This window comes from Rhodococcus sp. A14 (assembly GCF_011603105.1).
In the GTDB taxonomy this organism is placed as follows: domain Bacteria; phylum Actinomycetota; class Actinomycetes; order Mycobacteriales; family Mycobacteriaceae; genus Rhodococcus_F; species Rhodococcus_F opacus.
Window position 1 is genome coordinate 1 of record NZ_JAAOQS010000010.1, and the last position, 57,671, is coordinate 57,671.

The 57,671-nt window shown below is 68.1% G+C and carries 49 protein-coding genes and 1 pseudogene (1 of these 50 running past the window's edge); 21 read left to right on the plus strand and 29 right to left on the minus strand.

The genetic code is table 11. The features are described from left to right. Positions 1-213: 213 nt before the first annotated feature. A complete protein-coding gene (locus tag G9373_RS08000) occupies positions 214-645 on the minus strand; it encodes a DUF5318 domain-containing protein (RefSeq protein WP_029539769.1) in 432 nt (143 codons plus the stop codon). A gap of 88 nt (positions 646-733) precedes the next feature. Between G9373_RS08000 and G9373_RS08005 the strand changes: the two genes are divergently transcribed. From G9373_RS08005 to G9373_RS08030, 6 genes are all read left to right on the plus strand, one after another. Then, positions 734-1,588, plus strand: a complete 855-nt coding sequence (locus G9373_RS08005; RefSeq protein WP_167114562.1) for a DUF1707 domain-containing protein — start codon at positions 734-736, stop codon at positions 1,586-1,588. Between the two features lie 15 nt (positions 1,589-1,603). Continuing rightward, positions 1,604-2,428 carry a DUF1707 domain-containing protein gene (locus tag G9373_RS08010; protein ID WP_167114565.1) on the plus strand — a complete coding sequence of 275 codons (825 nt, stop codon included), beginning with the start codon at positions 1,604-1,606 and terminating at the stop codon, positions 2,426-2,428. Positions 2,429-2,435: 7 nt separating this feature from the next. After that, positions 2,436-3,227, plus strand: coding sequence for a DUF1707 domain-containing protein (locus tag G9373_RS08015; RefSeq protein WP_167114568.1), 792 nt, complete (start codon positions 2,436-2,438; stop codon positions 3,225-3,227). Positions 3,228-3,474: 247 nt separating this feature from the next. After that, positions 3,475-4,032, plus strand: coding sequence for a PadR family transcriptional regulator (locus tag G9373_RS08020; protein WP_005264441.1), 558 nt, complete (start codon positions 3,475-3,477; stop codon positions 4,030-4,032). Next, positions 4,025-5,107: an inositol-3-phosphate synthase gene (locus G9373_RS08025; RefSeq protein ID WP_005264442.1), complete on the plus strand. Its 1,083-nt coding sequence runs from the start codon at positions 4,025-4,027 to the stop codon at positions 5,105-5,107. Before G9373_RS08020 ends, G9373_RS08025 begins: the two co-directional genes overlap by 8 nt. A 160-nt stretch (positions 5,108-5,267) precedes the next feature. Further along, positions 5,268-6,518 (plus strand): hypothetical protein, encoded by a 1,251-nt coding sequence (locus G9373_RS08030; RefSeq protein WP_005264443.1) that lies wholly within the window; start codon positions 5,268-5,270, stop codon positions 6,516-6,518. Here G9373_RS08030 and G9373_RS08035 read toward each other — a convergent pair. The 7 genes from G9373_RS08035 to G9373_RS08065 form a co-directional block, all read right to left on the minus strand. Beyond that, positions 6,515-8,740, minus strand: coding sequence for a transglycosylase domain-containing protein (locus G9373_RS08035; protein WP_169695273.1), 2,226 nt, complete (start codon positions 8,738-8,740; stop codon positions 6,515-6,517). The genes G9373_RS08030 and G9373_RS08035 overlap by 4 nt on opposite strands. A gap of 126 nt (positions 8,741-8,866) precedes the next feature. Next, positions 8,867-9,058 (minus strand): hypothetical protein, encoded by a 192-nt coding sequence (locus G9373_RS08040; protein WP_043791782.1) that lies wholly within the window; start codon positions 9,056-9,058, stop codon positions 8,867-8,869. A 145-nt stretch (positions 9,059-9,203) separates the two neighbouring features. Next, complete coding sequence (locus G9373_RS08045) at positions 9,204-10,097, minus strand: ABC transporter permease subunit (RefSeq protein ID WP_005249640.1); 894 nt, start codon at positions 10,095-10,097, stop codon at positions 9,204-9,206. Then, complete coding sequence (locus G9373_RS08050) at positions 10,094-11,143, minus strand: sugar ABC transporter permease (RefSeq protein WP_005570354.1); 1,050 nt, start codon at positions 11,141-11,143, stop codon at positions 10,094-10,096. Before G9373_RS08050 ends, G9373_RS08045 begins: the two co-directional genes overlap by 4 nt. 15 nt (positions 11,144-11,158) lie before the next feature. Next, complete coding sequence (locus G9373_RS08055; protein WP_167114571.1) at positions 11,159-12,433, minus strand: ABC transporter substrate-binding protein; 1,275 nt, start codon at positions 12,431-12,433, stop codon at positions 11,159-11,161. Between the two features lie 159 nt (positions 12,434-12,592). Then, entirely contained in the window at positions 12,593-13,666 is a 1,074-nt protein-coding gene (gene ugpC, locus G9373_RS08060) for a sn-glycerol-3-phosphate ABC transporter ATP-binding protein UgpC (RefSeq protein ID WP_005264449.1), read from the minus strand. A 335-nt stretch (positions 13,667-14,001) separates the two neighbouring features. Next, complete coding sequence (locus G9373_RS08065; RefSeq protein WP_005570358.1) at positions 14,002-14,931, minus strand: sucrase ferredoxin; 930 nt, start codon at positions 14,929-14,931, stop codon at positions 14,002-14,004. A 62-nt stretch (positions 14,932-14,993) separates the two neighbouring features. Here G9373_RS08065 and G9373_RS08070 point away from each other — a divergent pair, with 62 nt between their 5' ends. From G9373_RS08070 to G9373_RS08080, 3 genes are all read left to right on the plus strand, one after another. Then, complete coding sequence (locus tag G9373_RS08070) at positions 14,994-15,962, plus strand: iron-siderophore ABC transporter substrate-binding protein (RefSeq protein WP_133985760.1); 969 nt, start codon at positions 14,994-14,996, stop codon at positions 15,960-15,962. A gap of 73 nt (positions 15,963-16,035) precedes the next feature. Further along, entirely contained in the window at positions 16,036-16,854 is an 819-nt protein-coding gene (locus tag G9373_RS08075; RefSeq protein ID WP_120660124.1) for a DUF2786 domain-containing protein, read from the plus strand. Beyond that, the gene (locus G9373_RS08080; RefSeq protein ID WP_120660123.1) at positions 16,851-17,375 is read left to right on the plus strand and encodes a TIGR04338 family metallohydrolase; all 525 of its coding nucleotides are present in this window, start codon (positions 16,851-16,853) and stop codon (positions 17,373-17,375) included. Before G9373_RS08075 ends, G9373_RS08080 begins: the two co-directional genes overlap by 4 nt. Before the next feature lie 6 nt (positions 17,376-17,381). On the opposite strand, the gene G9373_RS08085 is transcribed toward G9373_RS08080, so the two are convergent. Continuing rightward, a complete protein-coding gene (locus G9373_RS08085) occupies positions 17,382-17,861 on the minus strand; it encodes a nitroreductase family deazaflavin-dependent oxidoreductase (protein ID WP_005570361.1) in 480 nt (159 codons plus the stop codon). 237 nt (positions 17,862-18,098) lie between these two features. Here G9373_RS08085 and G9373_RS08090 point away from each other — a divergent pair, with 237 nt between their 5' ends. Continuing rightward, positions 18,099-18,893 carry an LLM class F420-dependent oxidoreductase gene (locus G9373_RS08090; RefSeq protein WP_005570362.1) on the plus strand — a complete coding sequence of 265 codons (795 nt, stop codon included), beginning with the start codon at positions 18,099-18,101 and terminating at the stop codon, positions 18,891-18,893. 68 nt (positions 18,894-18,961) lie between these two features. On the opposite strand, the gene G9373_RS08095 is transcribed toward G9373_RS08090, so the two are convergent. Then, entirely contained in the window at positions 18,962-20,176 is a 1,215-nt protein-coding gene (locus tag G9373_RS08095) for an acetyl-CoA C-acetyltransferase (protein ID WP_167114574.1), read from the minus strand. A 255-nt stretch (positions 20,177-20,431) separates the two neighbouring features. Between G9373_RS08095 and G9373_RS08100 the strand changes: the two genes are divergently transcribed. From G9373_RS08100 to G9373_RS08115, 4 genes are all read left to right on the plus strand, one after another. Beyond that, the gene (locus G9373_RS08100) at positions 20,432-21,898 is read left to right on the plus strand and encodes an AMP-binding protein (RefSeq protein ID WP_167114577.1); all 1,467 of its coding nucleotides are present in this window, start codon (positions 20,432-20,434) and stop codon (positions 21,896-21,898) included. Between the two features lie 64 nt (positions 21,899-21,962). Beyond that, positions 21,963-23,783 (plus strand): DUF3556 domain-containing protein, encoded by a 1,821-nt coding sequence (locus G9373_RS08105; protein WP_167114580.1) that lies wholly within the window; start codon positions 21,963-21,965, stop codon positions 23,781-23,783. After that, entirely contained in the window at positions 23,780-25,213 is a 1,434-nt protein-coding gene (locus tag G9373_RS08110) for an NAD(P)/FAD-dependent oxidoreductase (RefSeq protein WP_167114583.1), read from the plus strand. Before G9373_RS08105 ends, G9373_RS08110 begins: the two co-directional genes overlap by 4 nt. A gap of 44 nt (positions 25,214-25,257) precedes the next feature. Continuing rightward, positions 25,258-26,523, plus strand: coding sequence for a helix-turn-helix domain-containing protein (locus G9373_RS08115; protein ID WP_167114695.1), 1,266 nt, complete (start codon positions 25,258-25,260; stop codon positions 26,521-26,523). 68 nt (positions 26,524-26,591) lie between these two features. On the opposite strand, the gene G9373_RS08120 is transcribed toward G9373_RS08115, so the two are convergent. The 3 genes and pseudogenes from G9373_RS08120 to G9373_RS08130 all read right to left on the minus strand — a co-directional run bounded on the left by G9373_RS08120 (position 26,592) and on the right by G9373_RS08130 (position 30,468). Beyond that, entirely contained in the window at positions 26,592-28,283 is a 1,692-nt protein-coding gene (locus G9373_RS08120; protein ID WP_167114586.1) for an acyl-CoA dehydrogenase family protein, read from the minus strand. 18 nt (positions 28,284-28,301) lie between these two features. Continuing rightward, positions 28,302-29,809: pseudogene (locus G9373_RS48135) on the minus strand (long-chain-fatty-acid--CoA ligase). 23 nt (positions 29,810-29,832) lie between these two features. Then, positions 29,833-30,468 (minus strand): TetR/AcrR family transcriptional regulator C-terminal domain-containing protein, encoded by a 636-nt coding sequence (locus G9373_RS08130; protein ID WP_167114589.1) that lies wholly within the window; start codon positions 30,466-30,468, stop codon positions 29,833-29,835. Positions 30,469-30,602: 134 nt separating this feature from the next. Between G9373_RS08130 and G9373_RS08135 the strand changes: the two genes are divergently transcribed. After that, on the plus strand, positions 30,603-32,414 hold the full coding sequence (locus G9373_RS08135; protein WP_037203497.1) for an ABC transporter substrate-binding protein/permease: 1,812 nt from the start codon (positions 30,603-30,605) through the stop codon (positions 32,412-32,414). Between the two features lie 4 nt (positions 32,415-32,418). Continuing rightward, on the plus strand, positions 32,419-33,144 hold the full coding sequence (locus G9373_RS08140) for an amino acid ABC transporter ATP-binding protein (RefSeq protein ID WP_005249317.1): 726 nt from the start codon (positions 32,419-32,421) through the stop codon (positions 33,142-33,144). 68 nt (positions 33,145-33,212) lie between these two features. Here the strand turns inward: G9373_RS08140 and G9373_RS08145 are convergent, their stop codons facing one another. The 6 genes from G9373_RS08145 to G9373_RS08170 are packed head-to-tail and all read right to left on the minus strand — an operon-like array spanning position 33,213 to position 40,949. Beyond that, on the minus strand, positions 33,213-36,605 hold the full coding sequence (locus G9373_RS08145; protein WP_064080194.1) for an NAD-glutamate dehydrogenase domain-containing protein: 3,393 nt from the start codon (positions 36,603-36,605) through the stop codon (positions 33,213-33,215). A gap of 42 nt (positions 36,606-36,647) precedes the next feature. Continuing rightward, positions 36,648-37,511: a biotin-dependent carboxyltransferase family protein gene (locus G9373_RS08150; protein ID WP_120660122.1), complete on the minus strand. Its 864-nt coding sequence runs from the start codon at positions 37,509-37,511 to the stop codon at positions 36,648-36,650. Then, positions 37,508-38,158 carry an allophanate hydrolase subunit 1 gene (locus G9373_RS08155; RefSeq protein WP_054247464.1) on the minus strand — a complete coding sequence of 217 codons (651 nt, stop codon included), beginning with the start codon at positions 38,156-38,158 and terminating at the stop codon, positions 37,508-37,510. Before G9373_RS08155 ends, G9373_RS08150 begins: the two co-directional genes overlap by 4 nt. After that, positions 38,155-38,910: a 5-oxoprolinase subunit PxpA gene (locus G9373_RS08160; protein WP_005571257.1), complete on the minus strand. Its 756-nt coding sequence runs from the start codon at positions 38,908-38,910 to the stop codon at positions 38,155-38,157. The genes G9373_RS08155 and G9373_RS08160 overlap by 4 nt, the downstream gene beginning before the upstream one ends. After that, a complete protein-coding gene (locus tag G9373_RS08165; RefSeq protein WP_120660121.1) occupies positions 38,900-39,688 on the minus strand; it encodes a putative hydro-lyase in 789 nt (262 codons plus the stop codon). Before G9373_RS08165 ends, G9373_RS08160 begins: the two co-directional genes overlap by 11 nt. Continuing rightward, entirely contained in the window at positions 39,681-40,949 is a 1,269-nt protein-coding gene (locus tag G9373_RS08170; RefSeq protein ID WP_005571253.1) for an MFS transporter, read from the minus strand. The genes G9373_RS08165 and G9373_RS08170 overlap by 8 nt, the downstream gene beginning before the upstream one ends. Positions 40,950-41,118: 169 nt before the next feature. On the opposite strand from G9373_RS08170, the gene G9373_RS08175 reads away from it, so the two are divergent. Next, a complete protein-coding gene (locus G9373_RS08175; RefSeq protein WP_065492669.1) occupies positions 41,119-41,823 on the plus strand; it encodes a GntR family transcriptional regulator in 705 nt (234 codons plus the stop codon). 24 nt (positions 41,824-41,847) lie between these two features. Here G9373_RS08175 and G9373_RS08180 read toward each other — a convergent pair whose 3' ends face one another. The 5 genes from G9373_RS08180 to G9373_RS08200 all read right to left on the minus strand — a co-directional run bounded on the left by G9373_RS08180 (position 41,848) and on the right by G9373_RS08200 (position 47,087). Continuing rightward, positions 41,848-42,732, minus strand: coding sequence for a hydroxymethylglutaryl-CoA lyase (locus tag G9373_RS08180; RefSeq protein WP_120660120.1), 885 nt, complete (start codon positions 42,730-42,732; stop codon positions 41,848-41,850). Positions 42,733-42,760: 28 nt separating this feature from the next. Then, positions 42,761-44,086: an SLC13 family permease gene (locus G9373_RS08185; protein ID WP_054247467.1), complete on the minus strand. Its 1,326-nt coding sequence runs from the start codon at positions 44,084-44,086 to the stop codon at positions 42,761-42,763. Between the two features lie 81 nt (positions 44,087-44,167). Beyond that, positions 44,168-45,388: a CoA transferase gene (locus G9373_RS08190; protein ID WP_054247468.1), complete on the minus strand. Its 1,221-nt coding sequence runs from the start codon at positions 45,386-45,388 to the stop codon at positions 44,168-44,170. Positions 45,389-45,571: 183 nt separating this feature from the next. Continuing rightward, positions 45,572-46,219 carry an IclR family transcriptional regulator gene (locus G9373_RS08195; protein WP_005571245.1) on the minus strand — a complete coding sequence of 216 codons (648 nt, stop codon included), beginning with the start codon at positions 46,217-46,219 and terminating at the stop codon, positions 45,572-45,574. Positions 46,220-46,391: 172 nt separating this feature from the next. Further along, the gene (locus tag G9373_RS08200) at positions 46,392-47,087 is read right to left on the minus strand and encodes an FCD domain-containing protein (RefSeq protein WP_167114592.1); all 696 of its coding nucleotides are present in this window, start codon (positions 47,085-47,087) and stop codon (positions 46,392-46,394) included. A 79-nt stretch (positions 47,088-47,166) separates the two neighbouring features. Here G9373_RS08200 and G9373_RS08205 point away from each other — a divergent pair, with 79 nt between their 5' ends. Genes G9373_RS08205 through G9373_RS08215 form a run of 3 tightly spaced genes read left to right on the plus strand, consistent with a single transcriptional unit; the run spans position 47,167 to position 50,008 of the window. Further along, complete coding sequence (locus tag G9373_RS08205; RefSeq protein ID WP_120660119.1) at positions 47,167-47,922, plus strand: (Fe-S)-binding protein; 756 nt, start codon at positions 47,167-47,169, stop codon at positions 47,920-47,922. Beyond that, positions 47,919-49,400, plus strand: a complete 1,482-nt coding sequence (locus tag G9373_RS08210; RefSeq protein WP_005571241.1) for a LutB/LldF family L-lactate oxidation iron-sulfur protein — start codon at positions 47,919-47,921, stop codon at positions 49,398-49,400. The genes G9373_RS08205 and G9373_RS08210 overlap by 4 nt, the downstream gene beginning before the upstream one ends. After that, entirely contained in the window at positions 49,397-50,008 is a 612-nt protein-coding gene (locus G9373_RS08215; protein WP_005571240.1) for a lactate utilization protein C, read from the plus strand. Before G9373_RS08210 ends, G9373_RS08215 begins: the two co-directional genes overlap by 4 nt. 43 nt (positions 50,009-50,051) lie before the next feature. Here G9373_RS08215 and G9373_RS08220 read toward each other — a convergent pair whose 3' ends face one another. Then, the gene (locus tag G9373_RS08220; protein WP_043792365.1) at positions 50,052-50,873 is read right to left on the minus strand and encodes an alpha/beta hydrolase; all 822 of its coding nucleotides are present in this window, start codon (positions 50,871-50,873) and stop codon (positions 50,052-50,054) included. Then, entirely contained in the window at positions 50,870-51,886 is a 1,017-nt protein-coding gene (locus tag G9373_RS08225; RefSeq protein ID WP_133985771.1) for a PHP domain-containing protein, read from the minus strand. Before G9373_RS08225 ends, G9373_RS08220 begins: the two co-directional genes overlap by 4 nt. A gap of 157 nt (positions 51,887-52,043) precedes the next feature. On the opposite strand from G9373_RS08225, the gene G9373_RS08230 reads away from it, so the two are divergent. Next, complete coding sequence (locus tag G9373_RS08230) at positions 52,044-54,113, plus strand: PhoX family phosphatase (RefSeq protein WP_133985772.1); 2,070 nt, start codon at positions 52,044-52,046, stop codon at positions 54,111-54,113. A 42-nt stretch (positions 54,114-54,155) separates the two neighbouring features. Here the strand turns inward: G9373_RS08230 and G9373_RS08235 are convergent, their stop codons facing one another. The 3 genes in view from G9373_RS08235 to G9373_RS08245 are tightly spaced (at most 4 nt apart) and all read right to left on the minus strand, a layout consistent with a single transcriptional unit that may run on beyond the window. Then, a complete protein-coding gene (locus G9373_RS08235) occupies positions 54,156-54,968 on the minus strand; it encodes an NmrA family NAD(P)-binding protein (RefSeq protein ID WP_133985773.1) in 813 nt (270 codons plus the stop codon). Positions 54,969-54,972: 4 nt separating this feature from the next. Next, positions 54,973-56,922, minus strand: coding sequence for a hydantoinase B/oxoprolinase family protein (locus tag G9373_RS08240; RefSeq protein WP_005256042.1), 1,950 nt, complete (start codon positions 56,920-56,922; stop codon positions 54,973-54,975). Beyond that, positions 56,919-57,671, minus strand: the 3' portion of a protein-coding gene (locus G9373_RS08245; RefSeq protein ID WP_167114595.1) for a hydantoinase/oxoprolinase family protein. 1,350 nt of this gene lie beyond the right edge of the window; 753 of the gene's 2,103 nt are visible here — the last part of the coding sequence; the start codon falls outside the window, past its right edge; it ends in the stop codon at positions 56,919-56,921. The genes G9373_RS08240 and G9373_RS08245 overlap by 4 nt, the downstream gene beginning before the upstream one ends.

Sequence of the window (57,671 nt, forward strand, 5' to 3'; positions counted from 1 at the left end):
GGGCCCACCCGCAGGCTGTCCGCCGCGGGGTGGTGGACCTCCGGGGCGTCCCTGTGGCGGGGGGCCACTCGGTCGTCTCGGTCCGTTCGGTCGATCACCCGGGGCGTTGCTGCGGGGGGAACTCACGTACAAATCTCCAGTGGTTGTGGACCGGCTTCAGTCCTGCGTTACGTCTGTGGGCACTCTTCTGCCCGCGTCCGTGTTCGGGCGTGTCTACTCGCTCGCGGTTCGACGGCTCGGAGGCCGCGGCCGTGGCGACGAACGCCTGGGCCGTTTCGGTTCGGGCACGGTACCGAGAACATAGGACTGGACCAAATGGTTCCAGCTGCATGTCCGGCACACCTCGACCACGTGAACCGAGAACTCCTCCTGAGTGGACGCGAGACGCACCAGCTCCTCGGCCGTACGAGCCGAACCCGACACCGGGCCCAACTTGTCACCGAAGACCCAGGAGACCAGAGTCAACTGCTCCTTACGGCAGATCGGGCACACCACATCACTGCCCTTGCCGTGGAACTTTGCGGCACGAAGCAGGTAGGGGCTGGCGTCACAGACCTCCGTGACACCCGTCCTGCCCGAGTAGACCTCGGCCAGGAGTGACCGGCGCTGAAGCGCATAGTCCACCACCTGCCGCTGTATCCGCACGGAGACCAGAGTACGTGCGTCGCGTCCGGAGAGAAGGGGTCGGTCGAGTGACGCTGGTCAAACACGGTTGCCGCACTACGATGCCGGTGTGGCCTCAGGACCGTCCTCGCAGACTCGCGCACGTGACCTCGATCGGGTCAACGCATGCAGCCAGCTCGACGCCGCCTACGCCGATGGACAGCTCGGCGCCGGCGAGTACCACGACCGCACCGCCCAGGCCATGTCGGCGAAGACTCTCGCCGAGCTGAACCTGCTGATCAGCGACCTGCAGCTGCCGTCGTCGATCACCGCCCAGGCACCTGTCCGGACATCGGGTGCACCCCGCCGGGCGCTGCGGATCGCGGTCGCGTGCGGGGCGGTGATCGCGGTCGGCGCGATCGGTCTCGCGCTCACCGAACAGGACGGCCCGGATCCCGTCACCGCACCCGTCCCGGCGCAGGTCGAGAAACCGCTGGCCCAGCCGGAGGTCGAGGTGCCCGCGGTGGAACCGATCATCGTGGGACAGGCGCAGCCCCTCACCCAGGACGGGATCCACGCCCTCTTCGAGCAGTACCGGCAGAGGTTCGGCGATCTCACCGTCCACGAACTGGGGTTGTACGACGAATACGCGATCTTGTCGCGGACGGCCCCGGACGCGCCCGACAAGGTCGACCGGTACGACTTCCGCGGCGGGTTCAAGCCGTCGGGCATCCGCACGCAGCGCCTCCCCGGAACCGGTGAGGTCGACCTCGCGCAGGTAAATGTGCCGGCACTCGTCGCGCTGATCGCCGACGCACCCCGGCTGGTCGGAGTCCCCGACGGCACCATCGGGCACGTTCTCCTCGCCGACGGCGGCAAGGGGCCGACGATCAATGTGTACGTCTACGACAGGGACCAGACCGGCGGAGGCTATCTGCGGGCGACGCTCGGCGGAGACGTATGGCAGGTGAACCCCGCGAACTAGCTCTAAGATCCACCCGTGGCCAGCCGATACCCACCGAACACGCGGGCACGCGACGTCGATCGAACCAACACGTCCGCACTGCTCGACGCCGCATTCGGCGACGGCCAGATCAACGAGTCGGAACACCGCGCGATGTCCGACCTCGCCGCGGAAGCTCGCACCCTCGCCGACCTCGAGGTCCTGGTCAGCGACCTGCAGCGACCCTCAGACGCACCACCGGACGCACGTCCCCCACGCGACACCGCCAAGCACTGGTTCCCGGCCGCCGTCGCCGTCGCCGCGATCGTGGCGGCCGTCGGCGCCTTCACGCTCGTCGACAGCGACGACGCACAGGCCACCGTGACACCCGTCGCGCAGCAGGTCGATCTCGATTCCGTCGAACCGCTGGTCGTCGCGACGCCGAATCCCGTCACACCCGAGGGCATGAAGGTGTTCCTCGACCGGTACCGCGCCAAGTTCGGCGATCTGATCGTCGACGACCTCACGCTCTACGAGGGCGGCCACGCCAGCCTCGAACGTGCGCTTCCCCTCGAACCGAACCGGATGGTGAGCTACGACTACCGCGGCGGGTTCACGCCGTCGCGAACCCCGACCACCCGGAAGGTCGACACCCCCGTGTTCGACCTGTCGACGCTGAACCTCGACCGGATCGGCGGAACGGTCGTAGGCGCCCCGGTGAGCCTCAACGTCCCGGACGGAGAAGTCAGCCACATCTCGTTCGAAGCCGACGAGGACGGCCCCACCGTGTCGATCTACGTGACCAACGAGTTCAGCGAGAGCGGACACATGGAACTCGACCCGTCCGGTGCACCACTGAGCGTCTACCCCTTCGGCCGATAGGACGTAGATGCCCAGGACCACACTCGCGGGAATCCGCGCCCGCGACTCCGACCGCGCCGACGCCTGCGGGATGCTCGACGCCGCACTCGCCGACGGGCAACTGTCCGCGGAGGAACACGCCTCCCGCACTTCCACGGCGATGCGGGCGAAGACGTTCGACGAACTCGACCGCCTCATCGGGGACCTCCAGATCCCCAGCCGGCTCGCGGCGAGCCCCGTCGTGTCGCCGCGACGCCGCCGGTCGTCGCGACGGTGGGTGTACGCCGCGGTCCTCGTCGTCGCCGCAGCTGCCGCGGGCGGCATCGCCGGAGCCGTCGCGAACAGCGACCTCGGCCCGTCGAAATCGGTGCCGAACCTCACCACCGGCGCCGGGCTGCACTTCTTCCTCGACGAGTACCGCGTCGAATACGGCGACACCGTCGCCGACGAACTCGGCCTCTACCCGGCTCACGCCGTCTTCGACCGGCCGTCCTCCGGCAACGCCCGGCAATCCGACTCCTACCTCTACGACGGCGAATTCGACGACTGGGGCAGCTCCTCCACCCGATCCGACGACGAGAAGTCCTTCGACCTCGGCACCGTCGACCAGGTCGCGATCGCCCGCCTGCTCGCCGGGGCACCCGAAACCCTGCGCGTCCCCGACGGCGCGGTGGAGATCGTCTCCTTCCGGTACGAACCCGGGTCCGACGACGGACCGCCGACCATCTCCATCCACGTGAAGAACGCCGCCGGCCACACCGGACACATGGTCGTCGGATTCGACGGCGAACCGTTCGACATCTACCCCTACGAGGACTGAGCGTCCAGGGTCGTTGCCCACCAGCCGCCGTCGGGTGCCGTCGGCCGCGGTTGGTCGCCCGATGTGACATTCGTTCAGTCAGACGGCACCGGTGTGACATTCGGCGACGCAGCCGGAGACCCGGACCTGGGTTGACAACCTGTGACGGCTTGTCCCGTGTATCGAGCGCGCGTATCCTCCTATATATCGGTGCGATATAGTTTTGAATCGCATCACGCGGTTAGGTCGGGCGACTCAGGGGGTGGACGTGCTCGAATTGGCAATTCTCGGGCTGCTCCACGAGTCACCCATGCACGGATACGAGCTGCGCAAACGGTTGACGGGACTGCTGGGTGCATTTCGCGCCTTTTCGTACGGTTCCCTCTACCCGACGCTTCGACGCATGCAGGCAGACGGTTTGATCGCCGAGGACGCAGGCCCTCCGGGGACCGTCAAGCGTCGCGCCCGCCGCGTCTACCAGCTCACGCCGATCGGCAAGGAGCGGTTCAAGGAACTGGTCGCCGACACGGGTCCGCAGAACTACACCGATGACGGATTCGGCGTTCATCTCGCCTTCTTCAGCCGCACCCCCGCAGAGGCGCGGATGCGGATTCTCGAAGGCAGACGACGCCAGGTCGAGGAGCGCCGTGAGGCGCTTCGCGACGCGATCGGAAAAGCGAGCGGCACGCTGGATCGCTACACCAAGCAGCTCCACCAGCTCGGTCTCGAATCCAGTGAGCGTGAAGTGCGCTGGCTCAACGAGCTGATCGCCGCCGAGCAATCGACAGCAACACCTAAGAAAAAAGGAGAACCCGACCATGGGTGAGAACAGCACCGCGGTGCGCGTGGCCATTGTGGGCGTGGGGAACTGTGCCTCGTCCTTGGTTCAGGGCGTGCAGTACTACAAGGACGCCGACGAGACGGCGACCGTTCCCGGCCTCATGCACGTCAAGTTCGGCAAGTACCACGTGCGCGACGTCCAGTTCGTCGCCGCGTTCGACGTCGACGCCAAGAAGGTCGGATTCGACCTGTCCGAGGCCATCTTCGCCAGCGAGAACAACACCATCAAGATCGCCGACGTCCCGCCGGCCGACGTTCCGGTGCTGCGCGGCCCCACCCTCGACGGCATCGGCAAGTACTACGCCGAGACCATCGAGATCTCCGAGGCCGAGCCCGTCGACGTCGTCAAGGCCCTGAAGGACGCCAAGGTCGACGTGCTGGTCTCGTACCTGCCCGTGGGTTCCGAGGACGCCGACAAGTTCTACGCCCAGTGCGCCATCGACGCGGGTGTCGCGTTCGTCAACGCCCTGCCCGTGTTCATCGCCTCCGACCCCGAGTGGGCCGCGAAGTTCAAGGACGCCGGCGTCCCGATCGTCGGTGACGACATCAAGTCGCAGGTCGGCGCCACCATCACCCACCGCGTGATGGCGAAGCTCTTCGAGGACCGCGGCGTGCAGCTCGACCGCACCATGCAGCTGAACGTCGGCGGCAACATGGACTTCAAGAACATGCTCGAGCGTGATCGCCTGGAGTCGAAGAAGATCTCCAAGACGCAGGCCGTGACGTCGAACCTGACCCGCGACCTCGGTCCGGGCAACGTGCACATCGGCCCGTCGGATCACGTCGGCTGGCTCGACGACCGCAAGTGGGCGTACGTCCGCCTCGAGGGTCGAGCCTTCGGTGACGTTCCGCTGAACCTGGAGTACAAGCTCGAGGTCTGGGACTCCCCGAACTCGGCCGGCATCATCATCGACGCCGTCCGCGCAGCCAAGATCGCCAAGGACCGCGGCATCGGTGGACCCGTCTACCCGGCGTCCGCGTACCTGATGAAGTCCCCGCCGGTCCAGATGGCGGACGACAAGGCTCGTACCGAGCTCGAGGCGTTCATCATCGACGCGTAGTTCACCACGCAGCAGCATCTGAGCACATAGGTCGCTCAGCTCCCGGCGAATGCACCTTTCGTCGTCTTCACGGCGACGAAAGGTGCATTCGCCTTTGTGTTCGATTTCTTGTCAGACCCTCCCTCTACGGTGACACCCAGGATTCATCGAGGGAGGCGTGATGTCCGACAACACTTTCGATCGAGAGATCGACGACGCCTGGACCGAACTCCAGGACCGTCTGACCGGGTACGTGCACGTGATGGAGGACGACGACGAGCTGGTGCTGCAGTCGCAGTACGACAGCGTCGACGACGGTCTCGTCGAGACCGCCGCGTGCGTGCGGTTCTTCGCGTGGGCCGGCGACAAGGTGCGGTGCGAGGTGCCGTCCAACCGCTTCCTGCACCCGGCGCGGGCACTCACCGAGGAGGAACACGATCGGCTGATCGAGCTCGGCTGGAATCGCCCCGACCTGTGCGAGCACGTCGACGAGGGCAACGGTTCCGCGTCGTACTACCTCGACGCCGACCGGGAGGACGCCCACCTGCTGGCGTCGATGACGGTCACCGTGTTCCGGGAGATCTGGGACCTTCTGCATCCCTCGTTCCTGAAGGCGATCACCGGTGGCCGGGGCGAGACCCCGGAGTTCGGTACGGCCGATGTCCCGGCCCAGCTGCGCGACGGCGCCGGGCTGCGCGACCGTGTCGATGCCGCGGTCGAATCCATGCTCGAGCAGGCACCCGGCAAGGATGCGGACGGCGACATCCTCGTCTGGGTCGGCGATCTCCCCACGTATGTGCGGGTGATCGAGGAGGACGCCCGCGTCGAGGTGTTCGCCCGTGTGGTCCACACGATCAGCGATCGCACGCGCACCGCGGAGGCGCTCGCCGACCTCAACCGCCAGTGGCCCGACATCAAGTTCCTGCTCATCGTCGACAACGTGGTCGCCGTCATGCGCGTCGACGGATCACCGTTCGTCGCGGATCACCTGGTGTCGGTGTTCCGGATGTTCGAGCATTTCGTGGACACCGTCGACGACGCGTTCGCCGAAAAGCTCGGCGGCAAACTCAATTCCACACCCGGCGCCACGTCCTCGTACGCAGAGCACGAATGCGAGGACGAGTTCCCCGCCGCCCTCGTGACCCTGATCCACCTCGACTCCGAGAGCGGGCTCGACCCGGACGACGTCGCGGAGATCTGCGGACGCGACCGCGACACCATCCTCGAGTTCCTCCGGCTCTGCACCGAGCAGGAGATCGAGTGGCGCCACAACGCGGAACTCGCCCGCGAGGAAGAGCCCGAGGAGGCCGACATGTGTGAGGACGAGGCGAGTGCCTGGGCCAAGACGAAGGAAAGCCTCCGCGCCGCGCTGCGGGTTGTGGTGCTGCCGAACCGTACTCCGCCGCGCGGCGGGTTTCAGAACCTCGGCTAACCCGGCAGCGGGATGATGACGCCCGGCAGGATTTCGATCTGGGTCGGCGCCGGGACGGGTGCGGGCACCGGCGGGACGGGCGGAACCGGGACGGCCGGAGGCGGAACCTCGACGGGTGCCGGGGTGGGGGCACCGGGCGGCGGGACAACCCCGCTGGTGCCGGTTCCCGTTCCGTCGCCGCTGGTTTGACCGGTCCACGTGGGCACACCGGCTTGGCCGCCGATCGGGTCGGGCCACGGGAAGTCTTCCCAATCGGTGTCTTCGAGGGCGCCGTCCATCGTGTCCTTCCAGATGTCGGACGGCAGACCCGAACCGTAGATCAGGCCGCCCCAGCTGTTGTTGATGGCGGTGGCATCGGCCTTGCCGATCCACACCGCCGTCGCCAGCGACGGCGTGTAGCCGACCATCCAGGCGTCCTTGTTCTCGCCGGTGTCCCCGAGCTGCGCCGTGCCGGTCTTCGCCGCGGACGGGCGTCCCCCCGCCAGCGCGTGGCCCCGCGAGTACGAGGCGATCGGCATCAGTGCCTGACTGATGTTGTCGGCCACCGCGGCATCGAGCCGGCGCTCACCCGGACTGGGCGCACGGTCCAGGAGCACGACGCCGTCGGCGGTCACCACCCGCTGCACGAAGTACGGCTGGTGGTAGATGCCCGACGCCGCGAGCGTCGCGTACGCGGACGCCATGTCGATCGGCCGCGACAGGTACTGGCCGAGGACGATGCCGCCCTCGGGTTCGCCGCCGTTCTCGCTGAGCGTCTTACCCTGCACCCCGGGAATGAACTCCGGGATCCCCGCCTTGTGGGCGGCGTCGGCGATGGCCTGCGGACCGTTGTCCAGCGACATCATCAACCGGTAGAAGCTCGTGTTCAGCGACCGCTTCGTCGCCTCGGCGATGGTGCACGTGCCGCAGGACTCGCCCTCCACGTTGCCGATCTGCACGCTGCCGACGGTCAGCGGTGCACTGCTGAACCGGGCGGAGAGGGGGATGCCCTGCTCCAGCGCCGCGGCCAGGCCGAACACCTTGAACGACGACCCCGTCTGCAGGGGCGCCTGGGCGTAGTCGAAGCCGGCGCCGTCCTCGCCGCCGTAGTACGCGCGCACACCGCCGGTGCGGGGATCGATCGACACGACGGCGGTCCGCAGCCCCGGATCCTCCCCTTCGAGGTTGTCGTGGACGGCCTCGATCGCGGACTCCTGCGCCCTCGGATCGATCGTGGTGGTGATCTGCAGTCCCTCGGTGTTGAGGGTCTGCTCGGAGATTCCCGCATCCGACAACTCGCGCAGCACCTGGTTGCGGATCAGGCCATCGGGGCCGGGCGCGGAGTTGGCGTCGGTGGGCCGGTTGGACGGGGCGGTGACCGGGAATTCGGCCGCACTGCGGTCCTGCTGACTGAGCACACTCATCGCGACCATGCCGTCGAGCACGTAGTTCCAGCGCGCCTGCAGCTGGTCGAGGTTGGCCTCGGGGTCGAGGTAGGACGGGCTCTGGATCACGGAGGCGAGCACCGCGCCCTCGGCCACCGACAGGTCGCCGACCGGCTTGTCGAAGTAGGCGCGCGACGCCGCCTCGATGCCGTACGCGCCGCGCCCGAAGTAGATGGTGTTCAGGTAGGCGGCGAGAATTTCGTCCTTGGACCACTCGCGGGCCATCTTGGTGGAGATCACGAGTTCGCGCATCTTGCGGTACACGTTGCGGTCCGCGCCGACCAGCACGTTCTTGACGTACTGCTGCGTGATCGTCGACCCGCCGCCCGCGCTTTCCTTGCCGAGGACGTTGTCGCGGGCGGCACGCATGAACCCGGTGACGGAGAAGCCGGGGTTGGAGTAGAAGTTGCGGTCCTCCGCCGACAGGACGGCGTCGCGGACGTGCTGGGGAATGGCGTCGAGCGCGATCTCGGTGCGGTTGCCCTCCGGCGGGATCACCTTGGTCAGCTCGGTGGTGCCGTCGGCGGCGAAGACGGTGGCCACCTGATTGGTCTTCATGTCCGACGGGCGCGGGACCTCGGCGCGGACGTAACTGACCAGGAACCCGACGAGCGGGACGACCAGCAGCAACGCGATCACAACCAGGCTGACCCGGCGGACCGTGCGCCACCGGTTGCGTTTCTTCTTCCCGTCCGGTGGTGGAGTGGTCGTGTCAGCCGAACCGTCGTCCACGGGCGGTGTGCCCCCCGGATCGGAGGCATGGTTGCCCGTCGCGTCGTTGCCAGAACTCACTTCCACACTCCCGGTCAGTTATCCGGTCACGGAGGATCATCGCACCCACCCGTACGTATGTTATGTGAATGGCCTCGAGTGTGACGCGCGCCGCGCTAACGCTCAGCAAATATCCATACCGACCGTACTGTTTCAGCGCACCCGATTCCGGGCGACGACCGCCAGCCCCGACAGCACCAGGCATCCGAGCAACACCAGCGCAGGGGTGACGCCGGGGTCGCCGCGGACGACCTCGACGACCGCGGCGATGAACGCCATCACCGTGAAGAACCCGAGGATGCCGATCAGAACCTCGAGCCGCTGCCGCTTCGCCACCGGATGCATGACCGACACCTTTCCCCTCGCCCCGCTCGACCGGCACCTTTCCCCTCGCTCCGCTCGACCGGCACCTTTCCCCTCGCTCCGCTCGACCGGCACCTTTCCCCTCGCTCCGCTCGACCGGCACCTTTCCCCTCGCTCCGCTCGACCGTTAACTCTTCACGCCGCCGGCCGTCAGGCCCGACACGATGCGACGCTGGAACAGCAGCACCATGATCACCAGCGGAATGGTGACGATCGTGCCCGCCGCCATGATCGCCGCGTACGGCACCACGTGCGGGTCGTTGCCGGAGAACCGGGCGATCGCGACCGTGACCGGTTCGGTGGCGTCGCTGGAGAGCTGGCTGGCGAGCAGGTACTCGTTGACGGTCGCGATGAACGCGAGGATGGCGGTGGTGAACAGGGCGGGCGCCGCCAGCGGCAACATCACCAGCCGGAACGCCTGACCGCGGCTGGCGCCGTCGATCCGCGCCGCCTCCTCGAGCTCCCAGGGAAGTTCCTTGAAGAACGACGTCAGCGTGTAGATGGTGAGCGGCAGGACGAACGAGATGTTCGGGATGATCATCGCCTGGTAGGTACCGATCCAGCCGATGTTCGTGAACAGCTGGAACAGCGGGGTGACGAGGGCGACGACGGGGAACATCGACGCGCCTAGCACGATGCCGACCACCACGTACTTGAACCGGAACTCGATGCGGGCCAGCGCGTAGGCGGTGAAGATGCCGACGGCGAGGGCGACGACGGTGGTGATACCGCCGATGATCATGCTGTTGACGACGGCCCGGGTGAAGTTGTTGCCGCTGCTCGTCGACAGGGCGTTCTGGAAGTTCTCGAGCGTGACGTGCGTGGGCCAGGGTGTGGTGTCGAACGTGTAGTCAGGGTCGCGGAACGCCGTCACCATCATCCAGTAGAACGGCGCGAGCCCCCAGACGAGGATGATCGCGACACCGATGTAGATGCGGGAGTTCTTGAAAGCGAACCGCTTCGGGCGGTTGCGGCGGACGGGCCTGCTCGGGAGTTCGAGCTCCGGGGCGCGATGGGTCACGACTTCGGCCCCTTTCGCTGGGCTTCCTGAGTCTCGACGGCGTTGGCGCCGAGAAATTTCACGAGGACGAACGCCACCGCGAAGATCAGGAGGAACGTGATGGTGGAAAGCGCGGACGCGCTGTTGAACCCTTGCCGCACCTGGTCGACCACGAGGATCGACACCGTCGTGGTGGCCGGGTTGCCGCCGGTCAGGATGGCGGGCAGGTCGTACATGCGCAGGGCGTCCATCGTGCGGAACAGGATCGCAACCATCAGCGCCGGCTTCACCAGCGGGAGCGTGATCTGCCGGAACCGCTGCCACGCCGAGGCGCCGTCGACCCGCGCCGCCTCGTACACGTCCTGCGGGATCATCTGCAGTCCGGCGAGGATCAGCAGGGCCATGAAGGGTGTGGTCTTCCAGACGTCCGAGATGATCACCGCGAACCGGGCGGGCCACGCGTCCGACGTCCACAGGATCTCGGTGCCGAGGAGGCGATTGGCGATGCCGTCGTAGGCGAAGATGAAGTACCAGAGCTTGGCGGTGACCGCGGTCGGGATGGCCCACGGGATCAGGACCGCCGCACGCAGCAGGGCGCGGCCCTTGAACGTCTTGCCCATGATGATCGCCATCCACAGGCCGATCGCGACCTCGAGGCCCACCGTGACGACGGTGAAGAACGCGGTGTTCCCGACGGCCGACCAGAACTGGGAGCCGAGCGTGCCGGGCGGGCACGCCACGGCCACCCCGCTCGGGGAGGTGCACTGTTGCAGAATCCAGTGCGTGTAGTTGGTGAATCCGGCCCAGCCGCCCTCGACGAACATGCCGGTCGACGGATCGAGTCCCGCGTCCTTCTGGAACGACATCACCACTGCCCGGATCACCGGGTAGCCGATGACGACGGCCAGCACGGCCAGCGTCGGCACGACGAACAGCCACGCGCGGCGACTGCTCAGCCCAAAGCGTCGCCTGTTCTCGCTCTTCTCACGCGAACCGCGGCCGGGGTCGTTATCCCCGGCCGCGGGACGGGCCGGCGCTCCACTGGTGGTCCCAGTCGGAACGGCCATGTTCACTCCTGTGCTCTACGAGCCTGCGGACTGGATGCCGGACTGCATGTCCGTGATCGCCTGATCCACCGACTTCTCACCCTTGATGGCAGCGTAGGCGTTGTCCTGCACGGCCTTCGACACAGCGGGGTAGAACGGCGTGACCGGACGGGGGACGGCGTTCTCGATCGACACCTTCAGCGTCGGCATGAACGGGTAGGCCGCGATGATCTCCGGGTCGTCGTACAGTGCGGCGCGGACCGGCGGCAGCGAGCCCATGGCGATGATCCGCTGCGCCTGCTCACCCTGCAGGAAGGTGAGGAAGTCGCGGGCCGTGGCCTTGTTCTCGGAGTACGCGCTGATGGCGGCGTTGTAGCCACCGAGGGTCGAGGCGCCGATGCCGTCCTTGCCGGGCAGCGGGGCGACCGCGAACTTGCCCTTGACCGCGGACGAATCCTTGTCGGCGGTGCCGTACACGTAGGGCCAGTTGCGCAGGAACAGCGCCTTGCCGTCCTCGAACGCCTTCTGGCTCTCGGGCTCCTTGAACGTGGTGTCCTGGGCCGGGATGTCACCGTTCTTGAAGTTGTCGACCAGCACCTGCAGGCCGGCGCGGGCCTCGGGGCTGTCGACGGTCGGCGTCTTGCCGTCCTCGCCGACGAACGAGCCGCCGTACGCGTTGATGACCTCGGCGGTGTTCACCGTCAGGCCCTCGTACGGTGCGAACTGACCGGCGTAGCAGTCGATGTTGTTGGTCTTCGCGACCTCACACGCGGCGGCCAGCTCGGCCCACGTCTTCGGTGCGGCGGGCAGCAGGTCGCTGCGGTAGTACAGCAGGCCGCCGTTGGTGTTCTTCGGCGCCGCGTACTGGGTGCCGTTGTAGGTGGCGCTGTCGACCGTGGCGGGGAGGATTCCGGTGTTGTCCACCGCGAACTCGCCGGTCAGCGGCTGCAGCCAGCCCTTGGCCGCGAACTCCGCGGTCCAGGGGACGTCGAGTGCGACGACGTCGTAGTCGGACTGCTTGGCCTGCAGGTGCTGGACCAGGTCGTCGTGCGCCTGATCGGCGTCGTTCGACTGCTCCTTGAACGTCACCTGCTCGTCCGGGTGCTCGGCGTTCCACGCGTCGATGATCTGGCGGACGACACCGGTCTCGGTGGTGTCCTTGCCCTCGACGTACATGATGGGTCCGCGACCGTCGAGGTTCTCCGACGTGGAGTCGCTGCCGCTGTCGCTCGAGCAAGCGGTGAGCGTGACCAGCGAGGCAGCGGTGGCAAACACCGCGGCGCGCCGGACCGCTCTCGAAATCTGAACCATGGAGTCTCCCCGTAGGTAGATGTGGATGAACCCGTTACCGGCACGACAGAACTCGCGGCACCGGCGCGGTGTCGGAACATACTGTGGCATGGAACACCGCAGAAGTCCGGCATTACCCCCGACCTGAATCGGTCAGGAACCGCTCCGGCCCCCGCCGGGTCAGCTCAGCCGGTAGCCCTCGGACGCCGAGAACAGGTGCACCTGGGACGGGTCGACGTGCAATTTCACCAGGTCACCCTTGCGGGGCGGGTTCCGCCAGTCGGCGCGGGCCACCAACTGCTGGGTCTCCCCGTTGACGGTGCTGCGGCCGTAGATGTAGGCGTCGGATCCGAGTTCCTCCACCACCGCGACCTCCATCGGGATGCCGGTGGTCGACAGTTCCAGGTGTTCGGGGCGGATCCCGACGACGACCTCGCGTTCGTCGGTATCCGCGCGCAGCTGCCGGGGCAGCGGAATGGTCGCGTCGCCGAGCAGGACCCCGTCGGGGGTGATCGGCAACGTGAAGAGGTTCATCGACGGTGATCCCATGAAGCCGGCGACGAACACGTTGGCCGGCCTGTTGTAGAGGTCGCGGGGCGACGCGCACTGCTGCAGCACCCCGTCCTTCAGCACCGCCACCCGGTCGCCCATCGTCATGGCCTCGACCTGGTCGTGTGTCACGTACACCATCGTCGTCTCGAGGCGACGCTGCAGCTGCGCGATCTGGGTGCGCGTCTGCACGCGGAGCTTGGCGTCGAGGTTGGACAGCGGCTCGTCCATCAGGAACACCTGCGGCTGCCGGACGATGGCACGTCCCATCGCGACACGCTGCCGCTGACCGCCGGACAGCGCCTTCGGCTTGCGGTCCAGGTACGGCTCGAGGTCGAGGAGTTTCGCCGTCTCCTCGACGCGCTTGCGGATGTCGTCCTTCGCGGCGCCGGCGAGCTTGAGCGCGAAACCCATGTTCTCGGCCACCGACATGTGCGGGTACAGCGCATAGTTCTGGAACACCATCGCGATGTCGCGTTCCTTGGGTTCCTGGGTGGTGACGTCGCGGTCGCCGATGAGGATCCGGCCGCTGTGGACGTCCTCGAGCCCGGCCAGCATCCGCAGCGACGTCGACTTGCCGCAGCCGGACGGGCCGACGAGGACCAGGAACTCACCGTCCTCGATCTTCAGGTCGAGCGTGTCGACGGCCGGTTTGTCCGAGCCGGGGAACAGGCAGGTGGCACCGTCATAGGTCACTGTGGCCATGAACGTCGAAGTCCCTTCTACCCGGCGCCGCGCACAGGTGCGTGAAAATGTACCTGTTGACGCACTTTCTCACTCACCGCTGGGTCGGTGGATGATCGGCTCGCGCAACCGCCGTCAGGCCTCCGCGCGCCGCCACCGCTGCCGATTCGGCCGAATTACGCTCGGTCCGAATCATGTTGGCGGCATTCATGTACAGGTTTCTCCACAGCTGGGGATGGATGTGTCGATGAATCGGGGCGGTGAATACCGTGTGAACACCACGAGTCGCCGGCGCAACCGCAGCGAGACCTCCTGCCGCATGGGGCGCTTCGCGCCCGTGCGCCTTTTTGGTTGCCCTAGCTACCAGAACGGCGCACGGGTGGCGGAGCCGCCTCGAACCGGTCCGGGCTGTCCACGACACCCGCGCTGCAGGCGGTCAGGCGGGGTTCGGCGCTGGTCGTGCGAACCCGGACCAGGTCGGTCCCGGCCGGGTGCCGGACCAGGACGTCGGTGTCGCCGTCCGGCCGCGGGGTCGCCGACAGCGGGATCACGTCGTCGAGTCCGAGCAGCGACCGCTCGACCCGGACGGTGTGCTCGGCGAACTGCAGCACCGGGTCGTCGGTGCACCGGCCGCGGTAGTGTTCGAGCACCACGCGTCCGTGATCATGTTCGGCGACAATGTGTTCCGCCGCCTCCGCGGTGACCCGGCCGTAGTAGATGCCCGACGGCAGGCACACCATGGTCGCGGCGAATCGGTCGCCGCCGACGTGCGTCGATTCCCACACCCGTCCGTCGCGGTGGCCGAGGCCGGTGACGACGGGGCGTCCGAACGACGCGCAGCACGCGTCCTTCTTGCCGTGAGTGCAGACGAGAAACAGCGATTCGGTGGGGTCGAGACGTTCCCCCACTCCGGGTGACAGGTCGAGGTCGAGGTCGAGCAGCTCCCGGTCGTCACGCACCAGCAGTCGCTCCGCCCAGCCGTCGGCTCGTCCGGGACGCACGAGGTAGACATGACGTCCGGCGGCGACGTCGCGGCGCTCCCGGGTGCGGATCAGCACCGGACGCACCCCCGCGTCGGCGCACCGGGCGGCGAGTGCGTCGCCGAGGACCGGGTCGAGCCGACTCTGCCGGAGCCGGTCGCGTCCCCAGGGTCCGGGTTGCTCGATCAGCAGCCAGCCGCGCACCCGGGGCGCGGTGCCGCACAGCGGCTCTTGGAGTGACCGGGAGAGCGCCGCGCAGGCCGGTGGCGTCCACCCCTCGGGCGACATCGTCGTCTGCACGCTCACTCAACAGACTGTATAAGGTTAGGTTCACCTATCTTCTACCCCCTTCGAGATCGAGGTCCAGGATGCGTTCTGCCACGTGCTCCCCGAATGTCACCGACGTCCAATGGCAGGAGATCGTCGACGCCCTCACGCGACGAGAATTCGGAGCCGGGCTGGGAGCAGCCGCACTGGCCGCGCTCACCGCCGCCTGCGCGCGACCCGACGCGGCAACGGGCAGCGACAGCGGCGCCCAGCGCACCGTCACCCACGCCATGGGCACGACGACGGTGAGCAACCGGCCCAGTCGCATCGTCGCCCTCGACAGCCTGCCCATCGACACCGTCGTCACGCTCGGGAAGACCCCGGTAGGCGCTGCTCAGGCCGGTTCCGCCGACGCGCTGCCCGCCTACCTGGGCGGCGGACTGGACAGCACCACCGTCGTCGGGTCGATCGCCGAACCGAACCTCGAGGCGATCGCCGCGCTGCAGCCCGACCTCATCCTCAGCAGCAAGCAGCGGCACGGCGACCTGTACGACGCGCTGTCCGCGATCGCGCCGACCGTGTTCTCCGTGTCGCCGGCGGTCGACTGGCAGGGGACGCTGCGGTTGTTCGCCGAGGCCATGGGTGAGACGGACGCAGCCGAGCAGAAGCTGTCGGCGTTCCATGCCCGCGCCGCCGCGTTGACCGAAACCAGCCGGGGCCGCACCGCGCACGTCATCCGCGTGATGGACGACGGCCTGCGCCTGCACGGGCCCGGCACGTTCTCCGGTTCCGTGCTGACCGCGGCCGGCTACACCATCACCGGGCAGCCGTGGGACGCGAAGAACGACATGTCCGAGATCTCGCTCGAGAACGTCGCCCAGATCGACTCCGACATCGCGTTCGTCGCCAACACGTCCGCACCGGGTGAACTGGGGATCGACTCCGTACTCATCGGGCAGATGGGGCCGTCACGACGCGACGGCGTCCGCCAGACCGACTACCGGGTGTGGATCACCGGCATCGGCCTCACTGGCGCAAACCTGATCCTCGACGACCTCGAGCGGCTGTAGGCGGCTCCGCCGCCCGTGCGCCTTTCTGGTAGCGCCGACGACCAGAAAGGCGCACGGGGGCTAGCCTGCCTGGGTGAGTTCCGACAAGATGCTGACCCGCATCGGTGGGCTCCTCCGGCAGGCGGAATCCACCGACAACCCGCACGAGGGCGAGGCCTTCATGGCCGCCGCCCAGCGCCTCGCCACCGCCTCCTCGATCGACCTCGCCGTGGCGCGCGCCCACGCGGCAGGCCGGGAGAAGCGCGCCACTCCCACGCAGCGCCTGATCACGATCGGTGAACCGGGCAAGAAGGGCCTCCGCACGTACGCGCAGCTGTTCCTGGTGATCGCCGCCGCCAACGACGTCCAGTGCGACATCGCCCAGACGTCGGCCGTCATCTACGCGTACGGGTTCGCCGGCGACATCGACGTCTGCGAAGCCCTGTACGCGAGCCTGCTGATCCAGATGGTCCGGGCATCCGACGGCTACATCAAGTCGGGGGAGTACCGCAGCGAGACGACGGTGCGGACGCAGGTCGAGAAGCGCGGGCGCCGCCGGGTCGCGACACGGGTGCGACGGCCCGTCGCCGGTGTCACCGCCCGGTTGAACTTCCAGCTCGCCTACGCCGCGCGGATCGGGCAGCGCCTCGCCGACGCCAAGAAGGAGGCCGAGGAGCAGGCGGTGTCCGTGCCGGAGTCGTCGGCGGAGACGGCGCTGGTCCTGCGTGACAAACAGCTCGAGCTGAAGGACTACTACTCGGAGAACTCGCAGGCCCGCGGCACGTGGCGCGGAGGGCGGGCGTCCGCAGGACATTCGTCGAGCGCCCGCCGGGCCGGCGACCGCGCCGCCCGGACCGCCCGCCTGAGCAACTCACCCGAACTGTCGACCGCCCGCAAGCAGATCCCGTCGTGAAGCGGCCCCGCGACACTCAGCGGACCGCCGTGTACGACGCGGAAGCCCTCGTGCGCACCATGTTCGACCGCGCCGACGAGCGCGGGCTGCGCGTCGTGGACGTGATGGGGTCGCAGGTGACGCTGCCGGTGGAACGCAAGTTCGCGTCGATCGACTCGGTGCAGGATTACGTGGACCGGGTGCTCGCCCTGAACTGGGTGCGATCCACCTGGACGCGGGCGGCCACCCCGGTTCACGTCCGCGCGCGGTCGGGCAACAAGGCCGCCCACTACGAAAGCGATTGCGCGACAATCGCAGTACCCGAGCATCGGAACGGCAACGCCTGGGCGTTCCGCGAACTGGTGGTGCTCCACGAGGTCGCCCATCACCTCGATCCGTCCGACCCCGACTACCCGACGGTCGCCCCGCACGGACCGGAGTACGTGGACCGCTACCTCACCCTGGTCGGGGAGATCATCGGCCCCGAGGCGGCATTCGTCCTGCGCACCATGCTCCTCGCGGGCGGGGTGCGGCTGAACTGAGTTGCCTCAGGCGCGGGGGCGCAGCCGAACGAAACGGATTTCACGGCCCGCCGCCCGGAAGTCCGCCGCGCTGCCGTCGACGTCGAAGCCCATGCCTTTGGCGATCCGCAGTCCGAGTTTCGGATGCTCCGCCGCGTAATGCGCCATGAAGTCCGCACCGGTCTCGGAATCGAGGAATTCGGCTGTCACCGAGAGTCGCCGGAGGCCCACCTGAATCTTCGCGCTCGGTTGTGCACGCAGGTTCCGGTACCAATCGGACTTGGGACCGAACCCGGCGGCCAGCACGTACCCGTCGCCGACGGCGTCGTGGTTGACCACCTCGAGCACGACCTGCCGCCGGACGCCGGTCTTGCGCCCCACGTGTTCGAGGAGCAGGAATCGGCCACCGAGGAGAAAGCCGAGGTGGACGCGGTAGAGGTAGATCGGCGCGCGGAAGAACGTCCGCCGGATCCCGGTCGGCGGGTCAGGCCTCTGCGTGACCTTCACACACCCAGTCTTCCACGTCCGCCATGTGGTCGGGCGGTGATGCGTCCTCATCCGTTTCGGAGTCAATGGGCGGAAGACGCGCCGACAACCGGGTGAATGTACCGCTTGGCGTATCTGGGGCGCCGGACGGTACATTCGCCCGCTCAAATCGCCCGCTCGGCGGGTTCGTTGTGCGCCCGACCGTCGCGCGAGCACTATGGATCGGGAAGGCCCAACGTCTACTCCGAGGAGCCACGAATGACTCGTCCAGTTCGCATCGGTGTCCAGCTTCAGCCGCAGCACGCGCCCGACTACGGGCTGATCCGCGACGCGGTGCTGCGGGCCGAGGACGCCGGCGTCGACATCGTCTTCAACTGGGACCACTTCTATCCGCTGTACGGCGATCCGGCCGGCGCCCACTTCGAGTGCTGGACGATGCTCGGGGCGTTCGCCGAGCAGACGGAGCGAGTGGAGATCGGTGCGCTCGTCACGTGTGCCGGCTACCGGAACCCGGATCTGCTCGCCGACATGGCCCGGACCGTCGACCACATCAGCGGCGGACGGCTGATCCTGGGCATCGGCTCGGGCTGGTTCGAGCGCGACTACGACGAGTACGGCTACGAATTCGGCACCGCGGGGTCGCGGCTGAACCTGCTCGCCGAGTACCTTCCGCGGATCACCGCCCGGTTCGCCAAGCTGGAACCCGCACCCACCCGGCACATTCCGATCCTCATCGGCGGCGGCGGCGAGAAGAAGACGCTGCCGCTGGTCGGGCAGTACGGCGACATCTGGCACAGCTTCAGCGACATGGACACGTACAAACGTAAGTCGGGGATCCTCGCCGGATACGCACGGGATGCCGGACGCAGCCCCGACAGCATCCAGCACTCCACGTCGTGGCCGGGTGTCGACGACGCGGCAGCCCATGTCGACGCCGGCGTCACCCTGTTCACCGTGGGCGTGGGTGGTCCCGACTACGACCTCGGCACTCTGAAGGAGGCGATCGCCTGGCGTGACGAGAACACTCCGCCACCGCTGTCGGGCCTGGCGTAGGCGCTTCGCGCCCGTGAGTGGTTAACGAGTCTCTGCACTCGTCAACCACGCACGGGCGGCGGAGCCGCCTACAGCCGTTCGAGGACCATCGCCATGCCCTGTCCGCCTCCGACGCACATGGTTTCGAGGCCGAACTGCTTGTCGTGGGTGGTCAGGTTGTTGAGCAGGGTCGCGGTGATGCGGGCACCGGTCATGCCGAACGGGTGACCGAGGGCGATCGCGCCGCCGGAGACGTTCAGCTTGTCCTCGTCGATGTTCAGCTCCCGCGCCGACCCGATCACCTGCACGGCGAACGCCTCGTTGATCTCGACGAGGTCGATGTCGGAGATGCCCAGTCCCGCGATGGCGAGGGCACGCTTGGACGCCTCGATCGGGCCGAGGCCCATGATCTCCGGCGACAAACCGGACACCCCGGTGGACACGATCCGGGCCAGCGGGGTCAGCCCCAGTTCCTTGGCCTTGGTGTCGGACATGATCACCAGGGCGGCGGCGCCGTCGTTGAGCGGGCACGCGTTGCCGGCGGTGACGGTGCCATCCGGGCGGAACACGGGCCCCAGCTGGCTGACGGCCTCGTAGGTGGTGCCGGCGCGGGGGCCGTCGTCGGTGGACACGACGGTGCCGTCGGGCAGGGTCACCGGGGTGATCTCCCGCTCGAAGAAGCCGGCGCCTATGGCCTCCTCGGCGCGGTTCTGCGAGCGCACCGCCCACCGGTCCTGCTCTTCGCGGGTGATGCCGGTGATCTGCGCGACGTTCTCGGCGGTCTGGCCCATCGCGATGTAGGTGTCGGGGACCAGACCTTCCTCACGCGGGTCGACCCACTGCTGGCCGCCCTGGGCGAGCTTCTCGGTGCGGATCTGCGCGTCGGCGTACAGCGGGTTCTGGGTGTCGGGCAGCGAGTCGGAGTTGCCCGCGGTGAACCGGGACACGGTCTCGACACCGGCGGAGATGAACACGTCGCCCTCACCGGCCTTGATCGCGTGCAGTGCCATGCGGGTGGTCTGCAGCGACGACGAACAGTACCGGGTGATGGTGGTACCGGGAATGAAGTCGTAGCCCAGCTGGACCGCGACGTTGCGGCCCATGTTGAAACCCTGCTCGCCGCCGGGCAGGCCGCAGCCCAGGATCAGGTCGTTGATGTCGGTGGGGTCGAGCGCGGGCACCTTGTCGAGTGCTGCCTGGACCATCTGCGCGGCGAGGTCGTCGGGGCGCATGCCCTTGAGCGATCCCTTCATGGCGCGACCGATCGGGGAACGGGCGATGGAGACGATGACGGCCTCGGGCATGAGTAACTCCTACCGATTGACGTGGTGGACGGCAGTCGGTGCGGACCTGCAGCCCCTCAGTTCTAAGCATGTGCTTATTTTCTAAGCGTTTGCATATATTGACCACGCCCGCGGCACGGTGTCAACCCCCGGACGGTCGCGATTGTGCTCAACCGACAACGAACCGCCCGAACTCGAGCCCCCGAGGCCGTTTCTTGCACGAAAACCCCTCGATAGTGTTGTGGATCACACCACAACGAAAGGGCGGACGAAATCGTGTCGCACATCGGGTATTTCGCTTGGGACCTCGCCACACAGCGTGCTGACGCGCCGTGCCTGCGCGACGACCGACTCGAACTGACGTACCGGCAGTTCGCGGAGCGGGTCGACGCCTTCGCCGCACAGTTGTCCGAGAACGGTGTCGGACGTGGCGACGTCGTCGCGATCATGCTGCCGAACCGGGCGGAACTGCTCATCGCCCTGATGGCCTCCTGGCGGATCGGCGCGGCCGCGACCCCGGTCAATCCGACGTTCACCGCAAGCGAGGCGGAGTACCAGATCGACGACGCCACAGCGATTCTCGTCGTCAACGAGGGACCCGACGCACCGACCGGCGGCCGTCCGGCGATCGCCGTCGACGACATGGCGACGATCCCCGACCCCGCCTGGGCACCGGGCACCACCGCCGGCGGAGACGACCTCGCCCTGCTGATCTATACGTCCGGGTCGACCGGACATCCCAAGGGCGTCATGCTCACCCACGACAACCTGCAGTTCATGAGCTCGTCGATGGTGCAGCATTTCTCGTTGACCGCCGACGACCACTGCCTCCTGATCCTGCCGCTGTTCCACGTCAACGCGATCTGCGTCAGCTTCCTGAGCCCGATGCTCGCCGGCGGTCAGCTGAGCGTCACCGGACGCTTCTCACCGGCTCGGTTCTTCGACGACGTCGCCCGCCTGCGGCCGACGTACTTCTCCGCGGTTCCGACCATCTACGCGCTTCTGGTCTCCCAGGACACCGTCGGCGACACCTCCTCGCTGCGGTTCGCGGTCTGCGGGGCCGCCCCGATCTCCAAGGAACTTCTCGACCACGCCGAGCGGCGTTTCGGGCTCGTCATCGTCGAGGGCTACGGGCTGACGGAGGGCACGTGCGCGTCCGCGTGCAATCCGCCTGCCGGCGTTCGCAAGCTGGGCACCGTCGGCCCCGCGCTGCCGGGGCAGACCATCGCGATCGTCGACGAGTCCGGGGCACCGGTGCCTGCGGGGACGGTCGGCGAGGTGGTGATCCGGGGCGCGAACGTGATGCGCGGCTACCTCGGCCGCCCCGAGGAAACGGAACGGACCGTCGTCGACGGCTGGCTCCACACCGGCGACGTCGGCCGACTCGACGACGACGGCTACCTCACCCTCGTCGACCGCATCAAGGACATGATCATCCGCGGTGGGGAGAACATCTACCCCAAGGAGATCGAGAACGCTCTCGCCACCCACGACGACGTCCTCGAGGCGGCCGTGATCGGTGCCCCGCACGACGTGTACGGCGAAGTGCCGGTCGCATACGTGGTCACGTACCCGGACACCGCCGTCACCCACGATGTCCTGGCCGAGCACCTGAGTAGCCGGCTCACGAAAGTCAAACTGCCGGTGGCCATTCACATCGTCGACGCGCTGCCCCGCAACCCTGTCGGCAAGATCGACAAGCCGGGACTGCGGAGTCGCCACCGGCCTGCCGCCGTCAGCTGATCCAGTAACACCCCACACCTCGGGACGCACCCGAGGCGATGCCCCCTACCCTCAGGAGCCTCCCATGGGATTCAAGACCGGGAACTTCCCCGAAGTCGACCCCGCCACCTTCCTCGATCTTCCGTTCCGCGACCGCCTGCGCGCCATGTCGACCCATTGGGTCGACTACGGCTTCGGAACCCCGAAGATGGTGCACACCATCTACATTCTGAAACTGCTCGTCCTCTATCTCGGCATCGGACTGTCGCTCGCGACATTCACGTCCGGCCTGAACGTCCTCGACGTCGGCGCCTGGTGGAACCAGCCGATCGTCTACCAGAAGCTGATCCTGTGGACGGTGCTGCTCGAATCGGTGGGTCTCGCCGGTTCGTGGGGTCCGCTCGCCGGGCACTTCAAGCCGATGACCGGCGGCATCCTGTACTGGCTGCGCCCCGGGACCATCCGGCTCCCACCGTGGCCGGGCAAGGTGCCGTTCACCTCGGGCGACACCCGCACCGTCGGCGACGTCCTGATCTACGCGGCGTTACTGCTCAACATCATTGTGGCGCTGATACTTCCGGGAGTACACACGTCGTCGATCGACGCGGCCATCACCGACAACTCCGGACTCGTCCGCCCCGCGGTGCTGTTTCCCCTGATCCCGCTGCTGGTGCTGATCGGTCTGCGCGACAAGGTCATCTTCATCGCGGCTCGCAGCGAGCAGTACCTGCCCGCGATCGTCTTCTTCGGGGTCCTGCCGTTCGTCGACATGATCATCGCGCTGAAGCTGCTGATCGTCTCGGTGTGGGTCGGGGCGGGCGTCTCCAAGCTCGGGCACCACTTCTCGATGGTGGTGCCGCCGATGCTGAGCAACACCCCGTGGATGCCGTTCAAGAAGATCAAGCGCGCGCACTACCGCAACTTCCCCGAGGACCTGCGGCCGTCGATCGTCGCCGGTGGTGTCGCCCATGTGCTCGGGACGGTCGTGGAGGTGGTGACCCCGCTGGTGCTGCTGTTCTCCACCAACCGCACGCTGACGCTGCTCGCAGTCGCGCTGATGGTCGCGTTCCACCTGTTCATCCTGTCCACGTTCCCGCTGGCGGTGCCGCTCGAGTGGAACCTGCTGTTCGCCTACGCGTCGATCTTCCTGTTCCTCGGATTTCCCGCCTGGGACGGGTACGGCGTGGCCGACATGTCCTCGGTGTGGCTGACCGCGGTGATCGTCGCCGCCCTGGTGTTCTTCCCGATCCTCGGCAACCTGCGCCCCGACCTCGTCTCGTTCCTGCCGTCGATGCGTCAGTACGCCGGCAACTGGGCGTCCGCCACCTGGGCCTTCGCACCGGGCGCCGAGGAGAAGCTCGACGAGCACATCATCCGTCCCACCAAGAACACGCGCACCCAGCTGCTCGCCACCTACCCGCCGGAGGTCGCGGACGTGGTGATGCACCAACTGCTCGGCTGGCGGTCGATGCACAGCCAGGGGCGGGCGTTGTTCTCGCTGATGATGCGCCACCTCGGCGACGACATCGACACCTACTCGCTGCGCGAGGCGGAGTTCAGCTGCAACTCGCTGGTGGCATTCAACTTCGGTGACGGTCACCTGCACAACGAGTTCCTGATTGCGGCACTCCAGCGGCGCTGCAACTTCGCTCCTGGCGAGTTCGTCGTCGCGTGGATCGAATCGCAGCCCATCCACAGGGGCACTCAGCAGTACAAGGTGATCGACGCCGCCCTCGGCGTCATCGAGCGGGGAACCTACAAGGTGTCCGACGCTATCAACGAGCAGCCGTGGCTGCCGAACGGTCCCATTCCGTTCGACGTGCAGTGGACACTGGAAGGAGACGGCTCGAACGTGCGGACGCGGGAGGCGAGGATGCAGGAGACAGATCTGGTGGTGCGGCCGTGACCACCGCAGTCGTGGTCGGCAGCGGGCCCAACGGGCTCGCTGCCGCGGTCCACCTCGCCCGGCACGGCGTCGACGTCCAGGTCCTCGAGGCCGCCGACACCATCGGCGGCGGCACCCGCTCCGGCGAACTCACGGTCCCGGGACTGCTGCACGACGAGTGCTCGGCGTTCCACCCGATGGGTGCCGGGTCGCCGTATCTGCAGACGCTCGACCTCGGCCGGTACGGGTTGACGTGGAAGTGGCCGGAGATCGACTGCGCCCACCCCCTCGACTCCGGTGAGGCGGGGTTGCTGCACCGCTCGATCGCGGCCACCGCCGCCGGACTCGGCGAGGACGGCGCGCGCTGGCAGCGCATGTTCGGCGGACTCGCCGACGGATTCGACGACCTCGCCGCCGACCTCATGCGTCCGATCGCGAACGTGCCCCGGCACCCGCTGCGGCTCGCCAGCTTCGGACCCCGGGCCCTGCTGCCGGCCGCGGTGACGGCCCGCTGGTGGCGCACCGACAAGGCCCGCGCACTGTTCGGCGGTGCCGCCGCGCACGCCTACTACCGCCTGGACCGGCCCGCGACGTCCGCGGTCGGGATGATGATCGTCGCCGCCGGGCACCGCTACGGCTGGCCGGTCGCCGAGGGCGGATCGCAGTCGATCACCGGCGCACTCGCCGCCCTGCTCACCGACCGGGGCGGCAAGATCACCACCGGTGTCCACGTCCGCGATTGGAACGAACTTCCGCCCGCCGACGTCGTCCTGCTGGACGTCGCGCCGTCCGCCGCGCTCGGCATCCTGGGCGCTCGCCTGCCCGACCGGGTGGCCCGTGCGTACCGGCGGTTCAAGCACGCGCCCGCCGCCTTCAAGGTCGACTTCGCCATCCAGGGCGGGGTGCCGTGGGCCGATCCCGAATGTGGACGCGCCGGGACCGTCCACCTGGGTGGCAGCTTCGCCGAGATCGCGGCCGCCGAACGCGACGTCGCTGCGGGCCGGATGCCGGGGCGGCCGTTCGTCCTCCTCGGTCAGCAATACCTCGCCGATCGCAGTCGTTCGAACGGCGATCTGCATCCGCTGTACGCGTACGCCCATGTCCCGCACGGCTACACAGGCGACGCGACGGAGGCGATCACCGCGCAGATCGAACGGTTCGCCCCTGGCTTCCGGGACCGCATCGTCGCCACGGTGAGTAGCGGACCGGCGCGTCTGGCCGCGTCGAATCCCAATTACGTCGGCGGCGACATCATCGGCGGGGCCAACACCGAAACCCAGGTGGTGCTGCGGCCGCGCATCGCCCTCGACCCGTACAGCACCGGGGTACCGGGAACCTACCTGTGTTCGGCATCGACGCCGCCCGGCGCCGGGGCACACGGCATGTGTGGGTACAACGCGGCGCAATCGGCCCTGCGCTATCTGCGGAAGGGCGGAGGGGACGTGCTGTGAGCAGTCCCGCCCCCGGCGACCGCGGCGCCGGTGCCAGGCGCCGCATGGCGCGGGTGCCCGCGATGGCGGAAGCCGAGGTCCTCGACATCGTCGCCGGTATCGCCCGGAAACTCGATGTGCGGCAAGCGGAGATCACCCGCTCGATGAGCGCGCTGCTCGCGCACGAGATCGACCAACTCGACGAAGACCCGCAACTCGTCGAACTGCTCGAGGCGAGCGTGAACGGCAACGTCTCGACGATCGTGCACGTCCTCGCCAACGACATTCCCGTCGATCACCTGCAGCCCACCACCGCCGCCGTGGAGTACGCGCTGCGGCTGGCCCAACGCGACGTGTCGTCGAACTCGCTGGTCCGCGCGTACCACATGGGCCAGGACGACCTGATCAAGATCTGCTACGACGAGGTCAGCTCCCTCCAATTGTCCGGACCGCTGACCCTCGCTGTGCTCAAACACATTTCGGAGGTCGTGTACAGCTACATCGACTGGATCACGCTGTACGTGTTCGACGCCTACGAGCAGGAACGGCGGCGCTGGCTGGGTGCCCGCGGCAACGTCCACTCGTCGACCATCCACACCCTCCTCACCGGAACGGGCGACGACGGGTCCGCGTTCGAGACCGAAACGCACTACCGGCTCGAGCAGACGCACGTCGCGATGATTCTGTGGTCCACCGGTCCCGACACCGAGGCGAGCCTCAACACCCTCGACCACTACGTGCGGGATCTCGCCCGCCACCTCGCCACCGACTCCGCACCCATCGTCACCGCCATCGACCGCCGAACCCTGTGGGCCTGGCTCCCTTTCGGCCTCCGGAAACCCGTCCTCGACACCACCGAACTCGCCGCAACCCTGCCCGCGAACCCGGGCATCCGGACCGCGATCGGACTGCCCGCAACCGGGGTCGCGGGATTCCGGCGGTCACACGAACAGGCCCGCGCCGCCTACTCCGTCGCCACCGTGCCCAACACCCCGGCCCGGCCGATCGTCGGCTTCGGCGACCGCGGCGTCGCCGTCGTCTCCCTCCTCGCCGAGAACCTGGACTCCACCCGGGCGTGGGTGTGGGAGGTCCTCGGCCCGCTCGCGGAGAACACCGACCAGGCCGCGACACTGCGGACCACGCTGAGCACCTACTTCGCGACCGGCGAGAGCCACCTCCACACCGCCCAGCAGATGAACCTGCACCGCAACACCGTCAAATACCGCATCACCAAAGCCCTCGGCGAGCCCGCCACCGGCACCCACAGCAAGCTGGATCTCGCTCTCGCCCTGCAGGTGTGCGAGTTCCTGGGTCCGACGGTGCTGAAGTAGGCCCTCCGGGCTTGTGCGCCTTTCTGGTTGTTCCAGCTACCAGAAAGGCGCACGGGCGGCGGAGCCGCCTACGCCCGCCCGAGGATCGCCTGCAGGTCGGCGGAGGGGGAGAGCGTGCCGTACTCGTGGGTGCGGTCGGGGCCGAGGCGGGCGTCGACGAATGCGTCCGCTACCGAAGCAGGGGAGAACCGAACCAGCAGCGACGCCTGCAGTGCGAGGGCCATCGATTCGACGACGGTGCGGGCGCGCAACTGTGCGCGGGCCGGGTCCTCGGTGGCGAGTTCGCCGAGCTGACGACGGACCCGGTCGAGGTGCTCGTCGAGCACCACGCTGCTGCCGCGGGCCAGGTTCACCTCGGCGTCGAATGCGGCGACGCTGTCGGGTTCGCGGGTCATCGCGCGCAGGACGTCGAGGGCGATGACGTTGCCCGACCCCTCCCACACGGCCATGACGGGCTGCTCGCGGTAGCGGCGGGCGAGCGGGAAGTCCTCGGTGTAACCGTTGCCGCCCAGGCATTCCAGCGCCTCGTAGGCGTGGTGCGGGCCGCGCTTGCAGATCCAGTACTTCGCGACCGCGGTCGCGAGCCGGCGGAAGCTGCGTTCCTGCTCGTTCGCGTCGTCGTCGTGTGCCCGGGCGAGGCGCAGCGCGGTGACGGTGGCCGCCTCCGACTCCAGCGCCAGGTCGGCCAGCACCGACGTCATGGCCGGCTGATCGGCCAGGACCTTCCCGAACGCCGAGCGGTGGCGGGCGTGCCACACTGCCTCGGCGACGGACTGCCGCATGCCCGCGGTGCTGCCGAGCACGCAGTCGAGGCGGGTGCGCGCGACCATCTCGATGATGGTGCGGACGCCGCGTCCCGGTTCACCGACCATGACGCCGACGGTGCCGTCGAGTTCGATCTCGGACGACGCGTTGGACTTGTTGCCCAGCTTGTTCTTCAGCCGCTGGATGCGGAAGACGTTGCGGGTGCCGTCCGGGAGGATGCGCGGCAGCAGGAAGCACGAGAGGCCCTCGCCGCCCGCGCCTTCCGCCTGCGCGAGCACGAGGAACGCGTCGGACATCGGCGCGGAGCAGAACCACTTGTGTCCGGTCAGCAGGTAGTCGGCGCCGGGACCGCCGCGTCCGGCGGGTGTCGCGACGGTGGTGTTGGCCCGGACGTCGGAGCCACCCTGCTTCTCCGTCATGGACATGCCGAAGATCGCGGACGCCTTGCCGGGTGCGTCGAGTTCGGGGGTGTAGCTGCGGGACAGCGCGCGCGGCTTCCAGATCGCGGCGACGTCGGGTTGCAGGTCGAGGGAGGGGATGACGGCGTTGGTCATCGAGATCGGGCAGGAGTGTCCGGGTTCGATCTGCGCGAACATCATGAATGCCGCTGCGCGAGCGACATTCGCACCGGGCTTCGGGTCGGCCCACGCCGACGTGTGCGCCCCGTGCGCGACGGCCGCGGAGATGATCCGGTGGTACGCGGGGTGGTATTCGACCTCGTCGATCCGGTTGCCCCAGCGGTCGAACGTCTTCAGTTCGGGGATGATCGTGTTGGCGAGTTCGGCGTCGTGCTGGAACGTGGCGCTGCCGACGAGTGCGCCGATGTCGGTGAGTTCGCCGGTGGCCCAGTCGGCGTCGTGGCGGCGCACGCCCTCGGCCAGCACCGTGTCGAGGGTGAACTCGTTGACGTCGGTGCGGGGCACCGACTGGTTGAGCACGGTGTGCGTCCGGTGGGGTGCGGGATGGGTGATATTCGTTTCGGAAAAAGTAGTCATGACAGTGTCTTTCGTGAGTCAGCTCGCGGAGCGGATCAGGTGCTTCTGGATCTTGCCGGTGAGGGTGCGGGGCAACACGGTGGCGAACACGTAGTCGCGGGGAATCTTGTAGCGCGCCAGCTTGTCCGACAGGTAGTCGCGGATGTCGTCGGCACCCACGACGTCCGGTTCACGCCACACGACGTGCGCGACGACGGTCTCGCCCCACTCGGGGTGCGGCCGGCCCACCACCGCGACATCCACGACGTCGGGATGGCCGGAGATGGCGTCCTCCACCTCCTTGGAATAGACGTTCTCGCCGCCGGTGATGATCATGTCTTTCGCCCGGTCGACGATGAAGAGGTAGCCGTCGTCGTCCCGGCGTGCGAGATCGCCTGTGCGGTACCAGCCGCCGTCGGCGAACACGGCTGCGGTGGCGTCGGGATCGTCGAGGTACCCCTGCATCACGGTCTCGGTGCGCAGCCAGATCTCGCCGATCTCCCCGGCGGGCACGTCGACGCCGTCGGGCCCGGCCAGGCGCATGTCGACGCCGGCGAGCGCCGCCCGGCCGATCGAGCCGGCCTTCGCGAGCTGTTCCTCCGGGTAGAGGACGGCCCCGACGGGACCGGTCTCCGTCATCCCGTACACCTGGTAGAAGCGGGTGGTCCGGTACGACTCGACGAGAGTCGGCGCGCCACATCGGCGCCGATAGGTCCGCCGCCGTAGAGCCAGGCCCGGACGCTGGACAGGTCGTAGTCGGCGAAGTTTCGTACCGCATTCAGCGCCGTGGTGTAGATGACCGGCGGCCCGAAGCACAGCGTGATGCGTTGCTGCTGTACCGCTTCCAGGAAGTGGACGGGATGGTATTCGCGGACGAGCACGACGGTGCCGCCCATGTACAGCGTCGCCATCAGCCAGTTGTTGAGCGGCGACGCGTGCCAGATCGGGACGGCCATCAGCAGTCGCTCGTCGCGGGTGATCGACAGACCGAGGGCTGCCGTGGTCGCCACGAGCACGACGTTGCGATGACTGTGCACGCAACCCTTGGGCGCGCCGGTGGTGCCGGACGTGTAGAGGATTTCCGCGGGGTCGTTCTCGTCCGGCTCGATGCCGTCGATGCCGTCCAGGTCCGCGATCGCGTCGTCGAAGAAGGCGTGGCCCTCCACGGCGGTGTCGGTGGACAGCAGCTGCACCGGCGTCTCGAGTCGCTCGATGACGGGTGCGAGGTCGCCGTCGAAGACGCATACCTTCACCTGCGCGTGCCGCAGGATGTAGTCGACCTCGGGTGCCTGCATCTTGTGGTTGACCGGCACCACCACCGCGCCGATGCGCCAGGCGCCGAGCATCGCGTAGACGAAGCCGGGGGTGTTGAAACACATCAGAGCGACGCGGTCGCCGTGCCCGACCCCCAGTTTCCGTAGCAGGGCGGCGGCGTGGCGGCTGCCGTCCTGCACGGAACCATACGTATGGTCGCGACCCTGAAAATGGAGAAAGGCCTTGTCGGGCGTCTTCCGGACGTTGCTGTCGAATACGCGAACGATGTTCATCGCGCTCCTTGGAGGAGAGAAGGTCAGTCGATGGAGGTGTTGCGGACGGTCTCGGGGATCTGCAGGTTCGCGAAGATGACGGCGACGGCCTCCTCGAGCGAGTAGCCGAAGCTCTCACCGGTGGCGGTCTTCTGGATCACGAGGCCGAAGATCGCCGACCAGAACGCCTTCGATTCGACGTCGATGCCGGCGCGCAGTTTCCAGCCGGTGCGTATCAGGGTGCGGATCAGCGCGTCCTCGCCCGAGGAGTGCAGGGTGCGGAGGGTGTCGGTGATGAGGTCGCGCAGTTCGCCGCGGCGTCCCGTCATCAGCATCGCCGAGGTGAAGAGTTCGACGCTGGGCGCGCCGGGCCCGAGCAGGGAGCCGACGAGCTTCTCCGTGTAGTCGCCGACGGTCTCCGCGGTGGCCGCATCGTCCTCGGCCCGTTTGCCGGCACGCAGGACGGCAGCGCACGCGACCTCGACAAAGAGCCGCTCCTTGGAACCGTAGTAATAGGTCACCTGGTTGGGGTGGGCCCCCGCGGCGGCGCAGATCTGCGTGATGGGGACGCCCTCGCCGTGCTCGAGAAAGAGTTCGGTGGCGGCGGTGAACAGGGCGTCGCGGGTCTGGCGACCGGACTCCCTACTGGCACGCGCTGCTCGGCCCGTCTGCGACACCATGACTGCCTCCCGCTTGTTTGTATGACAAACAATAACTCGACTTTGTTTGTATGACAAACAAGGAGAGTGACGGGCGTCGCCCCGCACGTCCTCCGACCCCGGAAATACCGACCGCCAGGGTTACGCTGCTCACCATGTTTTCTTCCGTCGGAGCGAAGATCCGAGTGGTGGTGGCGCTACTGCTCACCGCCCTGCTGGCGCTGACCCTGTCGTCGTGTTCGAGTGACGGGGAGACGTCGGGGGCGGCACCGCAGGATCTGTGTTCGCCACCCGGCGTGGGCGCGGCCACTGCCGCCCCGACCAATCTCGCCGCCTCCGGCGCCGCGGCCGAGGACCGCTACACGACACCGTCGACCACCCCGATCGACCAGATCGACGCGTCGAAACTGAACCTCATCACCCCCGGCGTGCTCACCGTCGGCACGCTGTCCGACGCACCGCCGAGCATCTGCGTGAACTCGGAGAACGAGTTCACGGGCTACGACAACGAACTGCTGAAGGCCGTCGCCGACAAGCTGGGCCTGCGCGTCGACTTCGTCGGCACCGAGTTCGCCGGACTACTCGCCCAGGTCGCCGGACGCCGCTTCGACGTCGGATCCTCGTCCATCACGACAACGGACGAGCGCCGCAACACCGTCGGCTTCACCAACGGCTACGACTTCGGCTACTTCTCCCTCGTCGTGCCCAACGGCGGTCCGATCCAGGGCTTCGACGACCTGACCGCGACCACTCGGATCGGTGTCGTCCAGGGCACCGTCCAGGACGACTACGTCGTGAACACGCTGAAGCTGAACCCGGTGAAGTTCCCCGACTACGCCACCGCGTACGCGAACCTGAAGTCCGGGCAGATCGACGCCTGGGTGGCGCCGTCGCAGCAGGCCGAGGGCGCCATCGCGCCGGGCGATCCCACGTCGATCGTCGAGAACACCTTCAGCGTCAACAACTTCGTGGGCTGGGCCGTCAACAAGGAGAACCAGCCGCTCATCGACGCCCTCAACTCCGGGCTCGACGCCGTCATCGCAGACGGCACCTGGGCGCAGCTGTACTCCGACTGGGTGCCCCGCGAACTGCCCGAGGGCTGGAAGCCCGGCAGCAAGGCGGCACCGGTGCCCGACCTGCCGGACTTCGCCGCGCTGGCCGCCCAGAACTCGCAGAACACGACCGAAACCCCGGTCGCGGAACCCAAGTCGACACTCCAGCAGCTGAAAGACACGTTCTTCAACTGGGACCTCTACACGCGGGCGTTCCCGGATCTGCTCAAGACCGGTCTGCCGAACACGCTGATCCTGGCGTTGGCGTCGGGCATCGTCGGCACCGTCCTCGGCATGCTGCTCGCGATGGCAGGCATCTCCCGCACCCGCTGGCTCCGCTGGCCCGCCCGCGTCTACACGGACGTGTTCCGCGGGCTGCCCGCCGTCGTCATCATCCTCATCGTCGGTCTCGGCGCCGGACCCATCGTCAAGGGACTCACCGGCAACAACCCGTACTGGCTCGGTGCGGCCGCGCTGTCACTGCTCGCGTCCGCCTACATCGGTGAGATCTTCCGGTCCGGCATCCAGAGCGTCGAACCCGGACAACTCGAGGCGTCCCGGGCGCTCGGTTTCAGCTACCGGAAGTCGATGACGCTCGTCGTCGTTCCGCAGGGTGTGCGACGGGTGCTGCCTGCGCTGATGAACCAGTTCATCTCCCTGATCAAGGACTCGTCGCTGATCTACTTCCTCGGCCTGCTCGTCAGCCAGCGGGAACTGTTCGCCGTCGGCCGCGACCTCAACGCGCAGACCGGCAACCTGTCGCCGCTCGTCGCCGCCGGCCTGTTCTACCTGGCGATGACGATTCCGCTGACCCACCTCGTCAACTACATCGACAACCGCCTGCGCACCGGCCGCGCCGACACGTCCGGCACGCTCGACCCGGTGGAACAGTCCATCGTCGTGGAAAGGGGATAAGGCGATGGCCGTCTCTCTCACTGGCACCGACCTGCACCTCGCGTTCGGCACCAACAAGGTGCTCCGCGGCGTCGACCTCCACGTCGACGCCGGCGACACCGTCACCGTGATCGGACCGTCCGGCTCCGGAAAGTCCACCCTGCTGCGGGTCCTCAACCGGCTGCACGAACCCGATCAGGGCGACGTCCTGCTCGACGGGAAGTCGGTGCTGAAGGACAACCCGGACAAGCTGCGGCAGCGCATCGGCATGGTGTTCCAGCACTTCAACCTGTTCCCGCACAAGACCGTCGTCGACAACATCGCCCTCGGGCCCCGCAAGCTCAAGGGGATGTCCAAGGACGAGGCGCGGTCGCTGGCGCTCGAACAGCTCGAACTCGTCGGGCTCGCCAACAAGGCCGACTCGCGGCCCGGGAACCTGTCGGGCGGGCAGCAGCAGCGCGTCGCGATCGCCCGCGCCCTGGCGATGAAGCCCGAGGTGATGTTCTTCGACGAGGCCACCTCGGCACTCGACCCCGAACTGGTGAAGGGTGTCCTCGCGCTGATGGCCGACCTCGCCAAGGGCGGCATGACGATGGTCGTCGTCACCCACGAGATGGGCTTCGCCCGCGAGGTGTCCGACACGGTGCTGTTCATGGACCACGGCGCCGTCGTCGAGACCGGGAAGCCGGACCAGCTGTTCGACAAGCCCGAAACCGAACGGCTGCAGCAGTTCCTGTCCCAGGTACTGTAGGCCGCTCCGCGGCCTGTGCGCCTTTTTGGTAGCTGGAACAACCAGAAAGGCGCACGGGCGCGAAGCGCCTACCGCGTCATCGCCCGGATCCGCCTGGCCGCGACGGAGATCAGCGCCAGTGTGGGTTCGGTGGCGACCTCCGACTCGATTTCCGTCAGCAGTGCCCGCGCGCGGGCGAGCCGGGCGGCGTTGTGCTGTTCCCACTGGTCCACCTTGTCGGCCGCGTCATCGCCGGGTTCGCTCACGGACAGCGCGTCGAGGGTGATGGCGCGCAGCGAGCTGTAGAGGTCGTCGCGCAGGGCGAGACGTGCAAGGGCGTGCCACCGGTCCAGCCGGGGGAGCGCCGTGACGGCGGTCAGCGCGGTGTTGATGTGCAGGTGCGCCGACAGCGCGAAGTACAGTTCGGCGACGTCCTCGGGGCGGTGCTGTGAGATCTCCGCGATGTCCACGATGTCGAGGAGGCAGTACGTGTGCAGCAGGTCCGCCACGTCCGCGGCGAGCCCGGCCTCCGCCCCGCGCGATGTGAGGGCCTCGGTGCGCCGCTCCACCGCGGTGATCTCGTCGCCGCGCAGCCATTCCCGGACCCGCGGGCCGAGGTCGCGGACGACCGGCCGGTAGCGGGCGATGGTGGCCTCGAGCGGCAGCGGTTGCGGCCGGTGCGTGGTCAGCCACCGCGACGCGCGGTCGATCAGTCGCTGGGTCTGCACCGTCAGCGCGTTCGTCCCGGCCGTCGGCGTCGCGTCGGCCGCCGCCCGGATCCGCTCGAAAGTCGCTCCGAGGTCGAAGATCTCGGTGACCGCGGTGAAGGCGTTCACCGCCTCCGCGGAGTCGGCGCCCGTTTCCTCCCGCAGCCGGAAGGCGTACGTCATCCCCGCTCGGTCGACCATGTCGTTGACGACCGACGTCGTGACGATCTCCCGGCGCAGCGGATGCGCGGCGACCGTGTGCGCGAACTCCCGGCCGAGGCGCGGCGGGAAGTAGTTGTGCAGCCGGCCGGCGTAGACCCCGTTGTCGGGGAGGGTCGTGCCCGACACTTCGCTCTTGATGAAACGCTTGACCTGCGCGGTGAGCTGCGCCAGCTCCGGGCTCGTCAGTCCCTTCTGCTCACGTTCGAGTGCACCGAACTGCGCGGACGTCGGGAGCACGTCGATCGCGCGGTCCACGTGGCCGCGCCGTTCCAGGTCGTCGACCATGCGGGAGTGGAAGCTGACGAGAGTGCCGGCCTGTGCCCGGTTCAGGCTCATCATCTCGTTCTGGCTGCGGTTGTCGGCGAGGACGAGCCTGCTGACGTCGTCGGTCATGTCGGACAGCAACTCTCGCCGGTCCTGCGCGGCGAGGGTGTTGTCGGCGGTGGCGCCTGCCAGGGCGATCTTGATGTTGACCTCGTGGTCCGAGCAGTCGACGCCGGCCGAGTTGTCGAGCGCGTCGGTGTTCACGCGACCGCCGTTGCGCGCGTATTCGATCCGCCCGAGCTGGGTCAGGCCGAGGTTGCCGCCTTCGCCGACCACCCGGACGCGCAGTTGGGTCGCGTCGAGCCGGACCGCGTCGTTCGACTTGTCGCCGACGTCGGCGTGGCTCTCCGTCGTCGCCTTCACGTACGTGCCGACCCCGCCGTTCCACAGCAGGTCCGCGGGCGCACCGAGGACGGCACGCACGAGTTCGACGGTGGTGAGGACCGGATCGTCGTCGATCCCGAGAACGCGCCGGGCCTGCGGTGTCAGCCGAACGGACTTCGCCGACCGGTCGACGATCATCGCGCCGTCGCTGAGGACCGCCTTGTCGTAGTCCTTCCAGCTCGACCTGCCGAGCCCGAAGAGCCGTGCCCGCTCGTCCCACGACCGCTGCGGGTCGGGATCGGGGTCGATGAAGACGTGCCGATGGTCGAATGCCGCGAGCAGGCGGATGTGGGGGCTGAGCAGCATCCCGTTTCCGAAGACGTCGCCGCTCATGTCGCCGATGCCGACGACGGTGAAGTCGTCGGTGCGGGTGTCGACGCCCATCTCGCGGAAGTGCTGCATGACGCTTTCCCACGCGCCGCGGGCGGTGATGCCCATCGCCTTGTGGTCGTAACCGACGGAACCGCCGGACGCGAATCCGTCGCCGAGCCAGTACCCGCGCTCGAGTGCGATCGCGTTGGCGACGTCCGAGAATGCCGCTGTCCCTTTGTCTGCGGCGACCACGAGGTACGTGTCGTCGCCGTCGCGCCGGACGATGCCCTCCGGCGCGATCACCTGCCGGGTCGTGATGTCGAGGTTGTCCGTCATGTCGAGGAGGCTCGAGATGAATTCGCGGTAGCAGGAGATGCCCGCCGAGTACATCGCCTCCCGGTCGGCGGCGGCGTCGCCGGTCGGCACGGGCGGGTTCTTGACGACGAAGCCGCCTTTCGCTCCCGCGGGGACGATGACGGCGTTCTTGACCGCCTGCGCTTTGACGAGTCCGAGGATCTCGGTGCGGAAGTCGTCGCGGCGATCCGACCACCGGATGCCGCCGCGGGCGACGTCGTCGAATCGCAGGTGCACGCCCTCCATCCGGGGCGAGTACACGTAAGCCTCGTATTTCGGTCGGGGCAGCGGCAATTCGTCGATCGACGAGGAGTCGAACTTGAATGCGAGAGCGCGCGCGGCCCGACGGTCTTCGGCGTAGTACGTCGTCCGGGTGGTGGCGCGGATCAGCGAGAGCAGTGCCCGCAGAATCCGGTCGGCGTCGATCCCGGCGACGGCGTCGATCGCGTCGACGGTGCGGCCCTCGAGCGCGTCTTCCGCGGCGGCGTCGCGTTCGATGCCCGGGTCGAGGCGGAGCGCGTGGAACTCGACGAGGAGTTTCGTGATTGCACTGTTGCTCAGCAGGACTCGTTCGACGTTGCTGCGGCTGTACGGAAGCCCGGCCTGACGCAGGTAGGCGGCGTACGCGCGGAGGACGGTCACCTGACGCCACCCGAGCCCGGCGTGCAGGACGAGCGCGTTGAACCCGTCGACCTCGGTCTCACCCGTCCACGCGGCCCGGAACGCGTCCGCGATCCGGCTGTCCCGGGTCACCCCGTGACCGTCCGTCACGGCGACCAGATCGACGGTGAGGTCGTAGATCCAGGCACGGTGCCCGTCCGGGCGGGTCAGCGCGGCCGGTCGTTCGTCGAGCGCGTTGACGCCGAGGCTGGACAGGATCGGCAGAACCTCGTTGAGCGGCGCGGGTTTCCCGACCGCATAGATCTTGAGGTTCTCGTACGGCGCGGACGCCTCGGTGGTGGTGAACGTCAGCGCCACACTGTCGACGTCGAGGCGCTCCACCTCGGCGACGTCGCGGATCGCCTGTGCCGGATCGGTTTCAGTGGCGTAGCTGATCGGCAGCGCGGACGCGTAGTGGCGCGCGACCGCGGTGCCCTGACGGTGCGGTTCCCGGAGCAGCGTGCTGCGCCACAGCTCGTGGGACCAGGGGGTGTCGAGTTCCGTGCCGATGCTGTTCATGACGATGGGTGATCTCCTGTAGTGGGATCGGAGCGAGGCCGATCACGCAGTGGTGAAGCGAATCAGTTGACCGGGTCGAGCCTGGGCGATCCGGTCGATGTCCTCGTCCGCGACGACGCCGATGACGGGATACCCGCCCGAGATGGGATGGTCCGCGAGGAAGACGACGGGCTGTCCGCTCGGCGGAACCTGGATGGAGCCGAGCGCGACACCTTCGGTCGGGAGTTCGGCCTCGGACGTCCGCACCAGTGCCGGCGAGTCGCCGTGCCGGTTCAGGCGCGCCCCGATGCGATCGGTGTCCGGGGACACGGCCCACGCTCCCGTGGTCAACGCTTCGGGGTTGGTGAACCAGTCGTCGCGGGGGCCGCCGATGACCCGCACCGACAGCGTTCCCGCGTCCATCGGGGGGACGGGCGCGACGTCGACGTTCGGGAAGTTCGTCGCCGCGGCTCCCACGGGGATGACATCGTTGGGTTTCAACGCTTCCGGACCGATTCCGGAGAGGGTGTCGGTGCTGCGGGAGCCGAGCACGTCCGGCACCGCGACGCCACCGCGGATGCCGACGTAGCTGCGCAGGCCGACCTGCGCGTACTGCAGGCGCAGCGTCTGTCCCGGCTGCATCACGATGACGCTCGCGTGCCCCATCGGGATTCCGTCGAGCAGCGCCGTCGCGGGTGCACCGGTGACGGCGACGATGGTCACCTGCGGCGCCCGGAGGGCGAGGCCGCCCATCAACACCTCGATGCACGCGCTGTTCTCGTCGTTCCCGACCAGCCGATTGGCCAGCTTCGCGGACCCGCGGTCGGCGGCACCGGACACGCCCACACCCGAACTCAGGTAGCCGGGGCGGCCCAGATCCTGGATCAGGCTGAGCGGACCCGTTTCGAGTACTTCGAGTTCACTCACAGTGTTTCCTCGTCGACGAATCGGACGCGACGCCCCGGCTGCAGCAGCGCCGGAGGGTTCGCGTCGAGGTTCCACATCGGGGAGTCCGTCGTTCCGATGATCTGCCACCCGCCGGGTGAAGACCGGGGATACACCGCGCCGTAGCCACCCGCGAGGGCCACGGACCCGGCGGGCACCACGGTGCGGGACTGGGCCCGCCGTGGCACCGTGAGCCGGTCGTCGCCGCAACTCAGATAGGCGAAACCCGGTGCGAATCCGATGAACACACAGCGCCAGGTGGCCGCCGTGTGGGCAGCGATCACGTCCTCGCGGCTCACCCGCAGATGGCCGGCGACGTCGGCGAGATCGGCGCCGTCGTAGCGGACCGGGATGGTGACCGGCTCGGATTCGGATGCGCGGCTGTCCTCGTGGACCTCGAGGTCGACGGTCATCGTCCGCAGCGCGCGGCGCACCTCGTCGAGGTCGGTCCGCGGTGTCGTGGTCACGAGCACCGTCCGCGCCGCGGGAAGCACATCCTCCACACCCGGGACCGGGGTGCGGCGGAGGCGTTCGGTCAGCGACACCACGAACGGTTCCGACTCCAGTTCGACGAGGAGGGCCCGGTTGCCCGCCGGAAGGATTCGAGTGCCGGCGCTCGGGGTGGTCATGCGAAGGCCCCGAGCGTGACGTCGGCGCTCTCCAGGGCGTGCCGGACCTGGCGGGCCGTGCGCACGGATCCGGGCGAGTCACCGTGCACGCAGATGCTGTGCACCGACACCGCGACGTCGTCACCGTCGATCGACTCCACCGTTCCGCTCGACACCATGCGCACGGCCTGGGCGGCGGCGACGTCGGGATCGTCGATGACGGCGCCGGTCACCGAGCGCGGGGTCAACGTGCCCGCGGCGGTGTAGCGGCGGTCGGCGAAACCCTCGGCGACGAATTCGATGCCGTGGGTTTCCGCCGCGCGCTGCAACTGCGAGCCGGGTGGGCCCATCAGCGCGAGCGGTTCGGTGAACCGGTCGATGGCCGACGCGATCGCCTCGGCCCGCCCACAGTCGAGCGCGGCGGAATTGTAGAGCGCACCATGCGGTTTGACGTACGACACACGGGACCCGGCGGCACGTGCGAACCCGGCGAGCGCGCCGATCTGGTACAGCGTCTCGTCGCGCAGATCCGCCGGCGACACCGAAAGTTCCCGACGGCCGAATCCGGCGAGATCCCGGAAACCCACGTGCGCACCGATCGCGACGTTGCGCTCGGCCGCACCCTCGCAGGCCCGGCGGATGATCATCGGATCCCCCGCGTGAAAACCGCACGCGATGTTCGCGCTGGTGACGATGTCGAGGAGGGCCTCGTCGTCCGCCAGGGTCCACTGCCCGAAACCCTCACCGAGGTCGCAGTTCAGATCAACGCGCATCGGGAACCTCCAGGACGTACTCGCTGTCCGGGGTGTCGGTGATCAGCATGTACCCGGGCGCATGGGTGATTGCGAACGGCAACCGGGACGCCATCACCGCCGCCTGCGGGGTGACCCCGCAGGCCCAGAACACCGGCACGTCACCGGGCTCGAAATTCACCGGATCACCGAAGTCGGGGGCCGCGACATCGGCGATGCCGAGTTCCGCGGGATCGCCGATGTGCACGGGCCCACCGTGGACGGCAGGCATCCGCGCCGAGATCGACGCGGCGAGGGCCACCTGATGTTCGGGAACGGGTCGCATCGACACCACCATCGGTCCGCTCATCCGGCCTGCGGGCCTGCACTCACGGTTGGTCACGAACATCGGGACGTTGCTGCCCTGCTCGACGTGCCGCAGCGGGACCCCGGCAGCGGCCACCGGGTGCTCGAACGTGAAGCTGCACCCGATGTGGAAGGCCACGAGGTCGTCCCGCCACAACCCCGACACGTCCGCGGTCTCGTCGGCCAGTTCGCCGTCCTTCCACACCCGGTACAGCGGAAGGTCCGTGGTGATGTCGGTGCCGGGGGCGAGCATCGTCGTGCGGGAGCCGACGTCGCCGACGTCGAGGACGGGGCACGGCTTGGGGTTCCGCTGCGTGAACAGCAGGACGTCGTAAGCCCAGTCCTCCGGTACGGCGATGAGATTCGTCTGGGCGAATCCGGGCGCCAGACCGGCGGTCGGGGTGACGCGTCCCGAACGGAACGCGGAGCGGAGGTCGGCCGGTGAGTCAGTCAAGTTGGATCCCGCGGGTCTCGGGGAGGAAGAACAGGGCGAAGACGGCGATGGCGTATCCGAGCGCACCGAAGATCATCGCGCCGCCGATACCCAGCTGGGTGGCCGCCAGGAAACCGACGACCGCCGGGAACACGGCGCCGACCGCGCGGCCGAAGTTGTACGTGAAGCCCTGGCCCGTGCCGCGGGACTGCGTCGGGTACAGCTCGGACAGGAACGATCCGAATCCACTGAAGATCGCCGACGTGCAGAAGCCGAGGGGGAAGCCCAGGATGAGGATCAACATGTTCGCGCCCTCGGGCACCTGGGTGTAGCCCACCATGAAGACGGCCGACAGTGCCGCGAACAGCTGCATGGTCCGCTTGCGTCCCAGCTTGTCGGTGAGGATGCCGCCGCTGACGTAGCCGAGGAACGCACCCGAGATCAGGATGGCGAGGTAGCCGCCGGTGCCGACGACGTCGAGTCCGCGCGAGGTCTTCAGGAAGGTGGGCAGCCAGGACGCCAGCGTGTAGTAGCCGCCCTGCACGCCGGTGGCGAGCAGCGACGCGAGCACGGTGGTCTTGAGCAGTCCGCCGCGGAAGATCGCGGCGAACGAGCCGGTCTCCTTGCCCGCGGACTCACGACGTTTCGTGACGACCTCGGGATCCTTCAGATTCCGGCGAACCCAGATGATGAGGAACGCGGGCAGGACACCGGTGAAGAACAGCACTCGCCACGCGACGTCGGGATCGAACAGCTGGAAGACGACCGTGTAGACGATCACCGCCAGCGCCCAGCCCACTGCCCACGCGCTCTGGACGAACGCCACGGCCCGGCCCCGGTACTCGGCCCGGGCGTACTCGGCCACCAGAATCGCACCCGCCGCCCACTCGCCGCCGAAGCCGAGGCCCTGGAAGGCGCGGAAGACGAGTAGCGTCTCGAAGTTCTGCGCGAAGCCGCACAGCACCGTGAAGATCGTGTACGTCGCGACGGTGACCTGGAGGGTGCGGACCCGGCCGATCTTGTCGACGAGGATGCCGGCGAGGGCACCGCCGAGCGCAGACACGACCAGCGTCACCGTCGTCAGCAGGCCGGCCTGTCCGGTGGTGAGGCCGAAGTAGGCGGCGATGGCCGCGAGGCCGAGCGGGAGGACCTGGAAGTCGTAGGAGTCGAGTCCGTACCCGCCGAACGCGCCGATGAAGGCTCTCTTTCCCTTCGGCCCGAGGGTGCGGAACCAGTCGAAGGGGCGCGCCTGCGCGACCTCGGTCTGTGTATCTGTGGTCATGGCACCTCGCCTGAAGAAGGGATGTAACTGCCGGAAGAAACGGTGTAACTCCCATCACGGTACAAATCGTTCAACGATCCTGCAATACCCTGAGAGGATCGTTTAACATGGAATTCATCGCGGAACCGAGCTCACAACTATGATTGCGGTCGAGATCGAAACCTGAGGAGTGGACTTGACCAGCTCGAATGCCCTTCGCGGCGATGCGCATTCCCGCCTGGCCGCTCACCGCGGCCTGCTCGAACGCACCAGCAGGACCACCCGGGTGGCCGGCATTCTGCGGGACGCGATCATCGACGGAACGTTCCGACCAGGGGCGCGTCTCTCCGAACCCGACATCTGCGCCGCCCTCGACGTCTCCCGCAACACGGTGCGCGAGGCCTTCCAGATCCTGATCGAAGACCGACTGGTCGCGCACGAACTCAACCGCGGCGTCTTCGTCCGCGTGCCCACGGCCGAGGACATCACCGAGCTGTACATCTGCCGCCGCGTCGTCGAATGCGCGGGCGTCAACGGATTCGACCCCGCCACAGGCGACCTGTCGCGCGTGGCCGAGGCCCTGGACCTGGCCGACGAGCGGTACGCCGTCGAGGACTGGACCGGAGTCGGCACCGCCGACATCCACTTCCACAGCGCCCTCGCGAGCCTCAACAACAGCAATCGCATCGACGAACTGATGCGCAGCGTGTGGAACGAGGCGCGGCTCGTCTTCCACGTCATGGACGACGCCCACCGATTCCACGGCCCGTACCTCACCCGCAATCACGAGATCTACGACGCGCTGGTGGCGGGCAACACCGAAGCCGCAGGTCAGCTACTCAAGACCTACCTCGAAGACGCCGAGGCGCAGATCCTGGGGGCGTACCGCCCGTGAGCGGTTGACGAGTCCAGAGACTCGTCAACCACGCACGGGCGCGAAGCGCGAGAGCTGCGGTGAGGCTGCGACGACACGCTTGACCAACGATGCTGCGGCGGTGACCTGCGCCTGATCGATGCCGGTTTCCACATCATGACTGTGAAAATGCGCGACCAGTTCCTCGGTCGCGAGGTTGCCGTGTGCGCCCGGCGCGAAGGGGCACCCGCCGTATCCGCCGACCGCGCTGTCGAAGTGTGCGATCCCCAGATGGCGTGCCGCCTGCAGGGCGGTGGTGAGCGCTTGGCCGTCGGCGTTGTGCAGATGCAGTCCGATGGTGATGTCGGGCAGTGCTTCGCACACGGCGCCCACCGCGGTGAGCACGTGCTCGGTGGTGGCGGTGCCCAGGGTGTCGGCCAGCCCCAGGGCGCGTATCCCCATGGCTGCGAACTGTTCGGCGACCTCTACCAACCGGGTGGGTGAGACGGTTCCCTCGAACGGGCAGACGAATGCGGTGGATATCCCGCCGAGGAACCGTTGCTCCGGGTAGCGGGCCACCGCCTGGGACAGGTCCTCGAGGGCCTGTGCAGCAGACTTGCCGGCGTTCGCTCGGCTGTGTGCGGAACTGGCCGATGCCGCGATGTGCACGACGTCGACTCCGGCTGCCACTGCACGGTGGACCCCGGTGGCGTTCAGTGCCAACGCGCTGACCTGTGTGGTGGCGCGGTAGGGCTGCAACCGGGCGATGAGTGCGTCGGCGTCGGCCATCTGAGGAACGCGGGTGGGCGAGACGAAGGACACGGCTTCGATCTGCCGGACTCCGGCTGCCACCAGCGCGTCGGCGATGGTGAGTTTGTCGTCGGTGGCGACGAGGACGTTCTCGTCCTGTAGACCGTCGCGTAGGACGACGTCGGTGATGGTGACGGGCATGCGAGAACCTTCTCGAGAGGGCAGGGGGTCAGAGCGAGGTGGGAACGACGATCAGGGCCCAGGCCACCAGCGGGGCGAGGAGCACGACCAGGCCGCAGTAGGCCAGGACGCTGCGTTGGAACCGTTGACGGTCTTCGACATCGGCCTCGGCCACCACGATGGATCCGTTCGTGGCGAAGGGGCTGACGTCGACGACGGTGGAGGCGAAGGCCAGCGCGATGATGAATCCCAGCGCGCCGAGTTCCCCGGCGGCGAGCATGGGTGCGGCCAGCGGCAGCGCGATGCCCAGGGTGCCGATCGAGGAGCCGACCGCGGAGATGATCGCGGCGGCGTACAGCAGGATCAGCGCGGCGGCGAGAGGGGAGCCGAGGTGGGTGGCGGCGTCGCCGAGGAAGTCGAGGGTGCCGTTCTGTTTGAGCACCGTCATGTAGGTCAGCATGCCGCACACCAGCACGACGGCCGGCCACGCCACCTTGTCTTCGATCCGGGGCATCTTCTTCGGGGCCATCAGCAGCAGGACCGTGCTGATACAGATCGAGCTGACTCCGACGTCGACGTTGAAGGCCACCGAACCTACTGCCAGGAGCAGGATTCCGATGAGCGTCGCGGCCCGTTCCCGGTTGAACGGGGTGTGGCCGATGACGTCGACGTCGGGCAGGACGGCGGTCGCGGAGGCGGTGCCAGATCCCGGGCTGGGATGGGGGCGGGTCGGTGCGCCTGCGCTGGCGCCGGTGATCTCGTCACGGTCTTCGGGCAGCTCGTGGAGCAGGTCGCGGCCGTAGATGGCGAACAGTACGGCGAGGAACAGGGTGTTCAGTGCGAAGGGAACGATGAACAGCAGCATCGGGTTCGCCTCGTACCCGGCGGATTTGATCAATCCGTTGACGAAGGCACCGTAGATCGTGATGGGCGAGAACGCGCATCCCAGAGCGCCGTGGTTGATGGCCATGCCCATCAGCAGGGGGTTGATCTTCTTTTTCCCGGCCAGCCGCATGGCGATGGGGGCGAGCATGCCTGCCGCCATCGGTGATCCCAGGGCCATCAGCGCGCCGGAGAGCAGGAACATCATCCACACCAGCGCCCAGCGCCGTCCGTGGACCAGGCGTAGGGCCGATTCGACGATGATGTTGATGGTGCCGTTGGCCTTGGCGATGGCGAACAGCAGGGTGATGCCGGCGACGATCAGGAAGATGTCACCGGGAAATGCGTCGACGATGTCGTCGATCGGGATCCCCGACACCCATCCGCCGACGAGGAAGGCGCCGGCGAAGGCGAGGATGCCCATGTTGATCGGCACCTTGGTGGCGATGGTGAAGATCAGTACGAGGGCGAGGATGGAGATGGCGTAGACCATGGGACCGTGTTCTTTCCGTGCGGGGCAAACGGGAAAGGTGCGGCTGCACCAGGGAGCAGAGGGGCGGCGGAAGCCCGCGGGTCAGATGACGCCTGCTGTGCGCAGTGCGTTCAGGCGCTCGGGCGTCAGGCCCAGCATCCGGCCCAGTACCGGCTCGGTGTCGGCACCGAGATCAGGCCCCAACCATCCGACTTTCGTTGCCTGGCCGTCGAACTGAGGTACCACGCCGGGGAAGCGCACCTCCTCGGACGAGCCGTCTTCGACGTCGACCTTGAACGGCTGGATCATCCCGCGGGCCAGATAGTGCTCGTCGGAGACGATGCGGGCAGCGTCGTAGACGTCGCTTGCCGGGACACCGGCGTCGGACAGTTCGGTGACCACGTCTCTCGTGGATCTGGTCGTCGTCCATGCCACGATCGCCTCGTCGAGAACGTCTTCCCGTAGGTAGCGTTTGGTGCCGTCGACCAGGTCGGGATCACTCGCCAGGTCCGGGCGGCCGACGGCGTTCATCAGCCTGGCGAAGACTCCGCTGGCGTTCCCGGCGATCAGAACCGAGCCGTCGGCACACGGGTAGGAGCCGCTGGGCACCACACCGGGAAGATTGCCGGCGGTGCGCTCGCGCACCATGGCATAGGCGTCGAAGTCAGCGGTCAGCGACTCCATCGCCATGAAGACCGATTCGTAGAGTGCGACGTCGGCGACCTTGGGTCGCGGGTGGTCGCCGCCGCGGGCTTTGGCCAGAAGCATCATCAACGCGCTGACCGCGCCGTAGAGACCGGCGAGGGTGTCGCCCAGCGGTGCTGCCGGACGCACCGGCTCACGGTCGGGATAGCCGGTCACATACCGCAACCCACCGAACGCCTCAGCGACGCCACCGAAGCCGGCGCGCTGCGCATAGGGGCCGTTCTGGCCGTAGCCGGAGATCCGGACCAGGACGATGTCCGGGTTGGCTGCCTGTAACTGTTCGGGTCCGATGTTCCAGCGTTCGAGTGTGCCGGGGCGAAAGTTCTCGATCACGACATCGACGTTGGTGGCCAGGTCGAGCACCAGCTGCTGCCCCTCGGCGCTCTTCAAATCGAGCGTCACCGATCGTTTGTTGCGGGCGATGGTGCGATACATCATCGAGGTGGTGCCCCTGCTGCGACGCCAACCGCGCAGCTCGTCACCACCGTCGGGACGTTCGATCTTGATGACCTCGGCGCCGAAATCAGCCAGCAGCCGAGTCGCGAAGGGCGCTGCGATGAAGTTGCCCAGTTCCAGGACAGTGATGCCGTCGAGCGGACCTGTGGTGGCGTTGTTCATGACGCTCCGATTCCTGTCGGCGATGCGATCAACCTTCGTGATGACCCATTATTTGGGTCATTGTGGCCCGAATAATGGGGCAACCATAGTGCTCCGGGTCACAGAGCGCAACGATGCATGCCGGCCGGCACAGGTCGAGACGACAAGAAGAGACGCACCCGCCGCGGCGAGCCGGCGTCCGGGTCAGGAGTCGAGAAGTGACTTTTCGATGCGATGAGCGGCGTCGATGGCCGAGGGACCGAGGCGGGGGCCGGGATCGTCACCGAGCCGGTGCAGTGGGCCCGACACGCATACCGACGCGACGATCTCGCCGTGTACTCGTACCGGTGCACTGACCGAGCCGAGGCCGGGAACCCGCTCGGAGAGCGTCTGCCACCAGCCGCGGCGTCGCGCGACGGGGTCGTTGTCGAAATCGCCGGCCAGCACGTGACCGCTCGACCCTTCCGCCAGCGGAAATGTGGTGCCGACCGGCATGGTGGCCCGTAGTTCGTTCGACGATTCGACACTGGCGGCGCACAAGCGCAGGTCACCGCGCCGGACCCACAACTGCGAGGACTCACCGGTGCCCTCGCTCAGCTCCCGAAGCACCGGCATGGCGATATCAGTCATCCCCGCCGCAGTGAAGCGATACCCGAGCCAGTATCGGCCCTCGGCATCTCGCCGCAGGTAGCCATAGTGCGCGAGCTCGGCCACGAGACGTTGGGTGGTCGACTTCGACAAGCCGACAGTGCGCGCAAGCTCGCTGGTGATCATCGGTCGTAACTCGACGGCGTCGATGATGGCGAATGCGCGCGACAAGACACCGACCGTCTTGCGCTGCTCGTCCGCCATGGCCCGATTCTCCCCACGAAACCACGCCCGCGAACTGCATGGTGTTGCCGCTTGTGTCACACGATCCTAGCTTCGAGCACCAGCGACACGACGGATCACTGGTCTGGTCACCTCTCCAACTCGGCGGCGGTGCCGATGCTGTACTCGCCCAATCGCCGCCCGCCTCTACACGTCACCCACGCACGGGTGCGAAACGCCCGTAGAAGCCCTCGATGTGCTCCCGTACCAGGCCGGCGGCCTCGGCGCCGTGTCCGTCACGAAGGGCGGCGACGATGCCGCGGTGCTCGCAGCGGAGGTGGGTCGCGACCGCAGGCCAGTCGTCGAGGAGCGGAACGGCCTGCATGACGTAGCCGTGAATGGAGTCGCGGAGCGAAACCATCATCGCCTCGACGAGGACGTTGCCCGCGAGTCCGGCCATCGCGACGTGCAGGTCGGCGTCGAGCCGGTGGAACGCCTCGGGTGAGAGCCCCTCGTCGTCCATTGCGTCGAGCAGTGTGTCGATGGCCGAGAAGTTGAGGTCGCGGGCCTGCCCGGCGGCTTCCTGCACCGCCCACGACTCGAGCAGCGTTCGCGTCTGGACCACGTCGCGGATGGGCAGCGTGCGCGTCGCCATGTGCAGTCGGAGGGCCGCGCCGATGGATGCGGCCGGGTCGGCGGCCACGATCGCGCCTGCGTCCGGTCCGGACCCGACGGCGGTGCGGACGATGCCCATCGCCTCGAGCACGCGCATGGCCTCGCGGACGGACGAGCGTCCGACGCCGAGTTCCTCCGCGAGTGCGCGTTCGGCCGGCAGGCGACCGCCGACGGTGAGTTTGCCGGCCGCCAGATCCTGCTCGATGCGGTGCAGGACGACCTCGTGTGTGCGCACGATCAAAGTTTACCTGGTGTGGTCTGACCACAGTGCGCTACTGTGGTCAGACCACAGCCCAGCCCGGTTGGAGTACCCGATGAGAATCGCCCTGTTCGCCACGTGCCTGGCGGATGCCCTGTTCCCCGAATCCGCTGAGTCGACGGTCCGTCTCCTCGAGCGGCTCGGCCACGAGGTCGTGTTCCCGCCGAAGCAGACGTGCTGCGGGCAGATGCACGTCAATACCGGCTACCAGGCCGAGGCGCTGCCGCTCGTCCGTCACCACGTGGAGGCGTTCGAGAGCGGACCGTCCTGGGACGTCGCGGTGGCGCCGTCCGGTTCCTGCGTCGGATCCATCCGGCACCAGCATGCGATGGTCGCCCGCCGGTACGGCGACGAATCGCTCGCGACGCGCGCCGAGGAGGTCGCGTCCCGGACGTACGAGCTGTCGGAACTGCTCGTCGACGTCCTCGGTGTCACCGACGTCGGCGCCTACTACCCCCACCGGGTGACGTACCACCCGACGTGCCATTCGCTGCGGATGCTGCGCGTCGCCGACAAGCCGCTGCAGCTGCTTCGCGCGGTGCGGGGGATGACGCTGATCGAGCTCCCCGCGGCCGAATCCTGTTGCGGTTTCGGCGGAACGTTCGCGCTGAAGAACTCCGAGACGTCGACCGCGATGCTCGCCGACAAGATGGGCAACGTCCTGAGCACGGGCGCCGAGGTGTGCAGCGCCGGCGACTCGTCCTGTCTGATGCACATCGGCGGCGGACTGTCCCGGCTGCGCAGCGGGGTCCGAACCGTCCATCTCGCCGAGATCCTGGCGAGCACCGAGAAGATCGGGAGCAACGCATGACCACGTTCCTCGGCTCACCCACCTTCCATGCGGGCACCGGAAACATCCGGGGCACAGAATCTTTCCCCGACGCGGCGCGGAAATCACTCGCGGACACCCAGCTGCGCGCCAATCTCGGCGCGGCCACCACCACCATCCGCAACAAGCGCATCGCCGCGGTCGCCGAGGTCGACGACTGGGAGGAACTGCGCCGGGCGGGCAGCGCCCTGAAGGCGGACGTGATGGCGCGGCTCCCCGAACTGCTCGTGCAGTTCGAGGAGAACGTCACCGCCCGCGGCGGCACCGTCCACTGGGCGCGCGACTCGGAGGAGGCGAACCGGATCATCACCGACCTCGTGCGGGCCACCGGCTCGGACGAGGTCGTGAAGGTCAAGTCGATGGCCACTCAGGAGACGGGCCTCAACGAGCACCTCGAGGAGAACGGGATCGCGGCGATCGAAACCGACCTCGCCGAACTCATCGTCCAACTCGGCGAGGACAAGCCGAGCCACATCCTCGTTCCCGCCATCCACCGCAACCGTGCCGAGATCCGCGAGATCTTCCTGAAATCGATGCCCGGCATCGACAAGGACATCACCGACGACCCGCGGGCGCTGGCGATGGCCGCGCGGGCGCATCTTCGGCGAAAGTTCCTCTCCGCGAAGGTGGCGATCAGCGGCGCGAACTTCGGGGTCGCGGAAACCGGGACCCTCGCGGTGGTGGAGTCGGAGGGCAACGGGCGGATGTGCCTCACCCTCCCCGACACCCTCATCACCCTCATGGGCATCGAGAAACTGGTCCCGACGTTCACCGACCTGGAGGTGTTCATGCAACTGCTGCCGCGGTCGTCCACCGCCGAGCGGATGAACCCGTACACCTCCATGTGGACCGGGGTGCATCCCGGCGACGGCCCGCAGAACTTCCACGTCGTCCTCCTCGACAACGGTCGCACCAACGTGCTCGCCGACGAGGTCGGGCGTTCGGCGCTCCACTGCATCCGCTGCAGCGCCTGCCTGAACGTGTGCCCCGTCTACGAGCGGGCGGGCGGTCACGCGTACGGGTCGGTGTACCCCGGCCCGATCGGCGCGATCCTCAGCCCGCAACTCACCGGGACCACCGGTCACGACGACCCGAATGCCTCGCTGCCGTTCGCGTCGACGCTGTGCGGCGCCTGCTTCGATGCCTGCCCGGTGCGCATCGACATCCCCAGCATCCTGGTGCACCTGCGCGCGGAACAGGTCGACTCCGAGCGGCACGGACTTCCGGGCGGCCAGGACCTCGCGATGAAGGCCGCGGGCTTCGTGATGGGGTCGGAGAAGCGGTTCGCCGCCGCCGAGACGGCGTCCAAGATCGGCCGGGTGCTGGGCGGCAAGAAGGGGCGCATCACGTCGCTGCCGTACCCGGGGTCGAAGTGGACCGCAAGCCGCGACCTCCCCTCACCGCCGAAGGAGACCTTCCGACAATGGTGGGCCCGCACTCACGAGGACACGACACGATGACCGCACGCGAAGAGATCCTGACCCGGATCCGGTCGGCGCTCGCCGAAGCGCCCGCCCCCGAACCCGTTCCCCGCGACTACCACCGGCAGCCCGCGTCGGGACCCGGGGACGTCGAGTTCTTCGCCCACACCGTCGACGACTACCGCGCGCAGGTCCACCGCGCCGAGGAGGGGACGGTCGCCGAGGTCGTCACCGGGCTGATCGCGGAGGGGGCGCGCGCCGTCGTCCCGCCGGACCTGCCGCTGTCGTGGCGGCCGCGACGTGACGTCGTCGTCGACGGGGAACCCGCCGAACTGTCGACGCTCGAACTCGACGCGCTCGACGTGGTCGTCACCGGCTGCACCCTCGGGATCGCCGCCACCGGGACGATCGTGCTCGACGGCGGCGCCGGTCAGGGCCGGCGGGCGCTGACCCTGGTCCCGGATCACCACATCTGCATCGTGCGCACCGATCAGATCGTCGACACCGTGCCGCAGGCCTTCCAGACCCTCGACGCGACCAAGCCGCTGACGTTCATCAGCGGTCCCAGCGCCACCAGCGACATCGAACTCAACCGCGTCGAGGGCGTCCACGGTCCGCGGACGCTGGACGTCGTCATAGTGCGCTGACGCGCCTGTGCGTGGCCCGCGAGTGCAGAGACTCGTCAACCACTCACGGGGCGCGGAGCGCCCTCGCGGCCAGATCGGCGGTGGCGCGGACGATCTCCGCGCCGCCGAACATCACGTCGTCGTTGTGTCCCGCCCCGGCCAGCACGACCGTTTCCACCGGGCCGAGCGCCGCATCGGCCACGCGTGCACTCTGCTCCGGTGGGACGACGATGTCGGCGGTGCCGTAGACGACGGTGGTGGGCACATCGATGCGTGCGACGTACTCCGCGACGGGGAATCGATCGCGCAGCAGCAGCCGGACCGGCAGGAACGGGTAGTGCGCTGCGCCGACGGACGCGAGGTCGACGAACGGCGACCGGAGCAGCAGGCCCGCCGGTGGATGCTCGGTGGCGAGTTCGGTGACGACGCCGGTGCCGAGGCTTTCCCCGAAGTAGAGCAGCCGCTCCGCCGGCACGCGACGCTCGTCGACAAGGTATCGGCGGGCCGCCCGGACGTCGAGTGCCAGCCCGTCCTCGCTGGGGTGACCGGGGTTGCCGCCGTACCCGCGGTAGTCGAAGAGCAGCGAGGCGAAACCGGCGGCGGCGAGGTCCGACGCCAGCAGCGCCCGGTCGGCCCTGTTGCCGGCGTTCCCGGCGGCCACGAGCACGGTCATCAGCGGATCCCCGCTCGCGGGTGGGACGTACCAGGCGCCGAGTTCGAGGCCGTCCGACGTGGTCAGCGTGACGTCCTCGGCCCCGGCGATCAGCCGGTCCGCGGGCGGCACCGGGGAGGGGTCGGGGTAATAGATCAGTCGTCGCTGCAACACCCACACGGCGGCGACCAGCAGAGCCACGACGACGAACGCCCCCACGCCGACGCGGATCATTGCCGAATCGGTGTTCCGGCCCACTCCAGCAACTCGGCGACGGGCAGGGTGTTGATCACGTCCGACGGCTCGACTCCGCGTTCGGCGGCGCGCTCGCAGGCGTAGCCCTGCCAGGCGAGCTGACCGGTGGTGTGCGCGTCGGTGTCGATGGAGAACTTGCACCCGCTGTTCAGCGCGAGGTCGATCAGGCGTCCCGGCGGGTCGCGGCGCTCGGGGCGGGAGTTGATCTCGACCGCGGTGCCGTACTCGCGGCACGCCTCGAATACCCGTTCCGCGTCGAACTTCGATTCGGGCCGCGGCCCCCGCGCACCCTCGACGAGCCGGCCGGTGCAGTGCCCGAGGACGTCGACGTGCGGGGACTTCACGGCCTGCAGCATCCGCTTGGTCGTCGTCGCCCGGTCGGTGTCCAGGTGCGAGTGCACGCTGGCCACCACGATGTCCAGGTCGGCGAGCAGGTCGTCGTCCTGGTCGAGGGAGCCGTCTACGAGGATGTCGACCTCGATGCCGGTCAGCACGCGGAACGGCGCGAGCTCCGCGTTCAGTTCGGCGACGACGCTCAGCTGGGAGAGCAGCTGCTCCGACGACATTCCGTTCGCGACCGTCAGCCGCGGCGAGTGATCGGTGATCGCGCAGTACTCGTGGCCCAGGGCGGCGGCGCGGCGCATCATCTCCCGGATCGGGCACCGGCCGTCCGACCAGTCGGAATGGGTGTGCAGGTCGCCGCGGAGCGCGTCGAGCAGTTCGGTCCCGCCGAGTCCGATCGGTTCGGCCGCATTGCGCAGGTACGTCAGGTACAGCGGCACCGACGCGGCACACTCACGGATGATCGCGGCAGCTTCGGACCCGATGTCTGGTGGCGACACCCAGCCGCGCTCCTCCAGGTCGGCCAGCGCGTCCTCGTCCGCGTACGTCAGCACGTCGGCCGCCCGCCGGAATGCGGCGATCCTCGGTGCCTCGTCACGCGAGCGCTCGAGCCAGAACGCAATTTCCCGCAGCGCTTCGACGGGGTCCATCTTTCAATGGTGCACGGCTGCCGGGCTGCTGGCTAGGAGCAATTTCTGCCAGAACTTAGGCTCCCCTCGTTGTCCGCACGTTCATACAAATGTTCCCTTCGTCTCGCTTACGACTTCTACGGTGCCGGAGTTGTCCACATTCGAATCGGGAGCCACGGTGAGCTTGAAACCCCTCGCACTGTTCGTCAATCACGACGGAGTGTCCTCGCGCGCGTCCGTCACTTGTCAGTACAAGTGCGGAAACGCGTGCTCCCACGACGTGCCCAACACCTCGCACGGCGAGTATTTCCGTGACATCGCCCGCACCGCCCTGTCGCGGCGCGGGATGCTGCGCGGCACGGGGATGGCCGTCCTCGCCGTCGGCGCGGGCAGCGCGCTGGTGGCCTGCTCGGACGACTCCGGCAGCGGAAGCGTCTCCGGCACGGGCGGTTCGGACGGTTCCGCGCCCGCCGGGACGAACTTCGACGCCGTCGCCCCCAACACCGAGGACGCCCTCGTCGTCCCCGAAGGGTACGAGCAGGCCGTGGTGATCCGCTGGGGCGACCCGGTGCTGCCCGGGGCTCCCGCGTTCGACTTCGACAACCAGACGGCGCAGGCGCAGGCGCAGCAGTTCGGGTTCAACAACGACTTCGCCGGACTCCTGCCTGTCGAGGGCCAGCCGAACACCTTCCTGCTGGTGGTCAACCACGAGTACACCACCGAGCCGTTCATGTTCAAGGGCTACGACGCCGAGAACCCGTCACCGGAGCAGTTCCAGACCGCGCTCGCCGCCCACGGACTGTCCGTGGTGCAGGTGAAGGGCGAATCCGCCTCGGGCACGCTCACTCCCGACTTCGGACCGTACAACCGGCGCATCACGGCGACGACTGAATTCGTCGTCACCGGTCCCGCCGCGGGCAGCGACTTCCTGAAGACGTCCGCGGACCCGACGGGCACGAAGGTGCTCGGCACGCTGAACAACTGTTCGGGTGGCGTGACACCGTGGGGCACGGTGCTGTCGGGGGAGGAGAACTTCAACCAGTACTTCGCGAACGCCGAACTGGTCACCGATCCGGCCGTTGCCGCGCGGCTGCAGCGGTACGGCGTGGAAGGCGCTGCGTCCGAGCGCAAGTGGGAACGGTTCGACAAGCGTTTCGACCTCATCCAGGAGCCGAACGAGGTCAACCGCTTCGGCTACGTCGTCGAGGTCGACCCGTGGGACGCGGCGTCCGCACCCGTCAAGCACACGGCCCTGGGCCGGTTCAAGCACGAGGCCGCCACCATCCACGTCACCGACGACGGCACCGTCGTGGCGTACAGCGGCGACGACGAGCGCTTCGACTACATGTACAAGTTCGTCTCCAGCCGCAAGGTGATGGACGGCAGGAGTCAGGCCGCCGTGCGCCACAACATGACGCTGCTCGACGCGGGCACACTGTACGTCGCGAAGTTCAGCGGCAACTCGGCGGACGAGATCGACGGGTCGGGTGCGCTGCCGGCGAGCGGCACGTTCGACGGCACCGGCGAGTGGATCCCGCTGCTGCGCACCGGTGAGGACGGCCGGGGTGAGTCGCTCATCGACGGCATGAGCGCCGAAGAGGTGGCGGTGTTCACCCGTCAGGCCGGCGACAAGGTCGGTGCCACCAAGATGGACCGTCCCGAGGACTTCGAACCCAGCCCGACGACCGGCAAGGTGTACGTGGCGCTGACCAACAACACCAAGCGCGGCGTCGACGGGGCGGCAGCGGCCGACGAGGCCAACCCGCGGAACAACAACAAGAACGGCCAGGTCCTCGAACTCACCGACGACCACGCCGGCACCGCGTTCACGTGGAACCTGCTGCTCGTCTGCGGTGACCCGCAGGAGGCCGACACCTACTTCGGCGGCTTCGACAAGGAGAGCGTCAGCCCGATCTCCTGCCCCGACAACCTGGCGTTCGATCCGCACGGCAACCTGTGGATCTCCACCGACGGCAACGCGCTGAAGTCCAACGACGGCCTGTTCAGCGTCGTCCTCGAGGGCCCGAACCGGGGGGAGACCAAGCAGTTCCTCACCGTGCCCAAGGGCTCCGAGACGTGCGGTCCGATCGTCGGCGACGAGCGGGTCACGGTGTGCGTGCAGCACCCGGGGGAACTGGACGACGCGAGCGCCGACAACCCGGCGTCGCACTGGCCCGACGGCGGCGACGCGCAGCCGCGTCCCGCCGTCGTGGCGGTGTGGAAGTCGGGCGGCCGAATCGGCGTCTGACCCCAGGTGAGTGGCAAAGTGTGCCCCAGCACGCTTTGCCACTCACATGGCGGGGGTGGGCGGACGCCCGAGCAGCGACTCGAGCAGCGCGCCGCCCGCGAGGAACCCGTACCGATCGTAGAACTCGAACATCGCGGCCAACCGGGCGCGACCGTCGTCCGTCAGGTTCCGCCCGTGCCGCGACATCCATTCGTCGACGGACACCTGGTTCACCGACACCGGCCCTCCCGACCGGTCGCACAGATCCCGGACGCTGAGGGCCTCCGGGCCGCCGAGTTCGTAGGTGGCGCCGTGGTGGATGTCCGGCCCCTCGGCGAGGATGCGGGCCGCCACCTCCGCGACGTCCGCGAGTGCGACGAACGAGAACGCCGCGTCGGGACTGTAGGGCAGTTCGACGGTGGTCGCCGTGCCCGCCAGCACGGCCGCGAAATTCTCGGCGTAGGCGCACGGCTGCAGGACGGTCCACCGGAGCCCGCCGAACGTCCGGAGCGCGTCCTCGCACCGCGCCTTGTCGACGTGGTGGGGCATGAGCGGGGTGTACGGCCAGGCCACGGAGTGGTAGACGAGATGCTCGACGCCCACCGACGCTGCGGCGCCCATCGCGTTCCGCAGCAGCGCCGGCTCGTCGGGGTGCACGTTGGGGGCGATGAAGTACACGCCGCGGCAACCCGACAGCGCCTCGTCCAGTCCCGCACCCGTGTCGAGGTCGACGGCGAAGTCGCCGGGACGCCGGGCGGTGTGCACCACCCGGCGTACGTCGGCGAGCCCCTCGAGCGCCGCCACGACGGCGGCTCCGGTCTTCCCTGCGGCGCCGATGACGGCGATCTCGGCGCCGCGGGAGAGTGACTCGGTCATCGGATCACCGGTCGATGAAGTCGAACTCGGCGAATTTCGCACCGCCGGAGAGGCGTTCGTAGCCGGGACCGCGGTCGAAGAACGGCTCGTCCAGACCGCGATCCGCGCGCATCTGCTCGCGCAGCGCCTCGGTGGCGTCAACGTCCGCAACCGGTTCCCCGGTCGACGACGCGAGCACCACACCGTAGTCGACGCGTGCGCCCTCCGCGGACACCTTGCCCCACAGCACGTCCCGGACGACTTCCTCGACCGGACGGTCGAGCGGGTCGCCCCAGCCACCGCCACCGGTGGTGCGGATGCGCACCACTTCGCCGGCCTTGATCGGTTCGGCGTCGGTCAGCGCGTCGAACTCGCGCTCGTTCGCGCCGCCCGGGTCGAGGACCACCGAGAAGGGGCGTCCGGCCTTGCCGCCCTTGACTCCCCAGCAGGAGAGGATCGAGCGGTCGGCGATGGACATGAAGTTCGCGTCCTTGAGCATCCGGATGTGCTTCTCGTAGCCGAGGCCGCCGCGGTAGCGTCCGGCGCCGCCGGAGTCCTTCGCCAGGCCGAGCTTCTCGACGATGAACGGGAACCGGCTCTCGGTGAATTCGGTCGGCAGGTTCCGCGAGTCGGGGACGACGTGGATGGTGTCCTCACCGTCCGCGTAGTGCCTTCCGCCGGACCCGCCGCCGAGCACCTCCCGCATCAGGTACGAGTGCCCGTCGAAGTCCTCGCCGTACACCCCCGTGTAGCGGATGGTCTCCTGGTCGGCGGGCATGTTCCCGTCGACGGCCTTCGCGACGACGCCGGCGAGGACGCCCAGCAGCCGCAGGATCACGAACGTCCGGGCGTTGGTGGGCGCCGGGAAGATCGGGGTGATCAGCGTGCCCTTCTCCGGGAACTTCATCTCGATCAACGGCACGACACCCTCGTTGACGTCGAGTTCCGCCATTCGCTCGGGACTGTCGGCGAGGTTGCGGAGGATCGGCGCGAGCCACTTGATGAGGAAGTTGCCGTCGGCGTAGTCACCGCAGTGGTTGATGGGACCCTTGGCCTGCGGGCCGGTGCCGTTGAAATCGAGGATGAGGCGTTCGCCGCCCTCGTCCTCGGGGCCGGTCTTGGTGAGCGTGATCCGCTGCCGGTGCAGCATGGGCTCGTCGACGCCGTCGTGTTCGGCGTAGTCCTCCCACGTGTACTCGCCCTTGGGGATCTTGCTGAGGATCTCCCGCCGGTACGTCTCGGTGGTCGCGTCCATCATCGCGTCGAAGCAGGCCTCGACTGTGTCGCAGCCGTACCGCTCGAACAGTTCGGTGAGGCGACGGGCACCCATAAGGCAGGCCGAGCACTCGGCGTCGAGGTCGGCGGCCAGCGCGTCGGGCATCCGCGAGTTGCGGGTCATGATGCGCAACGCCGCCTCGTTGGGCACCCCCTGATCCCACAGCTTGATCGGCGGGACCATCAGGCCCTCCTCGTACACCGTGGTCGCACCCGATGGCATCGATCCCGGACAGCAGCCGCCGATGTCGTCGTGGTGGCCGAACGCCTGCACGAACGCGACGACGGACGGTTCCGTATCGCCCGGCCGGGTGGCGAACACCGGGACGGTGACGCAGAGGTCGGGGAGGTGGCCGATGCCGCCTTCGGACAGGTAGACGTCGTTGTGGAAGTAGACGTCGCCGGGCTTCATCGTGTCGAGCGGGAAGTCCCGCGCCACCGGATGCACCAGCGCCGAATACGAACGGCCCGTGAGCTTCCGGAGGTTGCGGTCGTGGATGCCGGCACGGAAGTCGTGCGCGTCGCGGATCATGGGGGAGCGGGAGGTCCGCGAGATCGACGTCTCGACCTCCATCTCGACGCTGGCGAGGTAGCCGGCGACGATCTCCACCAGCACCGGGTCGGGCGTCGTTCCGTCGACCGGTGTCAGCCGGTAGGGCTTGACCGCCTGCACTGCAACGGGTTCGGTGGTGACGGTCATCGGTTCGCTCCGTTCGAGTCGGCGATCTTGGTGATGCGGATGTTTCCGAAGGTGTCGATCCGCGCCCGGAAACCGGGGTGCACGGGGATGGTGGAGCTGAATTCCTCGATCACCGCGGGACCTTCGAGGACGTCGCCGGCGCCGAGCCGGGCCCGGTCGTAGACCTGGGTGGTCACCCACTCGTCGAAGTACGCCGGACGGGTACCGGTCACGGCGGACTCGGCTCCGGTCCCCGCCGCGATCTCGTTCAGCGTGGGGCGCTTGATCGGGCCGATGCCGCTGACGCGCAGGTTGACCCACTCGACGTGCTGGTGCGGGTCGCCGCGGAAGTCGTAGCCGTACAGCTCCTGGTGTGCCTGGTGGAACCGTTCGGCGGCCTCGTCCATCAACTCCTGCGTGACGGGACCTTCACCGACGGGCACCCGGACCTCGAAGGCCTGGCCGAGGTAGCGCAGGTCCGCCGAGCGCGCGTACTTGCGCTCCGCCTCGCCGAAGCCTTCGTCGGCGAGTGCGCGTTCCGCCTCGGCGGCGAGCGCGTCCAGCCCGGACTGCAGTTCCTCGATCTCCAACCGGTCGTGCCTGCAGACGTGGGTCTGCACGTAGTCGTTGCGGACGTCGACCGTGAGCAGACCGAATGCGGACACGTTGCCCGGGTTCAACGGAACGAGGACGTCCTTGAGCCCGAGGATGTCGACGAGCCGGCAGGCGAGTAGCGAACCGGATCCGCCGAACGTCACCAGCGTGAAGTC

Excerpts from the sequence above, each read along its gene's own strand:
- G9373_RS08015 (WP_167114568.1), top strand. The coding sequence starts at position 2,436 with ATGCCCAGGACCACACTCGCGGGAATCCGCGCCCGCGACTCCGACCGC.
- G9373_RS08025 (WP_005264442.1), top strand. The coding sequence starts at position 4,025 with ATGGGTGAGAACAGCACCGCGGTGCGCGTGGCCATTGTGGGCGTGGGG.
- G9373_RS08030 (WP_005264443.1), top strand. The coding sequence starts at position 5,268 with ATGTCCGACAACACTTTCGATCGAGAGATCGACGACGCCTGGACCGAA.
- G9373_RS08040 (WP_043791782.1), bottom strand. The coding sequence starts at position 9,058 with ATGCATCCGGTGGCGAAGCGGCAGCGGCTCGAGGTTCTGATCGGCATC.
- G9373_RS08050 (WP_005570354.1), bottom strand. The coding sequence starts at position 11,143 with ATGGCCGTTCCGACTGGGACCACCAGTGGAGCGCCGGCCCGTCCCGCG.
- G9373_RS08055 (WP_167114571.1), bottom strand. The coding sequence starts at position 12,433 with ATGGTTCAGATTTCGAGAGCGGTCCGGCGCGCCGCGGTGTTTGCCACC.
- ugpC (WP_005264449.1), bottom strand. The coding sequence starts at position 13,666 with ATGGCCACAGTGACCTATGACGGTGCCACCTGCCTGTTCCCCGGCTCG.
- G9373_RS08070 (WP_133985760.1), top strand. The coding sequence starts at position 14,994 with ATGCGTTCTGCCACGTGCTCCCCGAATGTCACCGACGTCCAATGGCAG.
- G9373_RS08090 (WP_005570362.1), top strand. The coding sequence starts at position 18,099 with ATGACTCGTCCAGTTCGCATCGGTGTCCAGCTTCAGCCGCAGCACGCG.
- G9373_RS08095 (WP_167114574.1), bottom strand. The coding sequence starts at position 20,176 with ATGCCCGAGGCCGTCATCGTCTCCATCGCCCGTTCCCCGATCGGTCGC.
- G9373_RS08105 (WP_167114580.1), top strand. The coding sequence starts at position 21,963 with ATGGGATTCAAGACCGGGAACTTCCCCGAAGTCGACCCCGCCACCTTC.
- G9373_RS08115 (WP_167114695.1), top strand. The coding sequence starts at position 25,258 with ATGGCGCGGGTGCCCGCGATGGCGGAAGCCGAGGTCCTCGACATCGTC.
- G9373_RS08120 (WP_167114586.1), bottom strand. The coding sequence starts at position 28,283 with ATGACTACTTTTTCCGAAACGAATATCACCCATCCCGCACCCCACCGG.
- G9373_RS08130 (WP_167114589.1), bottom strand. The coding sequence starts at position 30,468 with ATGGTGTCGCAGACGGGCCGAGCAGCGCGTGCCAGTAGGGAGTCCGGT.
- G9373_RS08135 (WP_037203497.1), top strand. The coding sequence starts at position 30,603 with ATGTTTTCTTCCGTCGGAGCGAAGATCCGAGTGGTGGTGGCGCTACTG.
- G9373_RS08140 (WP_005249317.1), top strand. The coding sequence starts at position 32,419 with ATGGCCGTCTCTCTCACTGGCACCGACCTGCACCTCGCGTTCGGCACC.
- G9373_RS08145 (WP_064080194.1), bottom strand. The coding sequence starts at position 36,605 with ATGAACAGCATCGGCACGGAACTCGACACCCCCTGGTCCCACGAGCTG.
- G9373_RS08155 (WP_054247464.1), bottom strand. The coding sequence starts at position 38,158 with ATGACCACCCCGAGCGCCGGCACTCGAATCCTTCCGGCGGGCAACCGG.
- G9373_RS08160 (WP_005571257.1), bottom strand. The coding sequence starts at position 38,910 with ATGCGCGTTGATCTGAACTGCGACCTCGGTGAGGGTTTCGGGCAGTGG.
- G9373_RS08170 (WP_005571253.1), bottom strand. The coding sequence starts at position 40,949 with ATGACCACAGATACACAGACCGAGGTCGCGCAGGCGCGCCCCTTCGAC.
- G9373_RS08180 (WP_120660120.1), bottom strand. The coding sequence starts at position 42,732 with ATGCCCGTCACCATCACCGACGTCGTCCTACGCGACGGTCTACAGGAC.
- G9373_RS08185 (WP_054247467.1), bottom strand. The coding sequence starts at position 44,086 with ATGGTCTACGCCATCTCCATCCTCGCCCTCGTACTGATCTTCACCATC.
- G9373_RS08190 (WP_054247468.1), bottom strand. The coding sequence starts at position 45,388 with ATGAACAACGCCACCACAGGTCCGCTCGACGGCATCACTGTCCTGGAA.
- G9373_RS08195 (WP_005571245.1), bottom strand. The coding sequence starts at position 46,219 with ATGGCGGACGAGCAGCGCAAGACGGTCGGTGTCTTGTCGCGCGCATTC.
- G9373_RS08205 (WP_120660119.1), top strand. The coding sequence starts at position 47,167 with ATGAGAATCGCCCTGTTCGCCACGTGCCTGGCGGATGCCCTGTTCCCC.
- G9373_RS08210 (WP_005571241.1), top strand. The coding sequence starts at position 47,919 with ATGACCACGTTCCTCGGCTCACCCACCTTCCATGCGGGCACCGGAAAC.
- G9373_RS08215 (WP_005571240.1), top strand. The coding sequence starts at position 49,397 with ATGACCGCACGCGAAGAGATCCTGACCCGGATCCGGTCGGCGCTCGCC.
- G9373_RS08220 (WP_043792365.1), bottom strand. The coding sequence starts at position 50,873 with ATGATCCGCGTCGGCGTGGGGGCGTTCGTCGTCGTGGCTCTGCTGGTC.
- G9373_RS08225 (WP_133985771.1), bottom strand. The coding sequence starts at position 51,886 with ATGGACCCCGTCGAAGCGCTGCGGGAAATTGCGTTCTGGCTCGAGCGC.
- G9373_RS08235 (WP_133985773.1), bottom strand. The coding sequence starts at position 54,968 with ATGACCGAGTCACTCTCCCGCGGCGCCGAGATCGCCGTCATCGGCGCC.
- G9373_RS08240 (WP_005256042.1), bottom strand. The coding sequence starts at position 56,922 with ATGACCGTCACCACCGAACCCGTTGCAGTGCAGGCGGTCAAGCCCTAC.